This is a genomic window from Yinghuangia soli (genome assembly GCF_021502675.1).
GTDB classification, from domain to species: domain Bacteria; phylum Actinomycetota; class Actinomycetes; order Streptomycetales; family Streptomycetaceae; genus Yinghuangia; species Yinghuangia soli.
Genome location: NZ_JAKFHA010000001.1, coordinates 245,378 through 298,949, shown reverse-complemented (window position 1 = coordinate 298,949; position 53,572 = coordinate 245,378). Strand labels below are relative to the sequence as shown.

At 71.1% G+C, this 53,572-nt stretch carries 47 protein-coding genes and 1 pseudogene; 28 read left to right on the top strand and 20 right to left on the bottom strand.

Annotation, left to right across the window (positions count from 1 at the left end):
- Nucleotides 1-143 precede the first annotated feature (143 nt).
- The gene (locus tag LZ495_RS01300) at nt 144-1,013 is read right to left on the bottom strand and encodes an alpha/beta hydrolase (protein ID WP_308267481.1); all 870 of its coding nucleotides are present in this window, start codon (nt 1,011-1,013) and stop codon (nt 144-146) included.
- Between the two features lie 356 nt (nt 1,014-1,369).
- On the opposite strand from LZ495_RS01300, the gene LZ495_RS01295 reads away from it, so the two are divergent.
- Both LZ495_RS01295 and LZ495_RS01290 read left to right on the top strand, forming a co-directional pair.
- Nucleotides 1,370-3,253, top strand: coding sequence for a DUF2075 domain-containing protein (locus tag LZ495_RS01295; RefSeq protein ID WP_235049883.1), 1,884 nt, complete (start codon nt 1,370-1,372; stop codon nt 3,251-3,253).
- 177 nt (nt 3,254-3,430) lie between these two features.
- Nucleotides 3,431-5,542: a DUF2075 domain-containing protein gene (locus LZ495_RS01290; protein WP_235049882.1), complete on the top strand. Its 2,112-nt coding sequence runs from the start codon at nt 3,431-3,433 to the stop codon at nt 5,540-5,542.
- Between the two features lie 117 nt (nt 5,543-5,659).
- Here LZ495_RS01290 and LZ495_RS01285 read toward each other — a convergent pair whose 3' ends face one another.
- From LZ495_RS01285 to LZ495_RS01275, 3 genes are all read right to left on the bottom strand, one after another.
- Entirely contained in the window at nt 5,660-5,788 is a 129-nt protein-coding gene (locus LZ495_RS01285) for a DUF6408 family protein (protein ID WP_235049881.1), read from the bottom strand.
- Between the two features lie 314 nt (nt 5,789-6,102).
- Nucleotides 6,103-6,945 (bottom strand): PhzF family phenazine biosynthesis protein, encoded by an 843-nt coding sequence (locus LZ495_RS01280; RefSeq protein ID WP_235049880.1) that lies wholly within the window; start codon nt 6,943-6,945, stop codon nt 6,103-6,105.
- A 99-nt stretch (nt 6,946-7,044) separates the two neighbouring features.
- A complete protein-coding gene (locus LZ495_RS01275; protein WP_235049879.1) occupies nt 7,045-7,878 on the bottom strand; it encodes a hypothetical protein in 834 nt (277 codons plus the stop codon).
- 181 nt (nt 7,879-8,059) lie between these two features.
- Here LZ495_RS01275 and LZ495_RS01270 point away from each other — a divergent pair.
- From LZ495_RS01270 to LZ495_RS01260, 3 genes and pseudogenes are all read left to right on the top strand, one after another.
- Nucleotides 8,060-8,299 (top strand): annotated as a pseudogene (locus tag LZ495_RS01270) (ISAzo13-like element transposase-related protein); the annotation flags it as partial.
- A gap of 209 nt (nt 8,300-8,508) precedes the next feature.
- Nucleotides 8,509-9,417: a cupin domain-containing protein gene (locus tag LZ495_RS01265; protein ID WP_235049878.1), complete on the top strand. Its 909-nt coding sequence runs from the start codon at nt 8,509-8,511 to the stop codon at nt 9,415-9,417.
- Nucleotides 9,418-9,473: 56 nt separating this feature from the next.
- Complete coding sequence (locus LZ495_RS01260; protein WP_235049877.1) at nt 9,474-10,319, top strand: LLM class F420-dependent oxidoreductase; 846 nt, start codon at nt 9,474-9,476, stop codon at nt 10,317-10,319.
- Between the two features lie 96 nt (nt 10,320-10,415).
- On the opposite strand, the gene LZ495_RS01255 is transcribed toward LZ495_RS01260, so the two are convergent.
- Nucleotides 10,416-10,760, bottom strand: coding sequence for a RidA family protein (locus LZ495_RS01255; protein WP_235049876.1), 345 nt, complete (start codon nt 10,758-10,760; stop codon nt 10,416-10,418).
- Nucleotides 10,761-11,000: 240 nt separating this feature from the next.
- Between LZ495_RS01255 and LZ495_RS01250 the strand changes: the two genes are divergently transcribed.
- The 6 genes from LZ495_RS01250 (at nt 11,001) to LZ495_RS01225 (ending at nt 19,921) form a co-directional block, all read left to right on the top strand.
- Nucleotides 11,001-12,269: a PP2C family protein-serine/threonine phosphatase gene (locus LZ495_RS01250; RefSeq protein WP_235049875.1), complete on the top strand. Its 1,269-nt coding sequence runs from the start codon at nt 11,001-11,003 to the stop codon at nt 12,267-12,269.
- A 147-nt stretch (nt 12,270-12,416) separates the two neighbouring features.
- Complete coding sequence (locus LZ495_RS01245) at nt 12,417-14,807, top strand: restriction endonuclease (RefSeq protein ID WP_235049874.1); 2,391 nt, start codon at nt 12,417-12,419, stop codon at nt 14,805-14,807.
- Nucleotides 14,808-14,891: 84 nt separating this feature from the next.
- A complete protein-coding gene (locus LZ495_RS01240; protein ID WP_235049873.1) occupies nt 14,892-15,485 on the top strand; it encodes a TIGR03086 family metal-binding protein in 594 nt (197 codons plus the stop codon).
- 373 nt (nt 15,486-15,858) lie between these two features.
- Complete coding sequence (locus tag LZ495_RS01235) at nt 15,859-16,974, top strand: hypothetical protein (protein WP_235049872.1); 1,116 nt, start codon at nt 15,859-15,861, stop codon at nt 16,972-16,974.
- A gap of 75 nt (nt 16,975-17,049) precedes the next feature.
- Entirely contained in the window at nt 17,050-17,688 is a 639-nt protein-coding gene (locus LZ495_RS01230; protein WP_235049871.1) for a LysE family translocator, read from the top strand.
- A gap of 136 nt (nt 17,689-17,824) precedes the next feature.
- Nucleotides 17,825-19,921: a neutral/alkaline non-lysosomal ceramidase N-terminal domain-containing protein gene (locus tag LZ495_RS01225; RefSeq protein ID WP_235049870.1), complete on the top strand. Its 2,097-nt coding sequence runs from the start codon at nt 17,825-17,827 to the stop codon at nt 19,919-19,921.
- A gap of 23 nt (nt 19,922-19,944) precedes the next feature.
- On the opposite strand, the gene LZ495_RS01220 is transcribed toward LZ495_RS01225, so the two are convergent.
- Nucleotides 19,945-20,379, bottom strand: a complete 435-nt coding sequence (locus tag LZ495_RS01220; protein ID WP_235049869.1) for a MerR family transcriptional regulator — start codon at nt 20,377-20,379, stop codon at nt 19,945-19,947.
- A gap of 28 nt (nt 20,380-20,407) precedes the next feature.
- On the opposite strand from LZ495_RS01220, the gene LZ495_RS01215 reads away from it, so the two are divergent.
- The gene (locus LZ495_RS01215; protein WP_284701848.1) at nt 20,408-21,319 is read left to right on the top strand and encodes an NAD(P)-dependent oxidoreductase; all 912 of its coding nucleotides are present in this window, start codon (nt 20,408-20,410) and stop codon (nt 21,317-21,319) included.
- A 124-nt stretch (nt 21,320-21,443) separates the two neighbouring features.
- Here LZ495_RS01215 and LZ495_RS01210 read toward each other — a convergent pair whose 3' ends face one another.
- A complete protein-coding gene (locus LZ495_RS01210; protein WP_235049868.1) occupies nt 21,444-22,391 on the bottom strand; it encodes a helix-turn-helix transcriptional regulator in 948 nt (315 codons plus the stop codon).
- A 132-nt stretch (nt 22,392-22,523) separates the two neighbouring features.
- Here LZ495_RS01210 and LZ495_RS01205 point away from each other — a divergent pair, with 132 nt between their 5' ends.
- The 5 genes from LZ495_RS01205 to LZ495_RS01185 all read left to right on the top strand — a co-directional run bounded on the left by LZ495_RS01205 (nt 22,524) and on the right by LZ495_RS01185 (nt 25,798).
- A complete protein-coding gene (locus LZ495_RS01205) occupies nt 22,524-22,946 on the top strand; it encodes a VOC family protein (RefSeq protein ID WP_235049867.1) in 423 nt (140 codons plus the stop codon).
- 5 nt (nt 22,947-22,951) lie between these two features.
- A complete protein-coding gene (locus tag LZ495_RS01200; protein ID WP_235050452.1) occupies nt 22,952-23,539 on the top strand; it encodes a YdeI/OmpD-associated family protein in 588 nt (195 codons plus the stop codon).
- Between the two features lie 39 nt (nt 23,540-23,578).
- Nucleotides 23,579-24,079 carry a hypothetical protein gene (locus tag LZ495_RS01195; RefSeq protein WP_235049866.1) on the top strand — a complete coding sequence of 167 codons (501 nt, stop codon included), beginning with the start codon at nt 23,579-23,581 and terminating at the stop codon, nt 24,077-24,079.
- 113 nt (nt 24,080-24,192) lie between these two features.
- Complete coding sequence (locus tag LZ495_RS01190) at nt 24,193-25,266, top strand: DNA polymerase III subunit beta family protein (protein ID WP_235050451.1); 1,074 nt, start codon at nt 24,193-24,195, stop codon at nt 25,264-25,266.
- Between the two features lie 22 nt (nt 25,267-25,288).
- On the top strand, nt 25,289-25,798 hold the full coding sequence (locus LZ495_RS01185; RefSeq protein WP_235049865.1) for a hypothetical protein: 510 nt from the start codon (nt 25,289-25,291) through the stop codon (nt 25,796-25,798).
- Between the two features lie 352 nt (nt 25,799-26,150).
- Here the strand turns inward: LZ495_RS01185 and LZ495_RS01180 are convergent, their stop codons facing one another.
- The gene (locus LZ495_RS01180; protein ID WP_235049864.1) at nt 26,151-26,546 is read right to left on the bottom strand and encodes a hypothetical protein; all 396 of its coding nucleotides are present in this window, start codon (nt 26,544-26,546) and stop codon (nt 26,151-26,153) included.
- A 165-nt stretch (nt 26,547-26,711) separates the two neighbouring features.
- Between LZ495_RS01180 and LZ495_RS01175 the strand changes: the two genes are divergently transcribed.
- The 4 genes from LZ495_RS01175 (at nt 26,712) to LZ495_RS01160 (ending at nt 32,189) form a co-directional block, all read left to right on the top strand.
- Nucleotides 26,712-27,341: a dihydrofolate reductase family protein gene (locus LZ495_RS01175; RefSeq protein ID WP_235049863.1), complete on the top strand. Its 630-nt coding sequence runs from the start codon at nt 26,712-26,714 to the stop codon at nt 27,339-27,341.
- 357 nt (nt 27,342-27,698) lie between these two features.
- Nucleotides 27,699-28,496 carry an electron transfer flavoprotein subunit beta/FixA family protein gene (locus tag LZ495_RS01170; RefSeq protein WP_235049862.1) on the top strand — a complete coding sequence of 266 codons (798 nt, stop codon included), beginning with the start codon at nt 27,699-27,701 and terminating at the stop codon, nt 28,494-28,496.
- A 67-nt stretch (nt 28,497-28,563) separates the two neighbouring features.
- Nucleotides 28,564-29,700, top strand: a complete 1,137-nt coding sequence (locus tag LZ495_RS01165) for an electron transfer flavoprotein subunit alpha/FixB family protein (protein ID WP_235049861.1) — start codon at nt 28,564-28,566, stop codon at nt 29,698-29,700.
- A 185-nt stretch (nt 29,701-29,885) separates the two neighbouring features.
- On the top strand, nt 29,886-32,189 hold the full coding sequence (locus LZ495_RS01160) for a (Fe-S)-binding protein (RefSeq protein ID WP_235049860.1): 2,304 nt from the start codon (nt 29,886-29,888) through the stop codon (nt 32,187-32,189).
- Between the two features lie 156 nt (nt 32,190-32,345).
- Here LZ495_RS01160 and LZ495_RS01155 read toward each other — a convergent pair whose 3' ends face one another.
- The 4 genes from LZ495_RS01155 to LZ495_RS01140 form a co-directional block, all read right to left on the bottom strand.
- Nucleotides 32,346-33,179, bottom strand: coding sequence for a CHAP domain-containing protein (locus LZ495_RS01155; RefSeq protein WP_235049859.1), 834 nt, complete (start codon nt 33,177-33,179; stop codon nt 32,346-32,348).
- The gene (locus LZ495_RS01150; protein ID WP_235049858.1) at nt 33,176-33,397 is read right to left on the bottom strand and encodes a hypothetical protein; all 222 of its coding nucleotides are present in this window, start codon (nt 33,395-33,397) and stop codon (nt 33,176-33,178) included. Before LZ495_RS01150 ends, LZ495_RS01155 begins: the two co-directional genes overlap by 4 nt.
- A gap of 230 nt (nt 33,398-33,627) precedes the next feature.
- Nucleotides 33,628-34,752 (bottom strand): WD40 repeat domain-containing protein, encoded by a 1,125-nt coding sequence (locus tag LZ495_RS01145; RefSeq protein ID WP_235049857.1) that lies wholly within the window; start codon nt 34,750-34,752, stop codon nt 33,628-33,630.
- Between the two features lie 27 nt (nt 34,753-34,779).
- On the bottom strand, nt 34,780-37,059 hold the full coding sequence (locus LZ495_RS01140) for an ATP-binding cassette domain-containing protein (RefSeq protein ID WP_235049856.1): 2,280 nt from the start codon (nt 37,057-37,059) through the stop codon (nt 34,780-34,782).
- A gap of 314 nt (nt 37,060-37,373) precedes the next feature.
- On the opposite strand from LZ495_RS01140, the gene eboE reads away from it, so the two are divergent.
- Nucleotides 37,374-38,537, top strand: coding sequence for a metabolite traffic protein EboE (gene eboE / locus LZ495_RS01135; RefSeq protein ID WP_235049855.1), 1,164 nt, complete (start codon nt 37,374-37,376; stop codon nt 38,535-38,537).
- 76 nt (nt 38,538-38,613) lie between these two features.
- Here the strand turns inward: eboE and LZ495_RS01130 are convergent, their stop codons facing one another.
- Nucleotides 38,614-39,117 (bottom strand): DnaJ family domain-containing protein, encoded by a 504-nt coding sequence (locus LZ495_RS01130; RefSeq protein WP_235049854.1) that lies wholly within the window; start codon nt 39,115-39,117, stop codon nt 38,614-38,616.
- A gap of 112 nt (nt 39,118-39,229) precedes the next feature.
- Nucleotides 39,230-40,495, bottom strand: a complete 1,266-nt coding sequence (locus tag LZ495_RS01125) for a hypothetical protein (RefSeq protein WP_235049853.1) — start codon at nt 40,493-40,495, stop codon at nt 39,230-39,232.
- 437 nt (nt 40,496-40,932) lie between these two features.
- Between LZ495_RS01125 and LZ495_RS01120 the strand changes: the two genes are divergently transcribed.
- Entirely contained in the window at nt 40,933-42,627 is a 1,695-nt protein-coding gene (locus LZ495_RS01120) for an amidohydrolase (protein WP_235050450.1), read from the top strand.
- Between the two features lie 23 nt (nt 42,628-42,650).
- Nucleotides 42,651-43,343 (top strand): type 1 glutamine amidotransferase, encoded by a 693-nt coding sequence (locus LZ495_RS01115; RefSeq protein ID WP_235049852.1) that lies wholly within the window; start codon nt 42,651-42,653, stop codon nt 43,341-43,343.
- 56 nt (nt 43,344-43,399) lie between these two features.
- Here LZ495_RS01115 and LZ495_RS01110 read toward each other — a convergent pair whose 3' ends face one another.
- Complete coding sequence (locus LZ495_RS01110; protein WP_235049851.1) at nt 43,400-44,053, bottom strand: TetR/AcrR family transcriptional regulator; 654 nt, start codon at nt 44,051-44,053, stop codon at nt 43,400-43,402.
- Between the two features lie 195 nt (nt 44,054-44,248).
- Here LZ495_RS01110 and LZ495_RS01105 point away from each other — a divergent pair, with 195 nt between their 5' ends.
- The gene (locus LZ495_RS01105; protein ID WP_235049850.1) at nt 44,249-45,781 is read left to right on the top strand and encodes an MFS transporter; all 1,533 of its coding nucleotides are present in this window, start codon (nt 44,249-44,251) and stop codon (nt 45,779-45,781) included.
- A gap of 169 nt (nt 45,782-45,950) precedes the next feature.
- Here LZ495_RS01105 and LZ495_RS01100 read toward each other — a convergent pair whose 3' ends face one another.
- Together LZ495_RS01100 and LZ495_RS01095 are read right to left on the bottom strand one after the other, a co-directional pair.
- Nucleotides 45,951-47,234, bottom strand: a complete 1,284-nt coding sequence (locus tag LZ495_RS01100) for a cytochrome P450 (protein ID WP_235049849.1) — start codon at nt 47,232-47,234, stop codon at nt 45,951-45,953.
- 52 nt (nt 47,235-47,286) lie between these two features.
- A complete protein-coding gene (locus LZ495_RS01095) occupies nt 47,287-48,639 on the bottom strand; it encodes a glutamine synthetase family protein (protein WP_235049848.1) in 1,353 nt (450 codons plus the stop codon).
- 219 nt (nt 48,640-48,858) lie between these two features.
- Between LZ495_RS01095 and LZ495_RS01090 the strand changes: the two genes are divergently transcribed.
- Nucleotides 48,859-49,665, top strand: a complete 807-nt coding sequence (locus LZ495_RS01090) for an acetoacetate decarboxylase family protein (protein ID WP_235049847.1) — start codon at nt 48,859-48,861, stop codon at nt 49,663-49,665.
- A gap of 152 nt (nt 49,666-49,817) precedes the next feature.
- Complete coding sequence (locus tag LZ495_RS01085; RefSeq protein ID WP_235049846.1) at nt 49,818-50,879, top strand: hypothetical protein; 1,062 nt, start codon at nt 49,818-49,820, stop codon at nt 50,877-50,879.
- Nucleotides 50,880-50,941: 62 nt separating this feature from the next.
- Here LZ495_RS01085 and LZ495_RS01080 read toward each other — a convergent pair whose 3' ends face one another.
- The 3 genes from LZ495_RS01080 to LZ495_RS01070 are packed head-to-tail and all read right to left on the bottom strand — an operon-like array spanning nt 50,942 to nt 52,388.
- Nucleotides 50,942-51,757 (bottom strand): SDR family NAD(P)-dependent oxidoreductase, encoded by an 816-nt coding sequence (locus tag LZ495_RS01080; RefSeq protein WP_235049845.1) that lies wholly within the window; start codon nt 51,755-51,757, stop codon nt 50,942-50,944.
- Complete coding sequence (locus tag LZ495_RS01075; RefSeq protein WP_235049844.1) at nt 51,754-51,942, bottom strand: hypothetical protein; 189 nt, start codon at nt 51,940-51,942, stop codon at nt 51,754-51,756. The genes LZ495_RS01080 and LZ495_RS01075 overlap by 4 nt, the downstream gene beginning before the upstream one ends.
- Complete coding sequence (locus LZ495_RS01070) at nt 51,939-52,388, bottom strand: SRPBCC domain-containing protein (RefSeq protein WP_235049843.1); 450 nt, start codon at nt 52,386-52,388, stop codon at nt 51,939-51,941. The genes LZ495_RS01075 and LZ495_RS01070 overlap by 4 nt, the downstream gene beginning before the upstream one ends.
- Before the next feature lie 245 nt (nt 52,389-52,633).
- Between LZ495_RS01070 and LZ495_RS01065 the strand changes: the two genes are divergently transcribed.
- Entirely contained in the window at nt 52,634-53,533 is a 900-nt protein-coding gene (locus LZ495_RS01065) for a hypothetical protein (RefSeq protein WP_235049842.1), read from the top strand.
- The last annotated feature ends 39 nt before the right edge of the window (nt 53,534-53,572 follow it).

The following is a 53,572-nucleotide window of genomic DNA, read 5'->3' as shown; positions in this document are numbered from 1 at the left end:
GTGGGGGGCCGGGTGGGCGCACCCTTGTCTGCGCACCCCGGGGGGCCCCCCCCGGGCGGGGGGGCGCCCCCACACGGCGTCGCGCACCGCAGCCGCGCTACGCAAGCCCGCGGAACAACCCCCAGTCGCGCACCGCGGCTGCGCTACGCAAGCCCGCGGAACAACCCCAGCAGAGCCTGGCTGATCGGGGTCTCCGCGCCTTGCAGGTCGAGGACCACGTCGAAATGATTGCGACCGGGGACGACCAGCAGCTCCGCACCCGGCCACCGGGCCGCGAACTCCCGGGACTGGTCCAGGAATCCCGATCCGTCGTGCTCGGGGACCACCACCACCGCCGGGCAGTGCCGCGCGGCCGGCATGAACGCCGGGCTGAGCGACTCCGCACGCGGCACATCGAGGCCCAGCCACTCGTTGACGTACACGTCGACCAGCGGACGCAGGTCGAACAGCCCGCTGACCGGCAGCGCCGCCTTCACCACGTCCGCAGGCACCCCGAACTCCGCCTGCCAGTCGTCGGCCATCGCCACACCGGTGAGATGCCCGCCGGCCGAACTCCCGCCCACCACGATGCGGTCGCGGTCCAGCCCGTATGCGGCACCGTGCAGATACACCCACGCGATGGCCGCCCGCACCTGGCGGATGATCTCCTCCAGCGTCACCGCCGGCGCAAGCGTGTAGTCCGGCACCACGGTCGCGATGCCCTGCCCGTGCAGCATCTCCGCCATGAACCCGGAGTCGTCCTTCGACAGGGCCTTCCAATAACCCCCGTGCACGAACACGAACACCGGCCGCGACTCGCCCGCCGGATTCCCCCGCACATCCAGCCGCTCGCCACTCGCCTCGTCGTACACCACCCCGGCCGTCCCGGGCACACCCGCGACCGCCCGCTCCGAACTCCACCGGTACTCGGCCATCAGCCGCCCGAACAGCTCTTCCCCCACCCCGCGCCGCACGTTGTACGCAACGTCAAGCGCCTCAAGCTCCTCCGCGGACTTCTGCCCTGCATCCGCCACGCCTGCACTCCTCTGTACTTGATCGACGATGCGGCCGGCCCCGGCCGGAAACCGCCACAGCCAAACGAACCGGATATTCCCCACACCCTCCCGTTCTGTCTCGCCGCGATCAACCACTGATCTACGGAAAGGCCCGGAACCGCTTCGGACCAAGCGGGGGGACCGGGGACGCCCTGAACGGCAGCGGATCATCCGGTTGGTAGGTCGGTGGCCTGCCGTCACGGGCCCCGTCCGGAGCTCCGGGTACGCTTGCAGCGTCGTTGTCGCGGCCCGACGGGCTTCCGCTCCGCTGCGGCGGAGTCTCGAAGGACATGCCCCCACCCGCACGATTCGTTTCGTGCTGCCCGGGGGAAGACTTGCTGTTCCGTGCGTCCGCCAAGACGGTTGCTGTGATGGTGCTGGACGGCTCGCTCTTCCTGCACCTCGCCGAACAGTTCGTGCACGTTCACGGGCATCGGCCGAGCCCGTCGGAGGCGCGGTCATGGGAACGCAGCATTCCGGCGCTCACGAACGCGCTGATCGAAGCCCACCTCGACGACGTCGAAGTACTGATCGAGTACGCACTGCCGCTGAACAGCAAACGTGCCGACGCCGTGTTGGCCGGTCTGCACCCGACCACGGGGGAACCCTCCTACGTCGTGGTCGAGCTCAAGCAGTGGAGCCAGGCCATGCCGGACGAGGAAGATCCGGAACTGTGCCAGGTCGACGCGTATGCGCGACCGGTCCTCAACCCGGTGGAACAGGTCCGCCGCTACTGCGCCTATCTCGTCGACTTCAACGGCGCTGTCGCGGAGCACCGGCACCGGGTCAGCGGCGTCGCGTACCTCCACAACGCGACCGAGTTCGGGACCGCAGGACTGCGCGACATCGAAGCGGACGACACAGCCCGGATGTTCACGGCAGAGACGCGGGGCAAGTTCCTGGACTACCTCCGCAGCAAGCTCAGCACTCAGGAAGCCGGCGCCGAGGCCGCCGACGAACTGCTTGCGGGCAAGACGGTGCCGTCCCGGCAACTCATGGCGGTTGCGGCACAGGAGGTACGCGACCGCGAACAGTTCGTTCTTCTGGACGAGCAGCAGGTGGCCTACCGCTTGGTGCTGAACGCGGTGCGAAAGGCAAAGCAGTCCGATCACAAGGAAGTCGTGATCGTCACCGGAGGGCCCGGTACGGGCAAGAGCGTGATCGCCCTTTCCCTGCTCGGCGAGCTGTACCGGCAGGGCATCTCCGCGCTGCACGCCACCGGGTCCCAGTCGTTCACCAAGACCATGCGCCGTGTCGCCGGGGCCCGCAAGCGTGAAGTCCAAGACCTGTTCAAGTACTTCAACAGCTTCATGACCGTGGAACGGAACACGCTCGACGTCCTGATCTGCGACGAGGCACACCGCATTCGCGAAACCTCGGCGAACCGCTACACCCCGGCGCTGAACCGCACAGGACGCCCCCAGGTCGACGAGCTCATCGACGTTGCCCGCGTTCCGGTGTTCCTGCTGGACGAGCACCAAGTGGTGCGCCCAGGTGAGATGGGCACGGTCGACGAGATCAAGGCTGCAGCTTCCCGTAAGGGGCTGGAATGTCAGGTCGTCGCATTGGACAGCCAGTTCCGCTGCGGGGGCAGCGACGCCTATCTGCGCTGGGTCGTCCGACTCTTGGGCCTCGAGCCGGGCGGACCGGTGGACTGGGAGCCCGACGACCGCATGCAGCTTCGGGTGGCGGAGAGTCCGGCGGAGATGCAGGCGTTCCTCGAGGACAGACGGGCCGAAGGGTACGGCGCACGCATGTCCGCCGGGTATTGCTGGCCATGGTCGCCGGAACCCAAGCCCGGTGAGCCGCTTGCACCCGATGTGGTGATCGGCGAATGGGCCCACCCGTGGAACCTGCGCGGTGACCGATCCGTCTCGGGGGCGCCTCCTTCCGCCCTGTGGGCCACCGATCCTGCGGGATTCGGCCAGATCGGCTGCGTCTACACGGCTCAGGGCTTCGAGTACGACTGGTCCGGCGTCATCATCGGGCCGGACATCGTCTGGCGAGACGACCGATGGATCGTCGACCGTACGCAGTCACGCGACCCTGCCTTCACGAAGTCCGTCCCCGACGCGGACGTCGACCGCCTCGTACGGAACGCTTACAAGGTCCTCCTGACGCGGGGCATGGTCGGCACCATCGTGTACTCCACGGATCCGGAGACGCTGGCAAAGCTGCGTCGGCTCATGGACGTGGAGCAGGCCATGGCGGTCGTCTGAGGAAGCGGCCGATCGGGTGATCGTCCGACTCCTGACCGGTCGCGCGAGCGGAACCCGCCGGCCAACGCTTCCGTCTAGGATCATCCGGACAGACTGCGGTCCGACGGGCTTCCTTCGCGAGGACATGCCCCCATCCGCACGAGCTTCTCGTGCCTTGGGGGACAACACACCGTGTCCATGCTGCTCCTGAAGCTGTCGGCGGACGACCTGCTGGCACTCGACGCAAGACGCCGGATGGTGCCGCATCTTGCGGAACGATGGCGGTACTTTCGCGGCTCCGCGGCCTCGGAACACGAGAGGACGGCTTGGGCCGAGAGCCTGGTCCAGCTTGCCTGCGATCTGGTGGCTGCCGACCGCGGCAACGTCCAGATGATCGTCGAGTGCTCCGCTACCGTCGACGGCCTGCCGACGTCGGGTGGCCCGCAGTTGATCGACGTCGTGCTCGTCGGCCGCCACCCCGAGAGCCACGGCCTTTCCGTGCAACTGGTCGAGATGAAGCGCTGGTCCCAAGCGGCCCGCGTCACGCCCGCAAGCGCTGCGGAGGTGTTCGTTCCGGGCATCGACGGGGGCAAGAAGCACCCGACCGTCCAACTCCAGCAGAACTACGACTTGTTCACGGGGGAGCGGGGGCCGCTCGGAGGAATCACATTCGAGTGCGGTGGATTCGCCTACATGCACGGAATGACCGACGAATCCGTGAAACCTCTCGTTGACCTGGCGCTGCCGACCGGTGTCTGCGGCCGCATGTATACCCAGGATGGCAGGAAGCGCCTGCGTAGCGACTTCCGCAGCCACTTCGCACCAGAGGGCGCGGCATCGGCCGCCGAGGCCCTCATGGCCCGCTTGAACGTCCGCAATACGCCCTTGCTCGACGCCATGATCAACGCGCGCGGCGAGGACACGGTCTTCACCTTGCGAGGCCGGCAAAAGCTCGTGGCCGAGGACATCATGGACGCGGCGACCGTCGCACTGGGCAAGGCGGCCCAGCCGTCTCTGGTACGGGACACCGCCAAGGCGGTGTTCCTGGTCACCGGTGGTGCGGGGACAGGAAAGAGTGCCGTGGGCCTTCAGGTGAAGGCCGAACTCGAAGCCGAAGGCCGGACCGTCAGATACGCGAGCGGCAGTCGTGCCTTCAACACCGCCATGCAGCAGCACGTGGGTTACGGGGACACCGAGTTCCAGCGGAGCTTCACCTACTTCAGCAGTTTCGTCACCACCCCGGAACCTCCGCTCGACGTCCTGCTGTGCGACGAGGCGCACCGGATCAGGAAGTTCTCCACCAACTGGATGGGAAAGCGCACCGGTACAGAGCCGCAGGTGGACGAACTGATCAACGCCGCGCGGCTGACCGTGTTCTTCCTCGACGAGAGCCAGACGGTCCGCCCGGACGAGGTCGGTACGGTGCGCCTTATCGAAGAGGCAGCGGCACGGCACGGCACCATCCCGAGGCGCTACAACCTCCGCGAGCAGTTCCGCTGCGGGGGCAGCGACGCGTACATCCGCTGGGTCCGCGCAGCGCTGGGGCTGTCCGGGGAGGAGCCGCGGGAATGGACTCCGGACGGTCTGATGCATGTCGAGGTGGCCGACAGCCCGGAGGAACTGGAGAGCATCATCCGCTCCGAGGCCTTGGCCGGGGCCACCGCGCGCATGGTCGCCGGATACTGCTGGCCGTGGAACGAGCCGCAGGGGGACGAACGGCGCCTCGAGACCGATATCCGCATCGGAGAGTGGAAACGTTCGTGGAATGCCAAGGGCGACAACTTCTGCGCCGGCGACGCCCCGCCCGCGAAGTTGTGGTCCGTGTACGACGCCGGCCTCGACCAGATCGGCTGCGTGTACACCGCGCAGGGACTGGAATGGGATTGGTGCGGCGTGATCATCGGGGACGACATGGTGCGCCGCGACGGACGGTGGGAGTTCCGGCGCGGCAAGGACGCCAAGAACCCGGAGACTGGGATCCGCGAATTGCTGGAGCCCGGCTCCTGCGACCCCAGCGTGCGGATGGGGACCCTGCCCGACGATGAATTCGCCAGGTGCGTCACGCACTCGTACCACGTGCTCATGACCCGCGCGAGCCGCGCCACGGTTCTCTATTCGACTGACGAGCAGACCAGGGCCTATCTGAAGGAACTCGTCGGCGAGATCCAGATCCACGGACTGCGTCCGACGTGGGCGAACCTTCCGCCGGAAGCCCGGGTGCCGCATCTGCCCCGGCCCCGACGCGGCCGAGGGAAGTCGCGCACGGGGAAAAAGCAGGGCAGCGGGGCGAACCAGCTGTTCCTGTTCTGATCGCCCGTCCCGGCAGTCCGGGCTTGAGCTGTCGGGCCGCCCGAGCCCGAGGTGCGGGCCACACGGAGCAAGGTGCGGCGTGTGGCGGGCTCACCGGGCCCGCCACACGAGCTCACCTCAGGCGAGCAACTGCGTCACCACCTCGACCAACGCCGACAGCAGGTCGGCAACGATCGCGGCTGCGGCGCCGATGAGGATCTCGCGGATCCAGGTACGGCGCGCGGGCTTGTGCTCGAAGGGATTCAACGGGCCACTCCTCGTCGTGAACGAGCGGATGGCAGGCGGTCGCCCAACCGGGCATCCGCTCTCACACGAGGTGAGTCCACTTGAGTGGCCCTGCCGTACTCGTCCACGTCGGTGAACCGGTCCGTGAACTCCTCCTGGCACCCTCCGGGAAGGCACGCAGTTGGGGCAACCGTATCCGAATGACCCGGTCGACGGCTGTTTGTTCCGAGTGGAGTTGCTCGGATTCCTGCTGCGGCACCGGTGCTGCCGCGTGGTTGCCTGGCGTCGGTGGATTACTTGCAGGCCAGGAGAGGCGAGGTGAAGGCGCGCGTGGGTCAGGGGAGGGCTACGGCGGTGCCGGTGACCTTGGTGTTGGGGCGGTGGGGGATGGGGGAGGCGGCGAGGAGGCTGGGGCGGCCCATGTCGACGCCTTGGTGGATGGTGATGGCGGTGTCCGCGCCGATGAAACCGAGGTCGCGGAGGTAGCCGGTGAAGGCGGCGGCTGCGGCGCCGGTGGCGGGGTCTTCGACGACGCCGCCGGTGGGGAACGGGTCGCGGGCGTGGAAGACGGTCGGGGACTCGGCCCAGAAGAGGTGGACGGTCGTCCAGTTGCGCTCGGCGGTCAGCTTGCCGAGGGCCTCGAAGTCGTAGTCGAGGTCGGCCAGGCGGGCCCGGGTGGCGGCGGCGAGGACGAGGTGGAGGTTGCCCGCGTCGGCGACGTGCGGCGGGTACGCGGGGTCGAGGTCGTCGGCCGACCAGCCGAGGGCGGCGAGGGTGCGGGCGACGTCGTCGTCGGACGCCGCGGTGCTGGACACCGGGGGGCTGGTGAGGGTCGCGGAGAGCCGGCCGGACTCGGGGTCGGCGGTGACGTCGACGGGAACGGGGCCGGCCTGGGTGGCCAGTTCGATGGTGCCCGGGCCGATGCGCTCACCGAGGGCGACCGCAGTCGCGATGGTGGCGTGGCCGCAGAACGCCACCTCGGCGAGCGGGCTGAAGTAGCGGATGCGGTAAGCGCGTTCCCCGGTGGGGAAGAGGAAGGCGGTCTCCGAGAAGCCGAGGTCGGCGGCGATCTCGAGCATGCGGGGCTCGGTCAGCCCGGTGGCATCGGGGACGACGCCGGCGGGATTGCCGCCGGACGGATCGGCCGAAAACGCCGTGTACTTCAGGATCTCTGTCATGCGTGCATCATGCCGGAGGGGTGGGGAGCGGGCAGGGGGAGGGAGTGCGGCATGCCGTCGTACGGCTGGTCCGACGTGCGGTGACCGGCGGCGCCGGAATCACCGGGGAGCAGTCGCGGCGGCGGTGACCTTGTCCACCTGGGCGCGGAGCAGGTCCAGGGAGATCAGGCCGGCGTGGCTGTCGTCGTCGTTGTCCGCTTCGATGCCCCATATCAGCACGTTGCCGACGCGGACCACGGCCGAGGTGAGCAGCCACGAGCCGGTCTGCGGCGAGCCCAGGACGCTGATCGCCAGCCGGTCGTCACCCAGCGGGGGCATTTCCACCAGGTCGGCGACCGGGGCGAACTCGTCGCTTCCAGGGAGTTTGCGCCATTGGGAAAGGCACAAGGGCACGGATTCCCGGACCGCCTGCAGAAAGTTCTCGATCTGCCCGGGGTCGAACGTCGAGATGTGGATCGTGGCGGTCCCTGCGGGCGCCGCCGGGCGAACCAGGCCCGTGCCGACGATGCGCCGGTAGGGCGAGTCGAGATAGGCGCCCTTGTGGGCCCCGAAGAAGAGGGCGTTCTCCGGTCGGCAGGCAGGTCCTTCGTCCGGAGATTGCGCACTGCCGGGTGCGTTCTCGAGCGGGTCCAGGAAATAGCCGGGGACGTCCCCGTCGGCGATGAGCACGGATTCGAGGTCGGCGTCGGCGAGCGACGGCGAGGGGGCCGGGCTCGGGGACGGCGGCTCGCCGGCGGGCGACGCAGGGGTGCCGGGCGGGGTGGTCTGCGGGCTGCCGGCCACGGTGCTCTGCGGCGGGGTGCCCGCCGTATCGGATCCCCCGGTGCAGGAGGCCACGAGCACGACCGCGAGCAGGGGCGCGGCGGCCGTGCGGAGCAGGGCGCGAAGGGCGGACCGAGCAGAACGGGCGGGAAGGGCGGGAGTCGCTCGCATGGGCTTGCCCCCAGGGTCCGGACGCAGGTGCGGACCCGCGCACCGTAGCACGGGAGCATGGCCGCAATGCAGGGCAATCGGCTTGTCCAGAACGGTAGTTCGGCGTTGTGCAGGACATCCGCGGAGATTGCGCAGGCGGCGCGGCCCGGTCCAGTAGCGATGGCGGGCCGCAGCGAAGGCCCCGCATCTCACACCGGCGCTGCCGGCCCTCGTCGAACCGGACGAACGGGGCGATCCCACGTCGCCACTGAGGTGGACGACGAAGTCGCTGCGGAACCTCGCCGATGAGTCGACCCGGCAGGGCCGCGCCATGTCCGCGCCGACCGTGGGCTGCCTGCTGCCGGAGAACGGGTGCACCCTCCAGGCCGACGCCAAGACCTGGAAGGGTGCCGGGCATCCCGACCGGGACGCGCCCCACCGGATCGGCGTTTCGCGACCGCCCAAGCCCTCACCGAGGCATTGCAGGCCGACAGCAACATCACACAGCGGGTTGTCCTCACGGGGTCGCCGTTGGAGTGCTGAGGATTGTTAATGATGCGGGCTCATTAGATAGTGCTGCGGTGGTGGTCGGGGGACTTGGTGGCCGGGCCTGGGTTGTTGCGGGGCTTGCGGATGTGACGAGGAGGCGGCGTGGTGGAGCCGTTTGCGGTGCGCAGGGTCGTGACCGGGTGGGACGGGGACGGCCGTGTGGTGGTCCTGTCGGACGGTGTGCCGCCACTGACGGTGTCGGCGCCGACCGGGCACGGGGTGTCCGAGCTGTGGTGGGCGGACGCCCGGCCGAAGGGGCCCGAGGACGGCGGTGATCCGGAGCCGGCCTCGATCGGGGCGTTTCCGGAGGGGGACGGGATCGCGGCGCGCGTCGTGCGGCTGCCGGGGGTGCCGGACGGTACGCCGCCGGATCAGCGGTGGCTGCCGATGCCGGGTGGCGACCCGGAGCGGCCGGGGATGCACCGGTCCGAGACCTTGGACCTGATGGTGGTGCTCGACGGCCGGATCGTGCTCGGGCTCGACGCGGGCGAGTACGAACTCGGGCCTGGGGATGCGGTCGTGCAGCGGGCCACGATGCACCGCTGGCGGGTCGCGGATGCGTCGCCGTGCACCTATCTGACGGTGCTGATCGCGGTCGACGGGGACGAGGGGCTTACAGGCAGCGGGGGCGGGCCGGGTTGCCTGGTGACGGGGACCGGGGCGGATGGAGCGTCTGGGCTGGTTCCGGCTGAGGCGGGAGCCGGGGGGTGGGCCGGGGCCGTCGTGTCGGAGGCCGCGTCAGGGGGCTTGGGGGAGAGGGAGTTGTGGCGTGCGGGGGACGGGACGGTGTTCCGTCGGGTTGCCGGTCCCGGGCCTTGTGGAGGAAGGGCAGGGGCGGCCGTGGGGATCGCGGCGGTGGTGTCGGGTGCCGTACGGCTCGGCGGTGCGGATCGAGGTGAGGTCCTGCTGCGATCCGGTGACGTCGCCGTGCATCGCGGGGCGGTGCCGGGGTGGACGGCCGCGGGGGACGAGCCCGCGGTGGTGGTCGTGGTGGAGATACCTCCGGCCTAGCGCGTCGTCGCGGGGCGGGAGTCGGCAGGTTCGTCGAGTGGATCGGAGCCAGATACATGCGGTTCGGCATCAAGCTCATGCCCCAGCACTGCGCATGGGACGAGCTTCTCGCGCTCTGGCGGGCCGCCGATGCGGAGGAAGTGTTCGAGTCGGCATGGACGTTCGACCACTTCTATCCGATCTACGGCGACCCGGACGGCCCGTGCCTGGAGGCGTGGACCGCGCTGGGTGCGCTGGCCCAGGCCACCTCGCGGATCCGGATCGGCTGCCTGGTCACCGGCATCGTCTACCGGCACCCTGCGGTGCTCGCCAACATGGCCGCCACGCTGGACGTGATCAGCGGCGGCCGGCTCGAACTCGGGCTCGGTGCGGGCTGGAGCGAGCGGGAAGCGGACGCGTACGGCATCGAGCTCGGCACGATGACCGAGCGGTTCGACCGGTTCGAGGAGGCCTGCGAGATCGTCACCTCGCTGCTGCGCGACCCGGTGACGGACTTCTCCGGCCGCTACTACACGCTCACCGAGGCCCGCTGCGAACCCAAGAGCGTGCAGCGGCCGTACCCGCCCGTCTGCATCGGCGGGGGCGGTGAGAAGCGCACGTTGCGCATCGCCGCCAAGTACGCGCAGCACTGGAACTTCCCCGGCGGGGCGCCCGCGGACTTCGCCCGCAAGCGCGACGTGCTGCACGCGCACTGCGCCGATCTGGGCCGCGACCCGGCCGAGATCACGACGTCCACGCACCTGATGATGTGGCCCGGCAAGACGGTCGCGGACGTCGTCCGGCAGGCCGAGGCGTATGCGGAGGTCGGGCTGGACCTCGGGATCGTGTACCTCCAAGCGCCGGTAGGGGAGGGCGTGGTGGCCGAGCTGGCCGCGGCGCTGGAGCCGCTGCGGGCCGGGTGACGGCCGAGCCGCCGACCCGTTCTTCCTGCGTGCCGAGCCGCCGGCCCGTTCTTCCTGCGGCCCCGGGCCGCAGGAAGAACGGGGAACGCAGGAGCGTCAGACCGCCGCGGTGACCACGATCTCGACGAGCGCCTCGGGGGTGTACAGCGCGGCCTGCACGGTCGCGCGCGCCGGGGCTGCGCCCTCCGGCACCCAGGCGTCCCACTCCGCGTTCATGTCCGCGAAGTCCTTGATGTCGGCGAGGAAGATCTCGGCGCGCAGGATCCGGGTCTTGTCGGTGCCGGCCAGCGCGAGCAGGCGGTCGATGCCGGCCAGCACGGTCTTGGTCTGGACGCCCACGCTCTGGGTGAGGTCGTCGGCGACCACGCCGGCCAGGTAGACCGTGCCGTTGTGCACGGTGGCCTGGGACATGCGGGCGTTGCTTTCGAAGCGCTGGATCATGCGGAGTCCTCTGGACGTACACGCGCACACGCGCGAGTTGCGAATAGGGCTGCCTGATTGTTGCCGCGCCTGCTGCCGCGGATCCGGGCCGCGCGGCCGGCACAGGTGCGGCGCCATTCAAGCGAGCGGGAAGATCGTCGGTCAACGCGGCGGTCATCACCTGTTCGGCGGGCGCTGCGCAGCCACGTGCGCCGCGGGTTCTTGGCGACCATGGACGGAACAAGATCCGGCACTACGGACATGGACGTGACGAAGAAGAACCTGGGACCCCTGAAGTACGCCGCAGCCGCGACGAGGTCGCCGCTGCGCCAGGTCGGGCTGCCCGTGGCCATCCTGATCGTGGTCACGGTCGTGGACCTGGCCACCGGGCCCGGGACCGTGTTCTACCCGTTCCTGCTCCTCGCCCCGACGCTTGCCGCGGCCACCGCGCCGCCGCTCGCGATCCTCGGCATCGGCTGCGCGTCGCTGCCGCTGCGGTACATGCTGGCCAAGTCGGACGGCTATCTCGCGCCGGCCTACGACGACCTGTTCACCGTCAGCACCTGGATGTACGTCCTGGCCACCGGCTTGAGCATGTACCTGTCGTCGGCCCGGATCCGGCACGAGCGGGACCTCGTCGCGCTGTCCCAGGTCGCGGTCGCCGCGCAGCGCGCGATCCTGCTGCCGCCGCCCGAGGAACTCGGCGGCGTGCGGATCGCGGTGCGCTACTTCGCGGTGGCCGACCAGGCCGAACTGGGCGGCGACCTGTATCTGGGGCTGGACACGCCCTACGGCATGCGGATGATCGTCGGCGACGTGCTGGGCAAGGGCCTCGGCGCGGTGCGGACCGCGGCGATCACCCTCGGTGCGTTCCGGGAGGCGGCGTACGACGAACCCGAACTCGACACCGTGGCCCATCGGATCGAGGTGAGCCTGGCCCGCAATGCACCCGAAGACCAGTTCGTCACGGCGCTGCTGGTCGAGGTGCGCCCGGAGCACGTGGTCCTGGTGCATCGCGGCCACGAGCAGCCGGTGGTGATCCGGGCCGACGGCACGGTGCAGGTCCTCGAACCGCCGGAGCCGGGCGTGCCGCTGGGCCTGGGCGAACTCGATCCGCACGAGCAGCGGGCCTGGAAGGTGCCTTTCGGGGAGGGTGATTTGCTGCTGCTCATGACCGACGGGGTGTCGGACGCGAGGGATGTGCTGGGCGGCTCCTACCCGCTCGTGGAGCGGATCACCGAGCTGCTCGGCGGACGGCAGGACGGGGCGCGTGCCTTGGCAGGCGGCGGGGCGAGCATGTCCGCGGGAGTACGCGCAGGCGCAGGTGCGGAGGCGGCGGACCAGGGCCGGGGGACGGAGGCCGATCCGCTGTCCGCGGTCGAACGCCTGGGCGACGATCTGCAGCGGCACGTCGGGCCGATTCCGTTCACCGACGACGCGCTGTTGCTGGCTTTGGTGCGGTCCTCGGCCGAGAACCCCGCGCATCCGCCGAGTGCCGGCGGCCAGGCGGGCGGACCGGATCCGAGGTAGCCGGACCGGCTTCGGCGCCCGGTCCCGTTCCCGGCATGGCGACCCGTACAAGCGGACTAGAGTCGTCCTTTTACGGTCGCTTTCCCGGACGGCTGCGGCGGGAACGGCCGTTACGGCCGGGGACGGTTGGGGGAGGACGGCTTCGCTATGGCTTGGCGCGGTGACGGTGCGGTCGGCGGATGGGCCGGGGGTTGGGCCGAATCGCAGCGGCAGGAGCAACGCCGCCTGGACGCGCAGCGGCGCGAGGCCGAGCGCCGGCAAAGAGACGCCGAACGCCGCCAACGCGCCGCGGAGCAGGCCGCGGCACGCACCCAGCGCGAACAGCAGACCGCGTACCGGCAGCGCCGGGAGGCGGAGGCGCGGCAGCGCACCGAGGAGATCGACGCCCAGGTCGACCTGCTGACCGGGCTGCTTGCCGCGGGGTGCCGCAGGCCGGCGTTCCGCAGCGGGACGATGCTCCGTTCGGAGCAGGTGCAGCCGTTCGACCCGGGGCATCTCGGCATCCCGGTGGTGTTCCCGAACGAGGCCGACTACCGGCCCGCTTCGGCCGGATGGGGCATGGGCCCGAACGCGCAGGCGCAGCAGGAAGCGCGCGCCCGCTTCGAACGCGACTGGTACGCGGCGCGCGACGCGGAGGCCCAGCGGGTACGCCAACTGGAGGCCTACCACCAGCAGTACCTGCAGTGGGCGGCGACCACGGTCGCCGAGGCGCGCCAGCACAACGCGCACGTGCGCACCATCGGCCAGACGGTCGGACGTGGGGACGCCGAGGCCGTCGTCCAGTACTTCTCGGCCGCGCTGTACGCCTCGAACGCCTGGCCGAACGAGTTCCCGCGCGGTGTCGAGGCGGCCTACGACCGCGGTACGCGCGAACTGGTCCTGGACTGGCAGTTGCCCGGACTCGACGTTGTGCCGGAGACCAAGTCGGTGCGCTACGTCGCGGCGTCCGATACCGAGAAGGAGACCGCGCGGTCGGCCACCGCGCGCCGGACGCTCTACCGCGACGTGCTGGCCCAGTGCGTCCTGCTGGTGATCCGGGAGGTGTTCGGCGCCGACGAGTTCGGCCTGGTCGAGTCGGTGGCCGTCAACGGCTACGTCGACGACCGCGACCCGGCGACCGGGCGGCGGGCCCGCATCGTGCTGGTGTCGGCGCGGGTCGCCAAGCGCGACTTCACGGCGCTCGACCTCGCCATGGTCAGCGCGGTGGAGTGCATCGGCGAGGCGCTGCGCGGCAGCGTGTCGCCGCGGCCCGACCAGCGGGCCGCGGTGCCGCCGACCCGGCGTCCGGACGAAGTGGGCGGCGGCGTCGCGGTGGTCGCCCATGGCGACGACGATGACGACCCGAACCTGCTGGAGATGGACCCGATCGCCTTCGAGGGCCTGGTCGCCGCCCTGTTCCAGGCTCGCGGGCTGCAGGCGGTCACCACGCAGCGGTCCGGGGACGGCGGTGTGGACGTCGAGGCGATGGACCCGGACCCGCTCAGCGGCGGGAAGATCATCGTGCAGGTGAAGCGGTACCGGAACACGGTCCCGCCGACCGCGGTGCGCGACCTGTTCGGGACCGTGCACGCGGTCGGGGCGAACAAGGGCGTGCTGGTGGCGACGTCCGGGTTCGGGCCGTCGTCGTACACCTTCGTCCGCGACAAGCCGCTGACCCTGATCAACGGTGAGGAACTGGTCCAACTGCTGCGCGACTGCGGCCTGCGGGGTCGCCTGGACGGCAGCGGCAGCGGCGGTGCCGCGGGCGGTACGGGCAGCGCCGGCTCCGCGGCCGGAAGCGGAAGCGGGGCCGGGAACGCGGCCGGGAGCAGGGCCGGCAGCAGGTCCGGGACGCGTACTCCTGACGGGACGATACCGGCGGCCCGCACCTCCGCCGGGGGCAGCGGCCGGCGTACGAGCGCAAGCCGCTCGGCGGGGACGGCCGCCACTCCGCCCGGCACCCTGCCGGCCACGGGCTCCCGGTCGTCCGCCGGATCCGGGCGATCCAGGAGTTCCGGGAGTTCCGGGCGAGCCGCTGCCGCTGCGGCTCCGGCCCGCGCGAACGCCTCCGAGGACGCACTGATCCTGGGCATGACCTGGACCGGACGGGTCGCCATCGACGTGTGCGCGCTGGTCTGCGCGGGCGACCGCGTCCTGAGCGACGACTACTTCGTCTTCTACAACAACGAGCAGACCCCCGACGGCTCGGTGCGCACCGTGACGCCCACCGGCACCGACAAGGCCGCACTGCGGCTGGCGTTCGACGCGCTGCCCGCGCGGGCGGACCGCCTGGTGCTGGTGGCCGCGGTCGACCCGGCCGTGGACCCGCGCGCCGACCTGTCCGGCTTCACCGACGCGGCGATCCGGCTCTCCGACCGGCCCGGCGGCGAGGCACTCGACAGCATCGACGTCTCGGACGGCCGTCCCGGCGAGACCGCCCTGGTGCTCGGATCCTTCCGGCGCCGGTCGAACGGCGACTGGAAATTCGTGCTGGGCGGCCGGGGCTACCCGGGCGGTCTGGAGCCGCTGCTGACCGACTTCGGCATCGCGGTGCACTGACCCGCCCGCCGGGGCAACGGTGGGAGGGGGCACAGGCGTACTCCGGGTACTGCACCACCTACTCGCACAGGAAGAAGGACCGATATGACCTCTGCCGACGGCTTCAAGCTCCTCGCCGACGCGCACAGCTACCTGCGGACGGCAGTGGCCGGCGTGGCACCGGACGCGTGGGGCGACCCGACGCCGTGCACCGAATGGACGGTACGCCAGGTCCTCAACCACGCCCGGCTCGACCAGCAGGCCCTGGTCATGCAGATCGACCCGGCCAGCACGCCGACCAGCGACCCCTTCTCGCCCGAGGACGCCCTCGCCGCCGACCACGTGGCCGAACTCGACGCGGTCTTCGCCGCCGCCACCGCGGCCTGGGAATCCGGGCGGGACGCGGAGAGCGTGCCCACCCCGATGGGCCCGATGCCGGCGAACCTCGGCACCGCCGCGGCCGCCTTGGACGCCGCGATCCACGCGTGGGACATCGCCGTCGCGACCGGCCAGGACCTGCCGCTGTCCGACGAACTCGCCGTCGGCCTGGAGGAGATCTCGGCGCGCATCGTGGAGTTCATCCGCCAGAGCTTCGGCAAGTACGGCCCGGTGGTCGAGGTCCCGGACAACGCCTCGCCCGCCGAGAAGCTCCTCGCCTTCACCGGCCGCGACCCGAAGTGGACGCCGCCGAGCGCCTGACCGATGCCCGGCAGCACGGCCTGACGGAGCGAGGCCTTCCGCCCGCCGCCGCCCCGCACCGGGCGGCGGCGAGCGGAATCCGCGGCCGCGCAGCCTGGCGGGTGAGTGTCGTCGCATGACGGCCGCAGCGCCGAAGGCGGTCGCGTCGTCAACTGCGGAGGTGCTGGCAACTGCGGAGGCGCTGGCAACTGCGGGGGTGCTGGCAAAGGCGGTCATGGCGGTTCTGCCCTGCCTTCCGGTCTCGGGCGGTACAAGCTCGGAACGCCAGGATCGCCGAGCACCCCGGGGTCCCCGCAAAGCGGTCGTCCACAGGCCGGCCTCTGTCCACAGGCGGGCCCGCGGCGGCAGACATCGAGGGACGGAAAGGCGGATCATGGGCCGGCACGACGACGAACCACTGCCCGTCCACGACGCCGACGAGGTACCCGAAGGGCTGCTGACCGAGGCGGAGTTGGCCGCCCTGCCGGAGCCGCGCGAGCCGGGCGGCGACGCTGTCGCCCTGCTCCGGCGGGTCGGCGGCCACGAGTCGTACGTGCCCCTCTATGCGCTGCGGAACAGCCGTCCGTCGGTGTTCCTGTGCGGCGACTGCGGTGCCATCACCGAGCAGCGCTGCCAGTGGTCCGACAACCGCCCGCAGTGCCGCGCCTGTCGGCAGATCGCCTCGATCCTGCAAGCGCAGCGCGACGCTCAGGCGATGCGCGGCTGGGTCATCGGGGACGTGCGGGGCCGACTGGCCGATCCGCGCCTGGCCGTCGTCGCCGTACGCCTGGTCATGAGCGATCCGGGCCGGCCCGGACTGGGGCCAGGACGGGGCTCGGGGCGTTCCGTGCCGGTGGCGGCCTACCTCGAAGCGGTCGACGGTTCGGGGCAGATGCTGCTGAAAGTGTGCACCTGGCTTGTCCCGCCGTCGCCCGCGGAGGGCCCGGACGAGGCGATTCTGCCGGAAGCGCTTCCGGCGGACGAGGCCGCAGCGCTGATGCGCTCGGCGTTCGCCGGACGCCGCCTCGCGTTCTGGTCGACGCTCAGCATGGGTGCCGTTCACCGGGCCGGTCAGCATCTCGGCGTGGACTTCGGCCTGGACCTCCGGGGCGGGCACGGCGCACTGGACGGCGGCGTCCTGGGCGCATTCGTCGCGAAGTGGCGCTGCGACGTCGACCCGGTGTCCTGCCGGCTCGTGACGCCCGCCGAACCGACCGACGCCCTCGTCCTCCTCGACCTGATGCGGCAGATCGCCGCCACGCCACCGCCCGACGAGGCGCGCCGCGTCCGCCACCACCAGAACCTCGCACGGCACCGGCAAGCCGTGCAGATCGCGGTGACCGGTCGGCCGGGCGCGGTGCGCCGCATCGGGGCCGTCCTCGCCGCCACCGGCATGCTGGCGGACGACGGGTACACGGCGGACGAGCGCCCGACCCAGCCGTCCGCGCACCTGCCGGGCTACGTCACCGCGCATCTGCCCGGGATCGCGCACGGGGCGGACGAGGCGTAGCGCCCCCCGCGCCCCCCGCGGATCCCGGCGGCAAATTCGATACCGGTCTCGCTGCCCCTGTGGTCCGATGGCTGCATGGTCTCCACGGAACAAATGCTCGCGTTCGCGGCGATGTCGTTCGTCCTGATCATCATCCCGGGACCGAGCGTCCTGTTCGTGGTCGGACGCGCGCTGGCCCAGGGACGCCGGGCCGCGCTCACGACCGTCGTGGGCAACACTCTCGGCGCGTACACGCTGGTCGTGGCGGTCGCCCTCGGTATCGGGTCGATCGTGGAACGCTCGGTGATCGTCTTCACCGCACTCAAGCTGGTCGGCGCCGCCTACCTGGTCTACCTGGGCGTCAAGGCCTTCCGGCAACGCGGCGCGCTCCGGGCCGCGTTCGAGGGCGAAGCGCCTTCGCAGGGCACGGCCCGCACGATGTGGGAAGGCTTCGCGGTCGGCGTCGCGAACCCCAAGACGATGGTGTTCTTCGCCGCGGTCCTGCCGCAGTTCGTGGACCGCGGCGCGGGCCACGTCGCCGTCCAGATGCTCGTGCTCGGCGTGATCTTCAACGTCATCGCCCTGGCCTGCGACAGCGTGTGGGGGCTGGCCGCAGCAACCGCGCGCGGCTGGTTCGCCGACTCCCCGCAACGGCTCTCGGCAGTGGGCGGCACCGGTGGCCTGGCCATGATCGGCCTCGGTGTGACCGTCGCCGTCACCGGCCGCAAGGACTGAGCCGCACCCGGCAGGACCGGACCGGCACCTCGTCGAAGACCTGCGACCGGATCCGATGTCAGTCCCGGGTGACCTCGTAGGTCACGATGGGAAGGGACAGAGGAGCAAGGCAGGCGCCGACGACAGAGGAGTGGCCGTGGCCTCGGAAGCAGCGGATTCCTCAGCAGTAGGTGCTTCGGCAGCAGGCTCGCCGGGGGCAGGTTCCTCGGCAGCGGATCCCTCGGCGGCGGATTCCTCCGGACCGGGCGGAAGCAGCGGAACCGCCGCAGCCGCCGGGCTCGTCGGCCGCGGCATCGCGGACATCACCGGCGAGATCGCCGAGTGCGGCATGCTCGGCTACGGCATGGCGTACCAGCAGAGCGCCGGCCTGCACACGCGGCTGCGGGCCCGCGCCTTCGCCTTCGCAGACAGCGCTGGCCGCCGCCTGATGGTCGTAGTCTGCGACCTGCCGCTGATGTTCGGCAGCATCGTCCAGGCCGTGCTGCCGCGGCTGCCCGACGGCTACACCGACTCCAACGTCATGCTCACCGCGACGCACACCCACTGCGGGCCCGGCGGCTACGCGCACCACGCCCTCTACAACGGCAACACCGGCGGCTTCCGCCCGCAGACCTTCGGCGCGATCGTCGACGGCATCGTCGAGGCGGCCCTCGCCGCGCACGCCGACCTCGCCCCCGCCGCGCTGCGCCTCGCGCACGGCACGCTGGAGAACGCCAGCGCCAACCGCTCCCGGCGCGCGTTCGAGCGCAACCCGGCCGACGAGCGCGCGCATTTCCCCCTCGCCGTCGATCCACAGACCACGGTGCTGACCGTCGAACGCGACGGCCGCCTCGTCGGCGCGCTCAACTGGTTCGCCGTGCACAACACGAGCATGACCAACCAGAACCGCCTGGTCAGCGCGGACAACAAGGGCTACGCGGGCTACCACTGGGAACGCGTGGTCTCCGACGTCGACTACCTCGACCGGGCACCGGCCGACTTCATCGCCGCCTTCGCCCAGACGAACGCCGGCGACATGTCGCCCAACCTCGACCTCGAGGCGGGCCACGGCCCGACCGACGACATGTTCGAGAACACCCGCATCATCGGCACCCGCCAATCCGAGGCCGCGGCCGCGCTCGCCGAGAAGGCCCCGCTCGCCGACCCGTTCGACCTCGTCCTCGACCACCGCATCACGTACGTCGACATGGCCGACGTACGCGTGCGCCCGGAGTTCACCGGCGACGGCCGCCCGCACCGCACCTCGGGCCCGGCCGGCGGGGCGACGTCGTTCGCGGGCGCGCTCCCGGACGGCCCGACCCACTTCAAGGGCTTCGACGCCGAGCAGAACCGCATCCTCGGCGCGCTGTCGCAACGTGTCGTCTACCCGTTGTCGGCCCGCGCCCGCGATGCCCAGGCGCCCAAGCCGATCGCCCTCCCGGGCGGGCTCGTCAACAAGCTGATCCCCCTCGTCCAGCAGCGCCTGCCCGTGCAGTTGCTGCGCATCGGCCCGCTCTATCTGATCGGCCTGCCGTTCGAGGTGACCATCACCGCGGGCCTGCGGCTGCGCCGCACCGTGGCCGCGGTCGTGGGTGCGGACGTCTCCGACGTGCTGGTGGCCGGGTACAGCAACGCGTACGGGCACTACACGACCACGCCCGAGGAGTACGACGCGCAGATGTACGAGGGCGGCAGCACCCTCTTCGGACGCTGGCAACTGCCCGCGCTCCAGCAGATCGCGTCCGAACTGGCCACCGCGATGCGGGACGGCGTGGGCGTCGGCAGCGGGACGCCCGAGCCCGACCTGTCCGGACGCCGCCACAACCGCGGTGCGAAGCCGCCCGCCGAAGTGGTGCCGCCGCGCGGCAAGTCGTTCGGCGACCAACTGTCCTTCGCCCGCAACGGGCGTGTCGTGGCCGCCGAGTTCGTGGCCGCCCACCCCAGCATCGACCTGCGGCGCGGCAGCACGTACCTCACCGTCGAACGCGAGACCGAGCCCGGCAAGTGGGTACGCGTCGCCGACGACGGCGACTGGTCCACCAGGCTCCATTGGGCCCGCGACCGGGCCGGAGACGAACAGGTGCGCCCTCGCGTCCCGTTGCGAAGCCGCACAGCCGGCCCGGGCCGGCACGCCACCGTGCGCATCGAATGGGACGCCGGCGAAGCCCCGCCCGGCCGCTACCGCCTGAGCTACCACGGGAACACTCCCCGCGGGTCCTTCACCGGGACCACGGCTCCGTTCGAAATCGGCTGACGCGTACGTTCCCGAGAACGTGGTCAGGCGCGCGCCGCGACCGGGACTCGCTCGATACCGGGCGCGGCTTCCTCGGTGCCGTCGAAGGGCGGGTATGCGTCCCCGCCGATCCGCTCTGCCTCGGCGATGTAGTCCATCAGCGCACCGCGGGACTGGGCGAGCCGGGCCATCTGGTCCTCCAGGCGCTGCAGGCGCGTGCGCATCGCGGCCAAGAGTTCGGGGCATCCGACCAGCTCGGGCACCTCGCCCGTGGCACAAGGCAGCAGGTACGCGATGTCCTCGGACGACAGCCCCGCGCCCAGCAGGTGCCGGATCTGCTTCACCCGCAGCACCGCATCGTCGTCGTAGTCGCGATAGCCGTTGCCGCGGCGGTCCGCCTCCAGCAGCCCCTGGGCCTCGTAGTAGCGCAACTGGTGGGCATGCACGCCCGTACGCCGACTCAGCTCACCGATCCGCATGCGAACCTCGCTTGACCTTCATACCGATATGAACGTTGACGATGCTCGTATGAACAACAACGGCAAGACCAGTACTCCCGTGACCGTCATCGGCCTGGGCCTGATGGGCCGATCCCTCGCCGCCGCGTTCCTGGCGGCCGGCCACCCGACCACGGTGTGGAACCGCACCGCCGCCAAAGCCGAGGGCCTGGTGGCCGACGGCGCCCGGCTCGCGCCGAGCGTCGCCGACGCCGTCAAGGCGAGCCCGCTCACCATCATCTGCCTCACCGACTACTCGGCCGTCAACGGCCTCCTCGCCGACGACGCCCTCGACCTGAGCGGTACGACCCTGCTCAACCTCACCTCGGGCGACTCCGCCCAGGCCCGCGAGGCCGCCCGGTGGGCCGAGCAGCGCGGCGTCCGCTACCTGGACGGCGCGATCATGGCCGTCCCGCCGAGCATCGGCACCGCGGAAGCGGTCATCCTGCACAGCGGACCGCAGGCCGACTTCGCCGCGCACGAGGCCACGCTCGCGGCCCTCGGCACTGCGTCCTACCTGGGCGAGGACCCGGGGCTGGCCTCGCTGTACGACGTGGCCGGGCTGGCCATGATGTGGAGCGTCCTGAACGCGTGGCTCCAGGGCACGGCCATGCTCCGGACGGCCGGTGTCGACGCCGTGACGTACGCGGGGTTCGCCCGCCTGATGGCCGCGGGCGTGGCCGAGTGGCTGCCCGGGTACGCGGAGCAGATCGACCGCGGGGAATTCCCGGCCGAGGTGTCCGCGCTGGAGACCGACGTACGGGCGATGGACCACCTGATCGAGGAGAGCGAGGCACTCGGCGTCAACGCCGAACTGCCCAAGCTGTTCAAGGCGATGGCCGACCGGGCGATCGCGGCGGGGCATGGCGGGGAGCAGTACCCGGTGCTCATCGAGGAGTTCGCCAAGCCCGGTCCGGCGTGAACGACGGGTGCCGGCGACGGGCGCGAGCGACGGGCTCGAGTGCCAGGCGTGAGCGGCACACGTGAGCGGCAGACGTGAGTGACGGTCGGGCGGGGATCTCCCGTCCGACCGTCCTGCGCTTGCGTCAGCCGTCGTACGCTGCCGTCAACTCCCGACCGATACGCGCCAGTTCATCGCGGACCGCGGCCGGTTCGACGACCTCGACCAAGGCGCCCCAGCCGGCCAGGTTCCGGGCGATGTCCAGCGGTGTGGGGGCGCCGACCCGGACCTGGACCCGGCCCGCGCTCTCCGAATCGTCCTCGACCTCGCAATGCCGCCCGAACTGGTCGCGCAGGATCGCGACGTACCGCGCCTCCACCCGAAGCGTCGCCCAGGTGCGGGAGCGCCGCTGCTCGACTTCGTCGACGACCCCCTGCCAGGCCGCCGCCAGCGCGAAGTCGTCCGGCCGCTCCGCTTGTTCACCGGTCGCCGCGGCCTCGGTGATGCGGTCGACGCGGAACGTCCGCTGCCCCCGCTCCGTACCCGCGATCAGGTACCAGGTGTCGTCCTTGTCGACCAGGCCCCACGGGTCGACGACCCGCTCGCTGCGCTCCCGGCGGCCGTCGGTGTACGCCAGCCGTACCCGCTCGCGCCGGATGACGGCAGCTTGCAGCAAGTCCACGATTCCGGGCCGCGGGCGGTCGCGGTCGCCCCACCCGGTGGGGTCGGTCATCGTCGCGTCGGCGGCCGCCGCGGCCTCGGCCCGGAACGGCTCGGGCAGCGCGCGGACCAGCTTGCGCAGCGCCGCCTTCGCCTCGCCGGACACCGCCGCCGCCGGTCCGACCAGCAGGAACAGCGCCTGCGCTTCGGTCGCCGACAAACCGCTCAGGTCGGTACGCGCGCCGCCGACCAGCGACCACCCGCCGCCGCGGCCCGGCTGCGGATACACCGGTACGCCGGCCGATGACAGGGCCTCCAGGTCCCGGCGCGCGGTGGCCACCGACACCTCCAGTTCCTCGGCCAGCTCGGCCGCGGTCACCCGGCCGCGGGCCTGCATGAGCAGCAGCGTGGCGACCAGCCGGTCCGCGCGCACGGCCTGCACCTCCTCCGCGAAATGCCGATCAACCCGCTCATCAAAGTGCTCAGATGGTGAGCACTTTAGGTGGCAGCATCGAAGTTGTCACCGACCGCAGGGGTCGGAGCACGGACTCGGAAGGGATCGGCCATGCTGCGCGGACTCACCACCGTCAACCTCTTCGCCGACGACCTCGGCGCGGCCCGCGCCTGGTACGCCAAGCTGCTGGGCGTCGACGCGTACTTCGTCCGGCCGGTCGAAGGGCCGCCCGCGTACGTCGAGTTCCGGATCGGCGACTACCAGCACGAGCTGGGCATCATCGACGCGCGCTTCGCCCCGGAAGGCCACGGCCGGCAGGTCGGCGGGGCGGTCGCGTACTGGCACGTGGACGACGTCCAAGCGGCCTTCGAACGGCTGCTCGGACTTGGGGCCATGGTCCACGAGCCGGTGGTCGAACGCGGGCCGGGGTTCGTGACCGCATCCGTGGTCGACCCGTTCGGGAACATCCTCGGGGTCATGTACAACCAGCACTACCTGGACGTGCTCGGCGCACGTACCGAGGAAGGGCGGTGAGCAGCATGCCCGACCTGCAGCCGGCACCAGAGGTCTGCCACGCCGCCGACCCCGACGAGTGGCGCGCCTGGCTCGCCGCGAACAGCCGTACGGAGAAGGAGGTCTGGCTGCGCATCCCGCACAAGGACAGCGGCGTGCCCGGACTGACGTACGGCATCGCGATCGAACACGCGCTCTGCTACGGCTGGATCGACAGCCTCGCCCGCAAGCACGACGCGCACAGCTCGCGCCTGCGCTTCTCGCCGAGGAACCCGCGCAGCACGTGGAGCAGCGTCAACCGTGAACGGGTCGCCCGGATGACCGCTGCGGGCCTCATGACACCGGCCGGCCAAGACCTCATCGACCTTGCCAAGGCCAAGGGCACGTGGGAGCCGGTCCCTGAAGCGGACGCCTTCACCGTCCCAGACGACCTGCGCGCCGCACTCGGCCGCGACGAGGCCGCACAGCGCAACTTCGCCGCCTTTCCGCCGTCGTCCCGGCGCCTGATCCTGCAGTGGATCGCCACCGCAAAGCGCCCCGAGACGAGGGAACGCCGGGTCGTCCGCACCGCCGAACTTGCGTCCCGCAACATCCGCGCCAACCACCCCGCCTGAGTGCAGACTTGATCATGCTTCGTACCCGACCATGGAGCCATGAGCGGGCGGGCGAAGGCACTTTGGTGGGGACTGGCGGGCGCCGGAGCGGTGGCGTTCGGCGTGGCGGTGGTGTGGCTGACGGTCGGCCATCCGGAGGGGGCCGGCCAGGCGTGGGCCATCGTCGGTTCGCTCGCGGGTGTGGCTTCGCTGGGTATCAGCCTGTGGCAGGTAAGCCGTGCAGCAGCGAGCACCGGTGGAGGCAACCACGCGCTGACCGCGGCGACGACGCCGGTATCGACCCCGGCGGTGCAGTCGTTCGTGCCCCCTGGTGCTCCGTACGTCTCCGCCGACCGCGGCTCGATCGCCGCAGGCGGCACCATCCGCAACGCGCAGACCCGCTACTCCGCAACGGATAGCGGCACGGACCCCGCAAGCAGCACCGCCCCGGACCCGGCCGCCCCCACGTCCCAACCCGGCGGCCCGGGAATCCGCGCCGACCGCGGCTCCATCGCCGCCGGCGGCGACATCGACGGCTCCACCACCCACTACGGCCCCTGACCGCCGCCTCGGTACGGCGGACCACGACGAGCACTAGTTATTGCCGGCCATGACGTTGGTGATGCCCACGTCGATGTTGACCTTCGAGTTGCTTGAAGCTCAATGATGGCGAGGTGCCAAGTTCCGAACTGATGCCGATCGGCGTCTTCGCCCAGCGCAGTGGTCTGACCTCCAGCGCGTTGCGTTTCTACGCCGACTCCGGGCTACTGCCTCCTGCCGAAGTAGACCCGGTCACGGGCTACCGCTACTACGACGCCGATCAGCTGGTGCGGGCGACCGCACTGCGTCGGCTCCGCGAGATCGCCATGCCGCTGACTGCGGTCGAGGCGGTCCTCGGCGCCGAGGCCGAGGAGGCGGCGCGGCTGGTCGACGAGCATGTCGCCAAGATCGGCGGGGATGCGGCGGCGGCACGGCAGAAGGCTGCGATCATCAAGTCCGCGCTCGGCGGCAACGTGCCCGGTCTGCTGATCGCCACGCTGAAGGGTCCCGTGCTGGCGGATGCGGTCGAGCAGGTTCTGACCGCGACCGCGCACGAGCCGGGGATGGCGGTGCTCGCCGGCTTGCGCATCGAGGCGAGTGGCGAGGCAATCGCCCTGACGGCGACGGACCGGTACCGGCTCTCCACTCGGACCCTGGTGCCGGCGCGGCCGATGGAGCAGACCTGGGCCGGCACGGTCGACGGCGACGACCTCCGGGCTGCGATCGCCGATGTCCGGCGCAGTGCGCTGGTCCGCATCGAAGTGGTGCCGCACGGGATCTGGCTGCGCATGCCCGAGCGGGAGGACCGGCACTGCCGCACGCTGCCCGAGGAGTTCCCCGACCACCGTTTGATGCTCGAGTCCCTGGGCGAGGTCACTACGCGCGTGACGATCTCGAAGGACTTGCTGCTGCGGGCCCTGGAAGAACACCCCGGCGAACACGTCGCACTGCACATCACCGATCACCGTGTGAGCATCCGGCCCCCGAACGACGAACACCCCGGAATCCCGCTTTCCGCCACCGTGACGGGCGCGAACCTCCGGATCGGGTTCGACATGACCACGATCTATCCCGCCGTGAGCACGGCGATCGGCCCCGACGTGCTGCTCGATCTCAGGGGATACCACCTGCCCGTCACGATCCGCTCCGCCGACCGCGGCGATCTCACCACCCTGGCCATGCCCATCAAGTTCGACCCCTCAGCCTGAGAACGACGACGAGGAACACGTCATGCCCACCGCACCCGCCGGCCCCGATCCGACCATGGAAGCCATCGGTCAAGCCGTCACCGAAGGCCGAACGGGCGACATCCTTTCCGCCCGCCACAGGCTCCTGAACCTGTGGTCGGAGATCGGCGTCACCGGCGACCCGCTGCACCGGTGCTCACTCGCCCACTACCTGGCGGACCTCTACGAAGATCCCGCCCAGGCCCTCGCCTGGGACGTCCGGGCCCTGGACGCTGCCGACGCGGTGACCGACCAGCGCGTCCAGGAACACCATGCCGGCCTCCACATCGCCGGGTTCTACCCCTCGCTCCATCTCAACCTGGCCGACAACTACCGCCGCCTCGGGTCCTTCGACGCGGCCGGCGAGCACATCAACGCAGCCCAAGAGCACGCCCCCAGCCTCCCTCAGGACGCATACGGTGCCTCTCTGCGCACTGCGATCGACGAGGTGGCAGTGGCCATCTCCCAGCGGGACACCGCCAAGCGGTCCTCCGCACCCGGTCCCACCGCGTGACGCATCGGAACGCGTCCCGGATCGCTTTCGAGCTGACTCAGGTCGGAACGTCAATTAGCCGACGGACCGTCAGCAGCCAGGCGCGACGGCCAGGCCACGTGATCCACGTCGCGCTGGTGTGACCTCTCTGCGGAAGGGGGGTGAGGTACGGCTGCCGGTCGGGCCTCTCAGGTGAGAGCGTTCCGATCTTCAGTTGTGCCCGTACCGGCCCCACCCCCCATGACCGCGGACCTCGGTGTGTGCAGGTGCTCAGGCCGGCCTCTGGTGTGTTCGGGAACTTAGCTGTTCGCTCCGACACGCAGGCATGGGCCGGCCCCCGGCAGGGTGTGCCGGGGGCCGGTGGGGGACGTGGTCAGGGGCAGGTTGCGGCCGTGTCTATGCGGATGCCGGTGACCGTATAGGCCGACGAGAAGATGGCCGTCTGGTTCGGCAGGACGCACAGGTACTCGGTGCCGCCTGTGCTGTGGCGGATGTAGCGCAGGTATGCGCGGTCGTCGTTCCGGGTGTTCCGGACGTAGTCGGCGCCGCGGCTGAGCGAGCCCAGGTTCTGGTACCCGGAGGTCACGTCCTGGTACCCGGTCGACGGGGTGCCGTTGTTCCACTGGGTCGCGGTCAGGTAGAAGCAGACCCGGGGATAGGTGCATCCGTTGTAGCTGCCTGCCGCGGCGCCGGGCGCCACCGCCAATGCCGCGCCGACCAGCGCTCCGGCAGCCGTTCCGACGATTGCGAGCCTTCCTGTCGTCTTCATGGCCGCCAATCTGGTCCCGGAATGCGGGCTTCAGGAGGTCCATTCCGGACAAGTCCTTGCTTGATGACGTCCCTGAGGCCAACATTCCGGTGCTCGGCGCGATGAGTTTTGCCGCGTTCGCGGATCTGTACGGGAGACGACGATCTTCCCGAACAGGAGGCCGGCATGAAGCTCGCAGTGACGATGTTCGTGACGTTGGACGGGGTCTACCAAGGCCCCGGGGGACCCGATGAGGACCGGGACGGGGGCTTCACGCAAGGCGGTTGGTCCTCGACCTACGGGGACGAGGACTTCGCGGCGCACATGGTCGGGATCCTGGAGCAGGCCGACGCCTTCCTGCTGGGGCGGCGGACGTACGAGATCTTCTCGACCTACTGGCCCAAGATCACCGACCCGGACGATGTCCTCGCGGGCGCGCTCAACAGCCTGACGAAGTATGTGCCCAGCCGTACCTTGCGTACGACGCCTTGGGGCCCGGCCGAACTGCTGCACGGGGACCTGGCCGACGAGGTAGCGGCGCTCAAGGCCCGCCCCGGGCGCGAACTGCAGGTGCACGGCAGCGGCGCACTGGCCGGAGCCCTGCTGCGCCTTGGCGTCGTGGACACCTTGCGGCTGCTCACCTTCCCGGTGGCACTGGGCGACGGGAAGCGGTTCATCGAGCCGGGCACCCTGCCGACTGCGTACGCACTCTCCGAGGTGCGGGCCACCCCTGCGGGCGTGGTGCTCGCGACTTACGAGCGGGTCGGCGACCCGGTGTACGGCAATTACGAGGTGCCGGGGGAGGGGGAGAGGTAAGGCTGACCTTCGCTTGCGTCGAAGGTGGAAGAAGATCAACGATCAAGCAGCATAAGGGAGTTGGTGATCAAGCGGAGATCCGGAACGGAGTCCGCAACCACTGTCGATCGTCGATCGCGGCCCCTACACTCGCAGTCCGGCAGGCAACATCGTCTGCCGGAATTCGGGCATGCCCGGCGTACTCACGCCGCCTCTGACGACTCGGCGGCACCAGTCCACACCCGCGCCGCACGTGCCCGGCAGCACCGCCACGCACCTGCACAGCACTTGCACAGCACGATGCACAACGCACAGCCGTACAGCACGCACGATCCATGCACGTTCCGCGCAAGCGGAGGCGAGTGGAAGCGAGCACCGGTGAAGCTTGTGGTGTTGGTCAAGCACGTGCCCGACGAGGTGGCCGACCGGATTTCCGGTGTCGGCGTTTTTGCGGACGACATGACGGTCGACCGCGCGGCACTCACCTGCCGGCTCGGCGAGCCCGACGAGTACGCCGTCGAACAGGCGATGCGGATCGCCCGGCAGCGCCTCGACGTGCAGATCAGCGTCGTGACGATGGGCCCCGCGGGAGCCGTCCGCGCACTCGGCCGGGCGCTCGCGCTGGGGGCCGACGAAGGCGTCCACGTCCTCGACGACGGCCTGCACGGATCGGACGCGCAGGCCACGTCGCTGGTCCTCGCCGCGGCCGTCCGACGCCTCGGCTTCGACCTGGTGATCTGCGGGACCGCGTCGAGCGACTCCGGCATGTCGGTGGTCCCGGCCATGGTCGCCGAGCGCCTCGGGGTGCCCGCCGCGTGCGATGCCGACGCGGTGTGGACCGGCGAGGACGAAGTCGTCATCCGCCGCGACGAAGGCGCCACCGTCGCCGAGATCGCGGTCCCGATGCCCGCCGTGGTGTCGGTGACCGACCGGGTCGGCGAACCCCGCTACCCGGCGTTCCGCTCGATCGTCGAGGCGCGCTACAAGACGATCCGCACGTGGTCCCTCGCCGACCTGCGGATCCGGCCGTCGGAAGTGGGCCTGCGGGCCTCGGCGACCGAGGTCCGGACGGTGACGTCGTGTGCGTGCGAACGCCCCGGACTCCTGGTCCAGGGCGAGGCCCGCGGAGCCGCGGTCCGGCTCGCGAGCTACCTGACCGAGCACCAGCTGATCTGACCCGAACGGTCCGATCCGGTGCCCGGCACCCCGCGATCGGACCACCCGACGCGCGGGGAGGCACTGCATGCGACCTGTGCTGGTACTCGTGGAACGGGACGGCGCCAACGGCGCCGCCGCGGCCCCGGCCTACCGGTTGCTGACCATCGCCCGACGGCTCGGCACGCCTGTGGCGGTGCTGCGCCACCGGGCCGATGCGCGCGAGCTGGACGAGCTCGGACGCTACGGCGCCGCCCGCGTCTGCGTCGCCGAAGCCGCTGCGACTGCCGAGACCGCCGGCGGGCAGCAGGGCGCGTCCGCGGTCGCGGTGGCCGTCGAGGCACTGGCCGAGCTCGCCTGGCAGATGTCCGCGGCCGCGGTGCTCATCCCGTCCGGCCGGGAAGGCAAGGAAGTCGCGGCCCGGGTCGCGGTACGCCTTGGGTCGGGCATCGTCACCGGCGCCATCGACGTCCTGCCCGGGCCGGACGGACCCGTCACCGTGCAGGAAGTCTGCAGCGGTGCCTACCGCGTGGAGTCCGTGGTCCGCGGCGCGGCCCCGGTGATCACCGTCGAATGCGGCACCGCATCGGAACCGGCCGAGCAGGCGGCCTCATGTACGTCCGCAGCACCGGCTGCGGAGCGCCCGGCCGCGCAGGGCCCGCCCGTCGTCGAGCACATGTTCGTCAACCTGAGCGCGGCCGACCGGAGCATCCGCCTGGTGTCGCGCACCCGCAAGCCGGGACGCCGCCCGGTGACCGGCGCCCAGGTCGTGGTCGCGGGCGGACGCGGGGTCGGCTCCGCCGCCGGATTCCAGCTGATCGAACAGGTCGCGGACGCCCTCGGCGGGGCGGTCGGCGGCACGCACGCCGCGGCCGATCTGGGCTGGTGCCCGCACGACGCGCTCATCGGGCAGACCGGGGCCGTCGTCCACCCCAAGCTCTACATCGCCTGCGGGATCTCCGGATCGGTGCACCACCGCGCCGGCATGCAGCACGCCGCCACCATCGTGGCCATCGACAAGGACCCGGACGCGCCCATCTTCCGGATCGCGGACGTGGGCGTGGTCGGGGACCTGCACGACGTCCTCCCCGAACTCCTGACCGAGATCGAACGCCGCCGCGAACCCTGCTGTTCGAACACCGCAATGCCGACGGAAGCTGCGCCGGCCGCGGTGATCCCCGCCCCGGCCGCGGCGCCGGAGGCGGCCACCCCGGCGCTCGAGTAAGGCACCGACCCGCACCAAGGCCCGACCCGCACCAAGGCTCAAGCCGTACCAGGACCCAACCGCACCAAGGCACAGCCGCACACCCGCACAGCCGCACGTACTCGCACCCCGCTCCTCGCACACGCACCTCGTACCGGCAAGACGCACAAGGCGCACCGGTCATCCAGGACTTCGTGGAGGCGTAAGTGGTCGTACGACTCGTCATCGGACTGGCGATCACGGCGGTGGCGTTCGCGCTCGCCGGCCGCCGCCTCCTGGTGCTCTACCGGCTCGGCAAGACCGGGCAACCGGTGGAGCGGGACCGCACCCAGGACCTCGGCACGCGGCTGTGGGCCGTCGTCACCGAGGTGTTCGGGCAGCGCAAACTCCTGCAGTGGACCGGCGCGGGCGCCGCGCACTTCGCGGTGTTCTGGGGCTTCGTCATCCTCGGCGCGACGATCGTCGAGGGCTACGGCGCCCTGTTCGACGAGGACTTCCACATCCCGCTGATCGGCAAGATGGCCTGGCTGGGCGCCCTCGAGGACACCTTCATCGTCGCGGTGCTCGTCGGCCTCGTCGCGTTCGCCGCCATCCGGCTGCGCCAGGACCCGGCCAAGGAAGGCCGCGGCTCGCGGTTCTACGGCTCGCACACGGGCGCGGCCTGGGTCGTGCTCCTGATGATCTTCAACGTCATGTGGACGCTGCTGCTCTTCCGCGGCGCGCAGACCAACGCGGGCACCTTCCCGTTCGACAACGGTGCGTACGCCTCCGAGGCGGTCGGCAAGCTCCTCGAACCCGCGGGCGAGCACGCCAACGAGATCCTCGAACACATCGCACTGCTGCTGTCCCTCGCCGTGGTGCTGTCTTTCCTGGTGATCGTGGTGCACTCCAAGCACATGCACATCTTCACCGCGCCGTTCAACGTCGCCCTGTCGCGCCGCCCGCGCGGCCTCGGCGCGGCGCTGCCCGTGCAGTCCGGCGGCAAGCCGATCGACTGGGACGACCCCCAGGAGGACGACAAGATCGGCCGCGGCGCGATCGAGGACTTCACCTGGAAGGGCCTGCTCGACTTCGCGACCTGCACCGAATGCGGCCGCTGCCAGTCGCAGTGCCCGGCCTGGAACACCGGCAAGCCCTTGTCTCCCAAGCTGCTCATCATGGCGCTGCGCGACCATGCGCTGGCGAAGGCGCCCTACCTGCTGGCCGGTTCGGACGAGGCGCGGGCCGCGCTGCCGGAGCAGGACCAGGCCGAGGGTTCCCGGCCGCTGGTCGGCACCGCCGAGGACCGCGGCGTCATCGACCCGGACGTGCTGTGGTCGTGCGTGACCTGCGGCGCGTGCGTCGAGCAGTGCCCGGTGGACATCGAGCACGTCGACCACATCCTCGACATGCGCCGCTACCAGGTGATGATGGAGTCGGAATTCCCCAAGGAAGCCGGCTCGATGCTGCGCAACCTCGAACGCAAGGGCGACCCGTGGGGGCGCGGTGCGAAGGCCCGGCTCGAATGGGCGAAGAAGCTGCCGTTCGAGATCCGCGTCCTGGACGGCGGCGAGATCCCCGAGGACGTCGAGTGGCTGTACTGGGTGGGCTGCGCGGGCTCGCTCGACGACACCGCGATGAAGACCAGCCGCTCGGTGGCCGAACTCCTGCACGAAGCCGGCGTCTCGTTCGCGGTCCTCGGCAAGAAGGAGTCGTGCACGGGCGATGCGGCCCGCCGGCTCGGCAACGAGATGCTCTTCCAGGAGCTCGCTGGCAAGAACGTCGAGACGCTCAACACCGTCTTCGGCGACCGCCCCGCGGACGCCAAGAAGATCGTGGTCACCTGCGCGCACTGCTTCAACGCGATCGGCAACGAATACCCGCAGCTCGGCGGCAACTACGAAGTGGTCCACCACACCGAGCTGCTGGCCAAGCTGGTGAGCGAGGGGCGCCTGGTCCCCGAGAACGACGTCGACGCCGCGGTCACCTACCACGACCCCTGCTACCTGGGCCGACACAACCGCGTCTTCAGTCCGCCGCGGCAGATCCTGGAAAGCGTGCCGGGCGTGCGGCTCACCGAGATGCCGCGCAACCGCGAACGGTCCTTCTGCTGCGGTGCGGGCGGCGCGCGCATGTGGGTCGAGGAGACCATCGGCACCCGCATCAACGAGACGCGCACCGACGAAGCCCTGGAAACCGAGCCGGACTTGGTCACCGCGGCCTGCCCGTACTGCATCGTGATGCTCACCGACGGCGTGGCCACGCGCAAGCAGGAGGGCAAGGCCGACGAGGCGGTACGCGTGACGGACGTGTCGGAGGTGCTGCTGCGGTCCATCAAGCGGCGCGAGGGGATGCCGCCCACCGCGGCGGAGTCTGCCGCGCAAGCAGCCCAGCCCGCCGGCGAGGCTGCTATACCGGCGCAGCCCGCAGCGCCGCCGCCCGGCAGCAACGGCACGGCCGCAAGCGCGGACAGCACCGGCGGCGGTGCCGCCGGCGCGAGCGGGACCGCGGCACCCGCGGACAAGACGTAAGCGTGCGCCGGGGCTTCATGGCGCTTGGACCGCCATGAAGCCCCGGCACGCGTCACAACGTCCTGCCAGGCGTCAGGCCACACGTCAGACCACGCGTCAGGCCACGCGTCACGCCGCGCATCAGGCCACGCGGAATGCTGCGCACGAGACCACGCGTCACACCACGGTGAAGCCGTGCTTCGCGCCGAGCCGCTTCAGGCTGTCCTTGCCCGGGATGCCGTCCGCATCTGTGCCGGTGTAGCCCAGCCGCCGCTGCCACGCGGCATACGCAGTCAGTGTCTTGGTGCCGTACGACCCGTCCGCGTACTCGCCGCGCAGCAGCCCCTCGGCGACCAGCGCGCGCTCGACGAGCAGTACGCCCTCGGGGTACGACTTCGGCGTGCCGGCCGCCGGCGCGTCCTTGCGGGCCGCGGCGGCGACCCGGGCCAGCGACACCTCGGCGCCGCTCGGCTGCTGCGGAATGCTCGGCTTGCTGCCGCCCCAGTTGGGGTCCGCGGACACGATGCCGTTGTCGTAGGCCGGGTAGCCGTACCGGTACACATACGGGTCGCGCCGCGAGCGCTTGCGCAGGTATACGCCGTCGCCCTCGGGGGAGCCGCTCGTGTTGGTGTTGCCCTCGATCGTGTAGATGTAGTTCGCGTCGTAGGCGTACACCAGCCCCGTGTGGTGGCCGCCGCTGCCGAACGTGCCGCCGACCCCGAAGAACACCTGGGCGCCGACCGCCGGATACTCCGACGCCCGGCCCCGGTCCCGGAACCACTGCAGCCCGGTCCCGCACGAGGCGGTCCGCGGGAACAGGGTGCTCGCGTCCCCCTTCATCGCGCACCAGGACACGAACACGGCGCACCACGGCTGGCCTTGCGCCCAGCCGAGACCCGGGACTTCAGGGCTGTACTTGACGATGTTGTTCGGGTCGCCGTCGGCGTCCCGGCCTTCCCGGTAGCCCACTTCGGCGCGGGCGATGGCGATGACGTCGGCAGCAGTGCTCACTTCTGCGCTCCTTCCGGGGTCGGGGTGGCGGTCTCGACCTCGGAGCCGCTGTCCGCCCCGGCGAGGCTCTCCGCCGCGATCGCGGCGGCTTCGTCGAATTCGACGTCCGCCTGCCCGGCACCAGGCGAGTTGCCGGTCAGCACCGGCATCTCGGCGGCCTCTCCGGGGTCTCCGGCGGCCTCGGCGTACGCATCCCCGTCGTTCGCGGGACTGGTCATGGTCGCGATCCTTCCTCACGCGGAAACACCCGCGTCGGGACCGCGCAGGTGAATGGACGTTGCAAGATCGGTCCGGTCACGGCCGAACGGATTGCCGCGGACATGCGCTTCCCCGACGTTCCCCCGACCCCTCACCAACCGGCAAGGCCGGTCCCCTCGTTCGAGTCTAGGACGGCCCGGTGCCGTGCCGGGCGGGGTTCCGCTCACCCGATGGGGTGAATTGCCGGGCGTCAGATTGCGCGCACGGTCAGCATCCCCGCCGACCCGCCCGCCGCCAACCGGGTGCCGTCGGCCGCGAACACCAACCGCATCACCCGCTGGTTCTCCACGCGTTCGAGGGCGAGCGGATACGGGCTCCGGTCGCCCGCGTCGTGCAGCGTGATGCCGCGGCCTGCCGTGTAGCGGCCGACCGCCAGCAGGTCGCCCGCGGGGGAGTACGCCCAGCCGAAGCACTCGTCCCAGCGGTCGTTGCGGTGGGCGTGCGGGAACGCCCAGAGCAGCCGCCCGCTTTCGGCATCGATGCCGCAAGGGCCCTGCGCGGGCTCGGGATCGGCGACCAGGGACGTGCCGTCCGGGGCGAAGCCGAGGCTGCCGATGCCGTCGGTGTGCAGCGGTGCGGGCAGCGGGATCCGCCGCAGCAGGACGCCCGTGTCGACGTCCCGCAGTTCGACCTCGTTGGTTGTGTCGTGCGCAGCGTCGTCGTGGCCGTACACGATGCCGCGGCTCACGCGGTGCAGCGCCAGGCGGCTGCCGTCGCGGGACAGCGCCGCCGCACGCACCTCGGTGGCCGCGGGGCCGGCGTCGTCGTCGCGTGTGCTCAGCCTGCACAAGTCGGCTACGCCACCGGCCTGTTCCGCCTCCGGACCCGCCATCGCCACGACACGCACGGCATCGCCCGCGTCGAAGAGCAGCAGACGCTGCCGTGCCGCGTCCCATTGCGGCCGCAGGCAGTACGGGTTGAACGACGCCGTCTTCCCCTGCTCGTAGGCGGCCAGTTCGCGTACCGCCCCGGAGCCCAGGTCGACGTGGCAGGTGCGGCCGTCGACCGCGTACACCAGGCCGGTTCCGGCGGTGTCGAAGAGCACAGCGTGGACGGCGGCCTGCCGGGCACCCGCCGCCTCGGCGTGCACGAGTCTCTGCTCGCCGGTCGCGACGTCGACCACGTGGAATTCGGCACCGTACCCGGACTCGGGCACGGTACCGACCACCAGCAGGCTTCCGTCGGGATGCAGGTCGAACGCGTGCGACGAAGCCCGGTTCGGGGCGCGGCACTCCAGCAGCAACTGCCCCGGCCGTGCCTCGGCCGCCGACCGTACGAACGTGCCCGTGCCGTCCATCGCGTCCGTGTCGTCCATCGAGTCCGTTCAGCCCATCGCGTCTGTTCAGTCCGCCACGTACTCGCGCAAGTGGTGTGCGGTGAGGGTCTCCCCGTGCGCGACCAGGTCGGCCGGCGTACCGGTGAAGACGATCTCCCCGCCGTCGTGCCCGCCGCCCGGACCGAGGTCGATCAGCCAGTCGGCATGCGCCATGACCGCCTGGTGGTGCTCGATCACCACGACCGTGTTGCCCTCGTCGACAAGCCGGTCGAGCAGCGCCAGGAGCTTGTCCACGTCGGCCATGTGCAGGCCCGTGGTCGGCTCGTCCAGCACATACGTCGACGACTTCTCGGCCATGTGGATGGCCAGCTTGATGCGCTGCCGCTCGCCGCCCGACAGCGTGTTGAGCGGCTGCCCCAGCCGCAGGTAGCCGAGGCCGACGTCGGCCAGCCGGCCCAGGATCGCATGCGCCGGGCCGGCCCCGAAGAACTCGTACGCCTCGGCGACCGGCATGTCGAGGACCTCGCTGATGTTCTTGCCGTCCAGCGTGTAGGTGAGGACCTCCGGCGTGAAGCGCTTGCCCTCGCACGCCTCGCACGGCGACGCGACCGCGGCCATCATCGCCAGGTCCGTGTACACCAGGCCCAGGCCGTTGCACTTGGGGCAGGCGCCTTCGGAGTTCGCGCTGAACAGCGCCGCCTTGACCCCGTTGGCCTTCGCGAAGGCTTTGCGGATCGGGTCCAGCAGCCCGGTGTAGGTGGCCGGGTTGGAGCGCCGCGAGCCGCGGATCGGCGACTGGTCGGCCACCACCACGCCGTCCCGGTTCGACAGGTTCCCGTGGATCAGCGAGCTCTTGCCGGAGCCGGCCACACCGGTGACCACGGTCAGCACCCCGAGCGGCACGTCGACCGAGACGTCCTTGAGGTTGTGCTGCGCGGCCCCGGTGATCGCGATCGAACCCGCGGGGGTGCGGACCCGGTCGCGCAGCTTGATGCGGTGCTCCAGGTGCCGCCCGGTGAGCGTGCCGGACGCGCGCAGCCCCGCGACGTCGCCCGAGTAGCAGATCTCGCCGCCCGCGGTGCCCGCGCCGGGGCCGAGGTCGACCACATGGTCGGCGATCGCGACGACCTCCGGCTTGTGCTCGACGACCAGGACCGTGTTGCCCTTGTCGCGCAGCCGCAGCAGCAGGTCGTTCATGCGCCGGATGTCGTGCGGGTGCAGCCCCACGGTCGGCTCGTCGAAGACGTACGTGACGTCGGTGAGGCTGGAGCCCAGGTGCCTCACCATCTTGACGCGCTGCGCCTCGCCGCCGGACAGCGTCGCCGAGGTCCGGTCCAGGCTCAGGTAGCCGAGCCCGATCTCGACGAGCGAGTCGAGCAGATGCCGCAGCCCGGCGAGCATCGGCCCGACCGACGGGTCGTCGATGCCGCGCAGGAACTCCGCGAGGTCGCTGATCTGCAGCGCCGAGCACTCGGCGATGTTGAGCCCGCCGATCCGGGAGGACAGCGCGGCGGCGCTCAGCCGGGTGCCCGCGCACACCGTGCAGTCCTCGAACACCACCGCCCGGTCCACGAACGCCCGGATGTGCGGCTGCATCGACTCGCGGTCCTTGGACAGGTAGAGCCGCTGGACCTTCACCACGAGGCCCTCGTAGTTGAAGCTGCTGTTCTTGACCTTCACCTTGCCGGCCGCGCGGTCGAGGAGGTCCGACCACTCCTGCTCGGTGAAGTCCTTCAGCTTCTTGTCCGGGTCGTAGAAGCCGGACTGCGCCATCATCTGCCAGTACCAGGAGTCGACCTGGAAGTTGGGGACCGTGATGGCGCCCTCGTTCAGCGACTTCTCGCGGTCCACCAGCTGGTCGATGTCGATCTTCGAGGACAGCCCGAGGCCCTCGCAGGCCGGGCACATGCCCTCGGGGTTGTTGAAGCTGAACGCGCTCGCCGGGCCGATCTGCGGCGAGCCGAGCCGGCTGAAGACGATGCGCAGCATCGTGGACGCGTCCGTCGCGGTGCCGACCGTGGAGCGCGAATTGGCGCCCATGCGCTCCTGGTCGACGACGATCGCGGCGCTCAGGTTGTGCAGGCCGTCCACGTCCGGGCGTCCCAGGCTCGGCATGAAGGACTGGATGAACGCGGTGTACGTCTCGTTGATGAGCCGCTGCGACTCCGCCGCGATGGTGCCGAAGACCAGCGACGACTTGCCCGAGCCGGAGACCCCGGTGAAGACCGTCAGACGGCGTTTGGGCAGGTCGACGTCCACGTTCCGGAGATTGTTCTCCCTGGCTCCGCGCACCTGGATCACGTCGTGGCGGTCGGCGGGCTGCACATGCGGATTCTCGGCGGGCATCGGCCGATCATATGCACGGGTACGGACATGGCCAGGCCGTCGGCCATCCGGCGCGGACCGGGACCCCGCACTTCGGATGAGCTCCGGGGAATCAGCCGCGGACGGGAACTGATCGGGGCAGCGCGATCGTTGGTTTCGTATCGCACAGGGATGCGGTCGTCTTCCGGACGCGCGGCATGGGGACCGCGCGCAGGTGACGACCCGTCAGGACTGGGGGGTTCGATGTGGCGATCTGATTTGGCGTGTCCGCTTTCGGCATGCCGGGTTCCGTCATGCCCGCACCCGGCGCGCACCCGAGAACCGGGAGCGCCCGCATGAGATTCCGGCACCCCGACGGGACCCCGGTCCACGTCGCCTACTGCACCAACGTGTACGCCGCCACCGACCTGCCCGGCATCGTGGCGCAGCTGACCGACTACTGCGTGCCGGTCCGCAAGGAGCTCGGCAGCGACCTGCTCGGCGTCGGACTGTGGCTGGCCCCGGTGGTGGCCGAGCAACTGGCTCAGAGCCCGGCCGCCGTGGACGTCCTGCGCGGGCGCCTGGCGGACGAGGGCCTGGAAGTGGTGACCCTCGACGCCTTCCCGTACAGCGGCGAGCACGACGAGACGCGTGCGCACTCGACCCGCGGGCCCGCCTGGGGTGACGCCCGGCGCTACCTCTACACCGTGGACTGCGCCCGGGTGCTGGCCGGGCTGCTGCCCGACGACGTAGTGCACGGCAGTGTGTCGACGCTGCCCTTCGGCTGGCGCAAACGCTGGAGCCCTACCGCGCAGGAGATGGCGGAGGCCATGCTCGGCTCGGTCGGGACGCGCCTCGCCGAGCTCGCGGACCGCACGGGACGGCACATCCGCATCGGCCTCGAGCCCGAGCCGGGGTACGTGCTGGAGAGCGTCGAGGAGGCCGCGGCCGCGCTGCGCGGACTCGACCCCGCGCACTTCGGGGTCTGCCTCGACACGTGCCACCTGGCCGTCGGCTTCGAGGACCCGCACCGCGCCCTGGCCGCACTCGCCGAGGCCGGTGTACCGGTGGTCAAGATGCAGGCGGCGTACGCACTGCAGGCCGAGGATCCGTGGCGGGCCCGCCGGGCGCTGCGCCGCTACGTGGAACCGGGCTATCTGCACCAGACCCGCGAGGCGGGTCCGGCCACGCTCGGTGTCGACGACCTGTCCGAGGCGCTCGCGGGCGGACTGCCCGCCCGGGGGCCGTGGCGGGTGCACTGCCACGTGCCGCTGCACAGCGACCCGCCACCGCCGCTGTCCGCGACGCGCGATGTGCTGGCGGATGCGCTCGACGGGGTGTTCGGCGGCTCGGCGGCGCTCACCGACCACGTCGAGGTCGAGGCGTACACCTGGCCGGTGGCGCAGGGCATGCGCACGCCCGACCGCGACCGCGTGGTGGCCGGGGTCGCGGCCGAACTGGACTGGCTGCGCGGTGCGTTGCTGGCCCGGGGGCTGGTCGAGGGCGGCCCGGTGTTCTGACGTGGGGCCGGCCCGTACCGATGGGGGTATGGGTGCGGGGCCGCGTGGATGCGGCGCGTGCCGGGCCGGTCGGCTCTCAGGCGCTGCCGCGCCGCCGCCAGCGCCAAGTCCGGCGCGGGCCGCGGGGCTTGGCGTCGGACACGGACGGGCCGGAGGCCTCCTGAGGCACCGGGCGTACCCGGTCCGGGTGCCGTTCGCGCCACTCGGCGGCGACCGCCTCGACGTCGAACGGCTTGAGGTTGAGCAGCGGACCGGGCGGCGGCATGCGCAGCATCGCGGTGATCTTCTCGTTGAGCTCGGTGACGATCCGGCGGGCCTCGCGCTCGGACCGGGCCCGCATCGCGAGCGGCAGCGCGTCCTCGGCTTCCTTCCGGAGCTTGAGGGTGGGCGGCAGGACCGAGATGCCCTCGCCCTGCATCTTGTCCTTGATCCACCACAGCTCGTCGTAGGGAGCGTCGACGGCCTGGGTCGGTCTGCCCGCGCCGGGGAGGTTCTCGAACTCGCCGCGCGACTGGGCGTCCCGGATCTGGCGGTCCACCCACGATTCGAACGGGACTTCCGGCGGCTTGCGCTCGGTCACGACGGCCTCCGCAGTACTCGGTGGTCACGGTGTGATCCCCACCAGCATGCCTCACCCGTGCCGCGTTGCCGCGGTGCGACCCCTGCCTACCCGGCCGCAGTGCGACCGCTGCCTACCCGGCCGCGGCGCGGGCGGTGGCCAGCAGTTCCGGCAGCGTCCCGGCGAACTCGGGCAGCAGCCGCAGCGCGATCGCCCAGGCCTCGGTGCTCTCGCCGAGGTGGTGCGCGGTCAGGACCGACACTGCGGTGCGCGCGGTGTCCAGTTCGCGGCCGGTGAGGTTCCGGAACACCCGCAGTCCGGCGTCGGCATGCCGGGCCTGCGTGACGATCGCGGTCGCGGTGAGCAGGCCCTCGCGGTACGCGGTGCGCACCGGGGAGTCGTCACCGTGCGGCATGGTCCGGGCCAGGTGCTCCAGAGCGGCTGCCTTGACGGCCCGGCGGCGGCTCCGGCGCAGCACGGTCGCGCGGTGCCCGTCGGGATCCGCCTCGCCGCGGTGCACCGCCGCGTCCCGGGCCTGACCGGATATCAGCTCAGCGGGGCAGCCGGGCTGGTCCCATAGCGCCGCGAGGGCGTCTTCGGACCACGGCTTGCTCTCGTGCTCGGCCGTCACCAGCGGCCAGCGCAGATTCTCGTGCGGGGCCAGCAGGAGCAACCGGTGCAGCGAGCCTTCCGTGATGCGGATCCCGTCCGCGGAGCGCGGGGGTGCCGGACGGTTCTGGAGCAGCCGCAGGCGTTCGAGCACCACGGGCGTGCTGCCCTCGCGCTCGATCAGCCGGCCGAGCCGGTCGCGGCCGTCCGGGACCGCGACTGCAGCGGCCGCCTCGGCCCGGACCCGGTTGCGCAGGGGAGGGCCGTCGGCCAGGGCGGCGGCCGCGGCCTCCCGGCCGGCCAGCCGCCACACGTTGAGGCATCCGCGCAGCATGACGGCGTCCGCGGCGGGGAAGTCGTGGTCGAACCGCAGGCCGGTCATGGCGTACCTGACCGCGGCCGGCACCTTCGCTTCGACCAGTGCGTACAGCATGTGCTGGGGGCGCCGGGCAGCCGCGGTGGCGAAGAGGTCCGCGGGCGGCCGCGCGGTCCGGGAGGCCTGGAGTATCACCTCGCGCGTGGCGCGCGGGTGCTGCAGGGCGAGCCCGGTGACGGCCGGGTCGTCGCATTCGGCCAGCCGCAGCAGGACCTTGGGGTCGAGCTCGGGATTGCCGGCGACTGCTTGGCGGTCGCCGCTCGTTCCCTGCGTGACGACGTATTCCAGGATGGCCCGGCCGGGCAGGCCCGGGGTGCTCAGGATGTCGCGGCGCATGTCCGGGTCGATGCGGTCCAGGACCGGGCCGATCACGTGCCAGGGCGCCTGGCCGAGCAGGAGCGCCCCGGTGTTCACGGTGCCTTCCTCTCGTCGGCGCACGGCGTCCCCGGGTCGCAGGCCCGGCGCAGCAGGACCGCTGCCGCGCAGGCCTGGGAGGGGCCTCGCGCCACGGTAGCGACGGAAGGCGGGCCCGGTCGCGGGGATTTCGGCCCGGACCGGGCGCCGTGCCCTGGCCGAATTTCGTTCGGGTCCGTACGAAGGGCTTGTGGGGGTGCCGGGCCTCTGCATATCGTTTGGGGTCAAATAAAGCGCGCGAAGCGTGCCGATGCCGCCTGCCCTCGCGCAGCGGCCCCGGCCCGCCGACCAACGCCGAGACGCGCGCCGCGCGGAAGGAGCCCGCATTGACCGAGGCCGCACCCACCGCCGGAGCCGCAGGATCCGAGGCCGGTCCCGAGGCCGGTCCCGAGGTCGGGACCCGCGCCGGGGCCGAAGCTGCCGCATCCGCCGCGCCGATCGGCCCAGCCGACCTGGTCCTCCGGGGCGGCCGCGTGCTCACCCTCGACGCGGACTTCCGCATCGCCGAAGCCGTCGCGATACGCGGCGGGCTCGTCGCCGCGGTCGGCACCGACGCCGAGATCGGCACGTGGATCGGCCCCGGCACCGAGATCGTCGAGCTCGCCGGGCGTACCGCCCTCCCCGGCATCAACGACTCGCACCTGCACGGCTGTTCGTTCGGTGCGACCCGCCCGCCGCTGTCCGCGGACGTCGCCTACCCCGCGGTCCGCTCCATCGCCGACGTGGCCCGCGCGGTCGCGGTGCACGCCGCCGACCTGCCGGCCGGCGCCTGGGCGGTCGGCAACGGCTGGGACGTCGGCTACCTCGCCGAATGCCTCGCCGACCCGACCCGGCTGCCCACCCGCCACGACCTCGACGCAGTCGTCGAGGACCGCCCCGTCGCGCTCTACGAGTTCACCGGCCACACCCTGTGGCTCAACAGCCGGGCCCTGGAGGCCGCCGGCATCGACCGCACCACCGCGGCCCCGCCCGGCGGCATCATCGAGGTGGACGCCGACGGCGAGCCGACCGGCCTGCTCCGGGAAAGCGCGCAGAACCTCGTCGAGGCCGTCATCCCGGTCATGTCGCGCGCCGCACGCACCCAGGCGATCCGCGAGGCCATCGCGCTCTGCCACGCCGAGGGCATCACCAGCTACACCGAGCCCGGCCTCGGCCCCGGCGGCGACAGCCTGCTCAAGGGCACCGCGGGCACCGACACCCTCGCCGCGTACGCCGAACTCGCGCGGTCCGGCGAACTCCAGGCCCGGGTAAGCGTCCTGCTGCTCCCGCTGGCCATGGGCGAGTCCGCCGACGCGCTGCCCGAACGGCTCGCCGCGCCGATTCCGGGTGGTGCCGCCGACCCGCGACTGCTCAACGTCATCGGGGTCAAGGTCTTCGCGGACGGCATCCCGCCCAGCCGCACCGCGTGGATGCACGAGGAGTACATCGGCGGCGGGCACGGCTGCCTGTGCCTGCACGGGCACACCGACGCGCAGCGGGTCGGCGAGCTGAACACCATCGTCCGGCACGCCCACGCGGCCGGCTACCAGCTCGGTGTGCACGTCACCGGCGACCAGGGCATCGACGCGGTCGTCGACGCCTTCGCCGAGGCGCATGCCGCGCACCCGCGCACCGACGAGCGGCACTACGTCATCCACGGCGACTTCGTCTCGCCCGCCAGCCTGGCCAAACTTGCCGAGCACGGCTGGTCGGTCAACATGAACCCGGCCATCAAGTGGACCATCTCGGACCTCATGGACGGCATCGTCGGCACCGAACGCTCCGCCTACCAATGGCCGGTGCGCAGCGCCGTCGAGGCCGGTATCCCCGTGACGGCCAGCTCGGACGCGCCCATCACGTACCCGAACTGGCGGCAGGGCGTGGCCGCGATGATGCTGCGCGAATCCAAGGCCACCGGCCGCCCCAGCGGCCCGGAGCAGTGCGTCGACCTGGCCACCGCGCTGCGCGCCTACACCGTCAACGCCGCCCGGCAGGACTTCGCCGAGGACTGGAAGGGCGCGCTGACCCCCGGCATGGCCGCCGACCTGTGCGTACTCGGCGGCGACCTGGTGGCCGCCGACCCGCACGACATCCCCGACCTCCCCGTCGAACTGACCGTCTTCGACGGCCGGATCGTCTTCGGGAAGGTCTGAACGACGAACCGAGGGAACACGTGATGCGCGCCCTGATCATCCGTCACGACCATCCTTCAGACGCCGGATTCGTCGGCGAGCGGCTGCTCGCCCGCGGCTTCGAGCTCACCGAGATACTTGTCGTCCCCGAGGAGAGCAAGGACGACCCGCGGGTCACCGTCGACTGGCCCGACCCGCACGGCTTCGACGCCGTCGTCTCGCTCGGCGCACCGTGGTCGGTGTACGACGCGGACACCATCGGCACCTGGATCGGCGGCGAACTCGCTTTGCTGCGAGACGCCTTCGATGCGGACATCCCGGTGCTCGGCATCTGCTTCGGCGCCCAGGCGATGGCCACCGCGCTGGGCGGGGCCGTCGAGCGCGCCCCGTACCCGGAGATCGGCTGGACCCCGGTGCAGACGGACGCGCCCGGCCTGGTCCCCGAAGGTCCGTGGTTCGAATGGCACTTCGACCGGATCGTGCTGCCGCCCGGGGCCAAGGAACTGGCACGGACGGACGTGGGGCCGCAGGCGTTCACGGTGGGCCGGTCGCTGTGCGTGCAGTTCCACCCCGAGGTCACGCCGCAGATCGTGCAGGCGTGGATGGAGGACGGCGGGGACGAGGAGGCGACGGCATACGGGTTCGACCCGGCGGAGTTGGTCCTGCCCCTGGAGGGCGCCCGGGAACGCGCGCACGCGTTGGTGGACGCCTTCCTGGACGAGGTGGCCGGGCTGTAGCCGCGGCAGGTGATCGCGCGTCAGGGGCCCTGGTGTCGCGGGTCCCTGACGCGTCCTCAGGGGTTGGCGGGGCTCTCGGCGGTCGTGGTCTTTTCGGCGCCTTGGGGAGTCGTGGTGGCCGCGTCCGGGACGTCGATCAGGGGCATCATCGCCGCGGCCAGGTGGTCGCGCAGCCGGTCCGGCGGGGCTGCCATGAGGACGTCGACGCCGGCGATGGACGAGAGCGCGCCCATGCCGACGTTCAGGGCCAGGATCATCGCGGCGCGCAGTTCGGCGTCCGGGCCGTCCAGGCGGGCGGCCAGCGCCGCGACGGTGTCCCGTACCTGGGCGCGCATCAGGTCCGAGACGCCCTCCCGGCCGGCGCTGCGCAGCATCAGGGCGAGCGGGTGCTCGCCGGCGATGGCCGGGGGGCGGTTGTGGAACCAGGTCACCGAGCGGTCCGGCAGCTCGTCCATCGGCCCGTCGATGACCGTGGCCGGGTCGCGGTCGCGGCTCACGACGCTGACGAACAGCTTCTCCTTGGAGCCGAAGTAGCGGTAGATCAGCGCGGGGTTCACCCCGGCGTCGGCGGCGATGTCGCGGACCGAGGTGGCCTCGTACCCGTCGCGGGCGAAGCGGGCCGCCGCGGCGTCGAGCAGCGCGGCGGAGGTCGCCTCGGCGCAGCGGGGGCGCGGTTCGCCCGCGCGAGGGCGCGGAGAGTCGGCGTCCATGGTGGTTTTCTCCCGAGTCGTCCCGGCTTATTCCGCGGCCGGCCGTCGCCGCCGCCGTCGGACGGCCCATCTAACCATCGCGTCCGCGCGGGGTGGACGGCCGCCGCGGGGCGGCTTGCGGGGGTCGTGGATAATGGCTGCCGCATACATGTAAACCCGGTTTACATGGCGCGTTAGCGAGGGGAACCACCTGCCTTGACCGCCATCGACGGGACGCGCTCCGGCGTCCCCATACCCGCACCTGCCGCCGCTTCCGACGCCGCCCCGGCCCGCCCCGGAGCGGACGGCCCGGGCGCCCCGCACAAGCCCGGCGCCGACACCGGCAGCGGCCACTCGCGTACCGGGATCGTCCTGCTGATCCTGGTGCTCGGCGCCCTCACCTACTCCCTGCTGCAGTCGATGCTGTCGCCCGCGCTGCCGGTCATCACGCGCGAGGTCGGCACCACCACCGACACCGCGTCGTGGCTGCTCACCGCGTATCTGCTGGTCGCCTCGGTGACCACCCCCGTGGTCAGCCGGCTGGGCGACATCCACGGCAAGAAGAAGCTGTTCGTGGTGGCCATCGGGGCGCTCGGCGTCGGCTCGCTGATCTGCGGCCTGGCCGACTCGATCGGCCTGCTCATCGTGGGCCGGGCCATCCAGGGCGTCGGCGCGGCGGTCTTCCCGCTGTCGTTCGGCATCGTGCGCGACGAGTTCCCGCCCGAGCGCCGCGCCGCGGCGATCGGCCTCACCTCGGCGGTCATGGGCATCGGCGGCGGCATCGGGTCGGTGCTCGCCGGGCCGATCGTGGACAACCTCTCGTACCACTGGCTCTTCTGGATCCCGATGGTCGTGTGCGCGTTCACCGTCGCCATGGCGTGGAAGTACATCCCGGACTCGCCGGACCGCGCGCAGTCCACCCGGATCAACTGGCTCGGTGCGGCCCTGCTCGGCGCCGCGCTCGCCTGCCTGCTGCTGGGCGTGAGCAAGGGCCGTACGTGGGGCTGGGGTTCGGCCTCCATCGTGGGGCTCCTGGCGGCCTCGGCCGTGCTGCTCGTGCTCTGGGTGCTCGCCGAACTCCGTTCGTCCGCACCGCTGGTGGACATGAAGGTCATGCGCCTGCGCGGCGTGTGGACCACGAACGTCGCGGGCCTGCTGACCGGCTACGCGATGATGAGCGCGATGTTCCTGATGCCGCAGCTGCTGCAGCTCCCCAAGGCGAGCGGCTTCGGGTTCGGGACGACGGTCACCATGGCCGGCGTCTACATGCTGCCGCTGGCCGTCGCGATGCTCATCGCGGGCCCCACGGCCGGCGCCCTGGAGGCCCGGATCGGCTCGAAGCCGTCGCTGCTGGGCGGCTGCGCGCTGCTGGCGGCCGGCTCGCTGCTGCTCATCGTGGCGCACGGAGAGCTGTGGCAGATCATGATCGGGCTGTTCGTGTTCGGCCTCGGCGTGGGCGCCGCGATGGCCGCGATGGCGAACGTCATCGTGGCCGCCGTACCGCCCGAGCAGACCGGCATCGCAAGCGGCATCAACACCATCGCGCGGACCGTCGGCATGTCCTTCGGTTCGGCGCTGTCGATGGTCGCCGTCACCTCCAGCACCACCGCCGCGGGGATGCCGAAGGAGAGCGGCTTCACGATCGCCTTCGCGATCGCGGCCGGCGCCGGGCTGCTGGCCGTGGTGGTCGGCATGCTGGTGCCCGCGGGGCGGCGCAACGCGCCCGCACCTGCGCACAAGGTGTCCTGAGCGGCGACCGCGACCCCCGGACCCTCACGGGGTGAGGCACGTCGACGCATGACGCCACGACGCCGCTGGCCGGGTGACGCTTGACGCATAGGGACGGCCCGGTCCGCGGCACTGGCAGATGCCGCGGACCGGGCCTTCCGGCTTCTCGCGCCTTCCCGAGCGCTCGGGATCAGGCGAGGGTGACCGTCACCGGCAGTTCCTTGATGCCGTTGACGAAGTTGGAGCGCACCCGGCTGACCGGGCCGGCGAGCTTGATGTCGGCGATGCGCGGCAGCAGTTCCTCGAACATGATGCGCATCTCCAGGCGGGCCAGCGCGTTGCCGAGGCAGAAGTGCGGGCCGCCCTTGCCGAACGTCACGTGGTCGACCTGCTTGCGCGTCACGTCGAAGCGGTACGGGTCCTCGAACACCGCCTCGTCGCGGTTGCCGGACGCGAACCACAGCACGACCTTGTCGCCCTCGCGGATCCGCTTGCCGCCCAGTTCGGTGTCCCGGGTCGCGGTCCGCCGGAAGTGGTAGACGGGCGAGGCCCAGCGCAGGAACTCCTCGACGGCGTCCGGCATCAGCGCCAGGTCGTCGCGCAGCCGCGCCATCTGCTCCGGGTGCTGCATGAGCGCCAGCATGGTGTGCGAAATGGCATGCCGCGTCGTCTCGTTGCCCGCGACCACCAGCAGCAGGAAGTAGTTGTCGAAGTCCCGCTGACTGAGCGGCACACCGTCCGACGGGGTCTGGTTCACCAACCGGCTCACCAGGTCGGTGCCGTCGCCGCCGCGGCGCTTCTCGGCGAGCTCGCGGCCGTACGCGAACACTTCGAGCGAGGCCGGGCTGCGGAACGGCAGGTCGCGGTACTGCTCGCTCTCCGCGCTCTCCAGGAGCACGTCCGCGTAGTCCGGGTCGGTGTTGCCGATGATCCGGTTGCCCCAGTCGATGAGCTTCTCGGTGTCCGAGTCGGGGACGTCGAGCATGCGCGCGAGGACGTTGATGGGGAAGTCCGCGGAGACCTCGTGGACGAAGTCGAACGTGCCCTTGTGCAGCGCGTTGTCCAGCGTCCGGGCGGTCAGGCCGCGCAGGAACGTGCCGTAGTCGGCGATCGCGCGCGGGGTGAACTGCTTCTGCAGGAGCCGGCGCAGCGCGACATGCCGCATGCCGTCGGTCTCCAGCATCGAGCGGCGGATCGCGATCTGCGAGTCGTCGACCTCTTCGAGGTTGGTGAACCGCGACGAGGTGAACGTCTCGGGGTCCCGGTCCACCGCCACGATGTCGGCGTGCCGGGTCAGGGCCCAGAAGCCGCTGTTGGGCTCGGGCTCCGGCTGCCAGTGCACGGGGTCGTCGGCGCGCAGCGTGTGGAACATCCGCCAGGGCGTCTCGCCGTCGGTGAAGCGGTCGTTGTCCGCGAGGTCGACCTCGTCCAGGGGCATGGGCTCGGGCACGGCGGACACCTTGGTGGTACTCATGGTGCTACTCCGGTTTCGTTCGTGGCGGCGGGCGCGGCAGCTGCTCCGGTACTCACAGGTGGTAGGCGTACTCCGCGAACTCCCAGTCGGTGACGTGCTGGTGGAAGCGGGCGACCTCGTCGCGCTTGTAGTTCAGGAAGGCGTCGGTGAACTCCTTGCCGAGCAGCGCATTGAGCTCGGCGTCGGCGGCGAGGGCGTCCAGCGCCTCGGGCAGCGAGGCGGGCAGGAGCGGGGCCTTGCTGGTGTCGTACCCGTAGCCCTCCAGCGGTGCGGGCGGCTCGAGTTCGTCGCGGATGCCGAGGTGGACCGCGGCCGACACCGCGGCGATGGCGAGGTACGGGTTGGCGCTCGCGTCCCCGAGGCGTATCTCCAGGCGCGCGCCGGGGCCGCGCTCCGGCGGGATGCGGACCATCGCGCTGCGGTTGTCCAGACCCCAGTCGATCAGCCACGGCGCGAGCGTGTCGGGGCCGAAGCGCTTGTACGAATTGATCGTCGGGTTGAGCAGCGCGGCCATCGCGGGGGCGTGCCGCAGGATGCCGGCGATGGCGTGCCCGGCCGCCTTGGACAGGCCGTACGGGCCCTGGGGGTCGTCGAACGCGTTGTCGCCGTCCGCGTCCACACAGCTCAGGTGCAGGTGGAAGCCCGAACCGCCCTCGTCGCTGAACGGCTTGGCCATGAAAGTGGCCAACTTGCCGTCGATGCGGGCGAGTTCCTTGATGGCCGACTTGAACAGGAAGCCCCGGTCGGCGGCGTCCAGGGCCTCCGAGTGGTCCAGGTTGATCTCGAACTGGCCCGAGCTGTACTCGTGGTTGCCGGTGGTGGCGCCGATGCCGAGGTCGCGCAGGTGCCGCAGGGTGCGCAGCAGGTGCGCCTCGGGGTCGCCGCGCCGGCCGGCCACGTACACGTTGCCGGACGCCTCGCCGTACCGCCGCCAGCCGCCCTGGCCGTCCGGCTCGCACAGGAAGTACTCCAGCTCCGGCCCGACCACGGGCGTGAGGCCGGTCTCCTTGCGCATCCGGTTCAGCACGTTGCGCAGCAGCGAGCGCGGGCCCTCGGGGGCGAGCTGCCCGGTCGCCGGGTCGGTGGTCTCGCCCAGGCACCACGCCACGCCCGGCTCCCAGGGCAGCGGCCGCAGCGTGCCGAGTTCCGGGTGCACCGTGACATCCGGGAGGCCGACGTCCAGGCCGCCGGCGATCGCGAGCGTCTCGCCGCGCGGGGTGGTGTGGTAGACGGCCCGGCAGAACGCCAGGCCGTGCGCGCAGACCGAGGGCAGGTGGCCGACCAGGACGTCGCGGCCCCGGTCGGTGCCGATCAGGTCGGGATAGACAACGCGGACCACGTCGATCCCGCGTTCCTCGAGTTCGGCGACGGTCTCACTGATGCGGTCCGGAACGTTCGATTGCACCGGAGTCTCCTCGCGGTCGGGCAGGCGGCGGCAGGTCGGCCGATTCACGTTCGTGCGAGTGGCGGGCGGGCTACTCGTTTGAGTCCAAACCATATGGACGACAGGGCCGTCGCACAAGGGGTCCCCGGGGGTGACAGTGCGGCGTCGAGGGCATATCGTACGGACCCAAACGATCCGGCGCACCGACCGGCATCGCACCCGAGCCACCGAGGAGGCGTCGTGACCGGCGTGCGCGGTTTCTTCCACCCCAAGACCGGCAGCGGACGGTCCTCACTGGTGCCCTCGCCGCCCTGGCACTACTCCGGCGACCTGCTCACCGTCGAGTACCGCACCGACCCGGCCCGGGTCGCCGAACTGCTGCCCGCACCCCTCGAGCTCGCCGACGAGGACCCCGGCGCGGTCGCCCTGATCTGGGCCGACTGGCAGTCCTGCAGCTCGTCCCGCGAGGAGCTCCTCGACCCGGTCCGCAGCCAGTACAAGGAGTGCTTCGCGGTCGTCCGCTGCAAGTTCGAGGGCGTCACCTACTCGCGCTGCGTCTACATCTGGGTCGACAAGGATTTCGCCATCGCCCGCGGCCTCCACCAGGGCTATCCCAAGAAGCTCGGCTCGATCCACCAGACCCGCCCGCACCCGTACGGCCCGGCCCCCCGCATCGAGGCCGGCGCGGTCTTCGGCGCCACCCTCGCCGCCGCGGACCGCCGCCTCGCCGAGGCCGTCGTCACCCTCCGCGAACCGTCCGACGGCAACGGCTTCGTCAACGGCCACCCGATGGCCCACCACCGCTGGCTCCCGTCCATCGACGGCAAGGGCCTCGCCCTCGACGAACTCATCGCCACCGGCGCCGAGTCCGCCGACCTGGGCCCCGCCTGGTCCGGCGACGCCGACCTCACGCTGTTCGAAGCCCCGACCGAGGAACTCGCCCGCCTGGAGATCCACGAAATCATCGGCGCGTACTACCGCCAGGTAGGAGTCACCTGGAACGGCGGCACGGTCCTGGCGACGGGCACCACCACCGCCGCCGATTAGCTCCGCATTTGTCGAACTTCCAGCACCACGGGCCACGTTCCTCCCGGAGCGTGGCCCGCGCTCACTCCAGGGGCGGCGTGTCTTACCTTCCAAAGAAGCAGAAAGTGCCCGCATAGACACGCTGAGTGCCCATATGCTGCAAGCTCCCCGACATGTCATATCTGCGGCGCGAGCTCTTCGCGCGACTCTTCGAACTGGCTCCAGGCCTGGTCGAGACCGACGAACGACTGCAGCTGCCCCGGGCTTCCGGCAGCTACAAATGGCAGTTCGTCTCGACCGACGATCCGGCAGCGGATGACGATCCTGAGGCGTTCGCTCCGGATGGCCTGATCGCGAGGTGGCCCGACCGCGCTGCACGGCCCGATCTGGTCGTGGTGCTGGAGGTCGTCGGCGGTGACGATGCCCGGCAGGCCGAGCGGTGGCCCGGCTACGTGCAGGACGCATCCCTGCGATTCGGCTGCCCAGCGGAACTGTTCGTGGTGGCGCCCGAGGAGAAGCTCTCGGTATGGGCAGCCAGAGCCTTCGACACACAGCTGGTTTCCGGGTGGCCCGACGCTGAGGAGCACTCTGGGGTGGAGACCCCCGCGGACGTGGCGCCGGACTGCGCGGACTGGTTCTGCGTGGTGGGTCCGTCGGCTTGCATGAGCCGGTCGGCTTGCGTCGGCGTCCCGGGGACTTCCGCGGCTGGATCGCCTTGGCGCTCGCTGCCCCGAGACCTCTCCGTTCCCGGAGCGGCCGGACTTCGGGCCGATACCGTCCTTGCGCGCACATCGCCGGAATCGGGTGAGCCCGACCTGATCGTCATCGTCGAGGTCCAGCGCGCGCCTGACGAGGCCAAGCGTGCGCGCTGGGTGCGGTATCTCTGCGCCGCCACGATGCGCTACGAGTGCCCCGTGCGGCTGTGCGTGGTCTGTCCGGACCCGGCCGTGGCGGATTGGGCGGCACAGCCTCTCGACCTGCGTATGCACGGTGTGCGTGTGGCGCCGTTGGTCGTCGGCCCCGAAGACGTCCCGGCGATCGTCGATCCTCGGGTGGCTGCGCAGAGCCCAGAGTGGACGATGTTGTCCGCCATGATGCACCCGGATCGGCCGGAAGTGACACGTGCACTGATGGCCGCGTTCGCGGATCCGGCGACGAGCACACGCTTCGAGGAATGGTTGGCGCAGGACACGCCCGAGGCGGTGGGCGAGGGCGCGGTCGCGGCAGCAAGCTGAGGCGCGATCGGTCGACGGGGGCGTGAGCGGTTCACTCACGCCCCCGTGTGCACCGCTGCCTGTCAATCGACGAGGGCGCCGGCCGACAGGTTGGCGATGGTTCCCGTCATCGATCCCGCTCGGTCGGAGGCCAGGAAGGCTGCGGTCTCCGCGACCTCTGCGATGGTGGGGAGGCGCTTGAGGAGCGTCCCTTGAGCGAGGCCGTTGTCGCCTTCGAGCATGTCCTGGACTGTCAGGCCGGAGGCCGACGCCGCTTGTTCGAAGAGCTCCTTGGTGTAGGAGCCTGCGGCGGGGCCGTCCACCACCGCGTGCGGGCGGATGCCGATCACGCGGATGTTGGCGGGGGCCAGCTCCGCGGCCAGGGAGCGGGTGAAGGCCTCCTTGCCTGCCGCGCTCACGGCATGGCCGAGGAGGCCGGGCAGGGCCAGCTTGGAGCCCGGTTCGGACAGGGTGAGGATGACGCCGGGGCGGGTGCCGCCCATGTGGCGGGCGACGGCTTTCGTCGTGATGAAGAGCGTCCGTAGGAAGCCGTCGATCGGGCGCATGAACGCGTCGAGGGACAGGTCCGCGAGGGGAGTTCCCTGGTCGTGCATGACGCTGACGGCGTTGAGGGCGACGTCGATTCCGCCTGCGGTCTTGGCCACGGCGTCGGCGTGGCCCTCGACGGCCTCCTGGTCGTGGACGTCCACCAGTGCGGTCTCGACCTGGCCGCCGGCCGCGGTGATGTCGCGGGCGACCGCGTCGAGCGGGGCCTGGGTGCGGCCGGCGATGAAGACGCGGGCGCCCTCGCGGGCGAACGTCCGGGCGATGGCTCCGCCCAGGGCTCCGCCGCCGCCGTAGATCACCGCGGTCTTGTTGTCGAGCAGTCGTGCGTTCATGACCGTCCCCTTTTGCGCTGGATTTCCTCGGCGATGCGCTTGATGCGGTTCAGGCGCGAGTCCCAGGTCTTGCCGGTGTCGTCGAACTGCCTTTTGGCGTGCGCGAGCCGGGCGACCTCGTGGCGGCGTACGGGCCTTGCCGGAGCCGCGCGGATTGCGTCGGCGCGCTCCAGGACGGCGGTCATTGCGGGGCCACCGTCGGGGCGTACTTCTGCAGCCGCGGCAGGAACATGTCCCAGCCGCTCTCGTGGTCGCGGTACGCCTCTTCGAGGACCGCGGCTTCCCAGCCCTTCTCGCGCCAGCCGCTCTCGGTCAGGCGCAGGACCGTGCCGTCACCCGCGGGTTCGAGCTCGAAGGTGACGAAGAGGGAGTTGCCCATCTCGGGCGTCTCTCCGCTGGGTGCCACCCACAGGAACGTGAACTTGCGGGGCGGCTCGACGTCCACCACCGTGATCGCTTCGACCGCGGCGCGGTCGCCCCACACCAATTCGCCGACCGCGCCGGGCGCGGACTCGAACGACGCGTCGTCCGACCACCACATCTTGATGTGCTCGGGGCGGCTCACCACATCGAACACGATCTCCGGCGCCGCCTCGATGCGGACCTCGCGCGTCAGATCTCCGAACTCCACCACGGACCTCCCATGAGCAACCTTTGGTTGCATGTCAATCTAAGGCGAGAGTCGTGGATGCGCAACTTTTGGTTGCGTATTGCTGGTGGGGCTGTGCGTTGTGCGTCGAACTCCGCTGGCCAGAGGCTCAGTTCGCTCTTCGGGGCGATCGGCTGCCCTCCCGAGGTGGGCATTCCTACGCTCGGATGAGTACTTAAAGTGTTTGAATGGGCGCATAGAGTGTCGATGGTCGCTACGGTTCCGCCGTGATTACTCCCGAACATGAGTTGGTCACCGATCTCTTCTGTGACCATGTGGAGCTCATCGAGCAGCACGTCCAGCTGCCGATCCCGAGGGAATCTCCGAGCGGGCCATGGATCTGGAGGCCCGCGCGCTCCGAGTTGACCGTGGTGTCGCCAAGCGAACTGCGTGCTGACGCCTTGTTCGAAGTCCTGGAACCTGGGGCCGCGAAGCCGGAGCTCGTCGTCGTCTTCGAAGTGCAGTTGGCCCGAAAAGAAGGGAAGCGGCGTAGCTGGCCGATGTATCTCGCGAGTGCCGCTTACAGATACTCCTGCCCGGCGGTTCTCGTCGTGGTGTGCCTGGACCGGGGCGTCGCAGATTGGGCGCGCCGGGAGTTCAGGACCAATGTCGGAGACAACAGACTTGCGCCCTTGGTCATCGGCCCCGATGAGGTGGCGGTGCTGGGTGATCCGGCGCAGGCCATCGCCTCGCCGGTGCTTTCGGTGCTCTCCGCGCTCATGCACGGATCCGACGAAAAGGTGCGGGACGCAGTCTTCGAGGCCCTTGCGGCCGCCATGCACAAAGTCCCCGACGACGATGTACGTACGTACACTAACGTTGTATACAGCTCGGTCGACCCGGAGGCGCGGGCGGCTCTTTTGGAGGCTTTCATGCCGCTTACAGAGGACAGGCCATCCCTGCTGGGAGACATCTTCGCCCGTGGTGAGGCCCGTGGCGAAGCGCGTGGCGAAGCGCATGGGGAAGCTCAAGCGGTCGTCAAGGTGCTGCTTACCCGTGGCGTCGAGGTGCCGGACAGCGTTCGCGAGGCGATCCTTGCCTGCCAGGACCGGGCGCAGTTGGACAAGTGGCTCGTGCGGGCGGTGACCGCCGCGACCGTGGACGAGGTCATGGCCGACGAAGACTGAGCGTGCAAACGTGCGAAGGGCGCCGAGCCTTGGCTCGGC

Excerpts from the sequence above, each read along its gene's own strand:
- LZ495_RS01175 (WP_235049863.1), top strand. The coding sequence starts at position 26,712 with ATGAAGCTCGCAGTGACGATGTTCGTGACGTTGGACGGGGTCTACCAA.
- eboE (WP_235049855.1), top strand. The coding sequence starts at position 37,374 with ATGAGATTCCGGCACCCCGACGGGACCCCGGTCCACGTCGCCTACTGC.
- LZ495_RS01245 (WP_235049874.1), top strand. The coding sequence starts at position 12,417 with ATGGCTTGGCGCGGTGACGGTGCGGTCGGCGGATGGGCCGGGGGTTGG.
- LZ495_RS01140 (WP_235049856.1), bottom strand. The coding sequence starts at position 37,059 with ATGCCCGCCGAGAATCCGCATGTGCAGCCCGCCGACCGCCACGACGTG.
- LZ495_RS01240 (WP_235049873.1), top strand. The coding sequence starts at position 14,892 with ATGACCTCTGCCGACGGCTTCAAGCTCCTCGCCGACGCGCACAGCTAC.
- LZ495_RS01085 (WP_235049846.1), top strand. The coding sequence starts at position 49,818 with ATGTCATATCTGCGGCGCGAGCTCTTCGCGCGACTCTTCGAACTGGCT.
- LZ495_RS01115 (WP_235049852.1), top strand. The coding sequence starts at position 42,651 with ATGCGCGCCCTGATCATCCGTCACGACCATCCTTCAGACGCCGGATTC.
- LZ495_RS01260 (WP_235049877.1), top strand. The coding sequence starts at position 9,474 with ATGCGGTTCGGCATCAAGCTCATGCCCCAGCACTGCGCATGGGACGAG.
- LZ495_RS01230 (WP_235049871.1), top strand. The coding sequence starts at position 17,050 with ATGGTCTCCACGGAACAAATGCTCGCGTTCGCGGCGATGTCGTTCGTC.
- LZ495_RS01280 (WP_235049880.1), bottom strand. The coding sequence starts at position 6,945 with ATGACAGAGATCCTGAAGTACACGGCGTTTTCGGCCGATCCGTCCGGC.
- LZ495_RS01165 (WP_235049861.1), top strand. The coding sequence starts at position 28,564 with ATGCGACCTGTGCTGGTACTCGTGGAACGGGACGGCGCCAACGGCGCC.
- LZ495_RS01195 (WP_235049866.1), top strand. The coding sequence starts at position 23,579 with ATGAGCGGGCGGGCGAAGGCACTTTGGTGGGGACTGGCGGGCGCCGGA.
- LZ495_RS01235 (WP_235049872.1), top strand. The coding sequence starts at position 15,859 with ATGGGCCGGCACGACGACGAACCACTGCCCGTCCACGACGCCGACGAG.
- LZ495_RS01145 (WP_235049857.1), bottom strand. The coding sequence starts at position 34,752 with ATGGACGACACGGACGCGATGGACGGCACGGGCACGTTCGTACGGTCG.
- LZ495_RS01275 (WP_235049879.1), bottom strand. The coding sequence starts at position 7,878 with ATGCGAGCGACTCCCGCCCTTCCCGCCCGTTCTGCTCGGTCCGCCCTT.
- LZ495_RS01110 (WP_235049851.1), bottom strand. The coding sequence starts at position 44,053 with ATGGACGCCGACTCTCCGCGCCCTCGCGCGGGCGAACCGCGCCCCCGC.
- LZ495_RS01215 (WP_284701848.1), top strand. The coding sequence starts at position 20,408 with ATGAACGTTGACGATGCTCGTATGAACAACAACGGCAAGACCAGTACT.
- LZ495_RS01185 (WP_235049865.1), top strand. The coding sequence starts at position 25,289 with ATGCCCACCGCACCCGCCGGCCCCGATCCGACCATGGAAGCCATCGGT.
- LZ495_RS01080 (WP_235049845.1), bottom strand. The coding sequence starts at position 51,757 with ATGAACGCACGACTGCTCGACAACAAGACCGCGGTGATCTACGGCGGC.
- LZ495_RS01250 (WP_235049875.1), top strand. The coding sequence starts at position 11,001 with ATGGACGTGACGAAGAAGAACCTGGGACCCCTGAAGTACGCCGCAGCC.
- LZ495_RS01150 (WP_235049858.1), bottom strand. The coding sequence starts at position 33,397 with ATGACCAGTCCCGCGAACGACGGGGATGCGTACGCCGAGGCCGCCGGA.
- LZ495_RS01180 (WP_235049864.1), bottom strand. The coding sequence starts at position 26,546 with ATGAAGACGACAGGAAGGCTCGCAATCGTCGGAACGGCTGCCGGAGCG.
- LZ495_RS01205 (WP_235049867.1), top strand. The coding sequence starts at position 22,524 with ATGCTGCGCGGACTCACCACCGTCAACCTCTTCGCCGACGACCTCGGC.
- LZ495_RS01100 (WP_235049849.1), bottom strand. The coding sequence starts at position 47,234 with ATGAGTACCACCAAGGTGTCCGCCGTGCCCGAGCCCATGCCCCTGGAC.
- LZ495_RS01200 (WP_235050452.1), top strand. The coding sequence starts at position 22,952 with ATGCCCGACCTGCAGCCGGCACCAGAGGTCTGCCACGCCGCCGACCCC.
- LZ495_RS01075 (WP_235049844.1), bottom strand. The coding sequence starts at position 51,942 with ATGACCGCCGTCCTGGAGCGCGCCGACGCAATCCGCGCGGCTCCGGCA.
- LZ495_RS01220 (WP_235049869.1), bottom strand. The coding sequence starts at position 20,379 with ATGCGGATCGGTGAGCTGAGTCGGCGTACGGGCGTGCATGCCCACCAG.
- LZ495_RS01255 (WP_235049876.1), bottom strand. The coding sequence starts at position 10,760 with ATGATCCAGCGCTTCGAAAGCAACGCCCGCATGTCCCAGGCCACCGTG.
- LZ495_RS01290 (WP_235049882.1), top strand. The coding sequence starts at position 3,431 with ATGCTGCTCCTGAAGCTGTCGGCGGACGACCTGCTGGCACTCGACGCA.